The sequence below is a fragment of the Bradyrhizobium sp. 1 genome, from assembly GCF_023073315.1.
Lineage (GTDB): Bacteria > Pseudomonadota > Alphaproteobacteria > Rhizobiales > Xanthobacteraceae > Bradyrhizobium.
Genome location: NZ_JADPJH010000022.1, coordinates 670,048 through 726,599, shown reverse-complemented (window position 1 = coordinate 726,599; position 56,552 = coordinate 670,048). Strand labels below are relative to the sequence as shown.

The following is a 56,552-nucleotide window of genomic DNA, read 5'->3' as shown; positions in this document are numbered from 1 at the left end:
AGCGGCAGCTTGCCCTGTTCCATCAGCGTCAGGCCCGCGACCGCGGCCATCGGCTTGGTCATCGAGGCCAGCGCGAAGATCGCGTCGACCGAGATCGGCGTGCCCTTGTCCGGATCGAGCATGCCATAGGCCTTGTAGTGGACGAGCTTGCCGTCCCGTGCCACCGCAACGACCGCGCCGGGGACACGCTTGGCGGCGATCTCGCGCGCGAAGAAGCTGTCAAGCCGCGCAAGACCCTGTTTCGAGAAGCCGGTATCGTCAGGGTTGGCTTCGGGCAGCGGTGCGGCGCTGGCTGCACCGAATGTGACAGCGGCAGCCACCGCCGCGATCATGGCGATCGTCTTGTTCATTATATCCTCCCAGGGCGAGCTCATTGTAAGAGTGGCTCGCTCGTGCCTAGATCACGACCGCGCCCGATCGAAGTCAAGCGCGGGCAGGGCATGTCAGGGAGGCGCCGGAATCCTATCGTCCTTCGCCCGCGCGCCACAGTGCATCAAGGGCATGGCGGTAGGTCGGCCACGCCAGCGTGACGCCGAGCTCGCGCTTCAGTTTCGCATTGGAGACACGGACGCTGCTGGCATAGAAGCTGCGCGCCATCGCCGACATCTCGGCCGTCGCGAAGGCTTCTTCCGACGGCGGTGCCACGCCCATCAGTTCCGCGGCATAGGCGATCACGTCCTGCGGCGGCGCGGGCTCGTCGTCGCAGACGTTGAAGATGCCGCTTCCCTGATGACGAAGCGCGGCCATGATCGCACTTGCGATGTCATCGACGTGGATGCGGTTGAAGACCTGTCCGGGCTTGATGATGCGCCGTGCCGTGCCCGCCCGCAGCGTCACCAGCGCGTTGCGACCGGGGCCGTAGATGCCTGCAAGCCGCAGGATCGCGACATCGCCGCTTCCCGTCTCTGTCCAGGCCTGTTCCGCCGCGAGCCGCATGCGAGTGCGCTCGAACATGGCCTGCGGCGGCGTGCTCTCGTCCACCCAGCTGCCGGCGTGATCGCCATATACCCCGATGGTGGAGAGATAGATGATCCTGCGATGGCCCGCTGCCAGCACGTCGGCGAAGGCCGTGAGCGCGGGATCGCCAGCGTTGCCGGGCGGGATCGACACCAGAAGGACATCGGCCTCGCTGATACGCTTGATCGTCTCGTCAGCTGGACTGCCGCCGGCAAAGGCATGCATCTCGATATCTGCGAGGTCGTTGCGCTGCCCGGGATCGCGCACGGTGCCGGCGATTTGCGAGAAGCTGCCGCCGAACTGACGGACGAAATGCTGGGCACTGTAGCCGAGGCCAAGGACGAAGAGCCGCATGAATTTCCCGTGCAGGTCGGAGTTCCCGTTCGCGCCGTGCGCACCCCGCTCATAAGAGATTTTTGGGTCCGGCAAAAGATATTGCGATTTTACTCGCCTGCCAGTGCGGGCGATGGTCGCGTATCGGGAGGAGGTGCCGATCATGCAGGCAGAAGCGATCGCGCCATCCGGCGCCGCCGGACTGATCCGCCATGCGGCCGCGCTGATCTTCGACGTCGACGGCACCCTGGCCGAGACCGAGGAGCTGCACCGGCAGGCCTTCAACCACGCCTTTGCCCGGGCCGGCCTCGGCTGGCAATGGGACCGCGCCGTCTACAAGGACCTGCTGCGGGTGACCGGCGGCAAGGAGCGCATGCGCGCCTACCACGCAAGGCTGGGGGGCGCTCCGCCTTTGCCGGATGCTGATATCGCCGAGCTTCACCGCATCAAGACCGCGCATTATGGGGAGCTGATCGAAACCGGCTGCTGTCCCTTAAGGCCCGGCGTATCGGACCTGCTCACTGCGGCCAGGACGCGCGGCCAGCGGCGCGCAATCGCGACCACGACCTCGCACGGGAATATCGATGCGCTGCTGTCACCGGCGCTCGGCAAGCGCTGGGCCGCGGACTTCGATGCGGTGGTCGCTGGTGATGAAGTCAGGCACAAGAAGCCGGCGCCGGATGTTTATCTCGAAGTCCTGGCCCGACTGCGGCTGCACGGCTCCGAGTGTGTCGCGATCGAGGATTCCGGCAATGGACTGATCGCGGCCTCGCGTGCTGGCATCCCCGTCCTCATTACCAAAAGCATGTTTTTCCGGGACGATGACTTCAGCGAAGCGCGAGCGGTGCTGGATGATCTGTCGGAACTCGGGGGCTCAAAACAAAAAAGTGAAAAACAACCCCATGCACAGTAGATCACGCCCGCGTGAGGGCTGTGGTTAGTGCACCCGGTGGCTCGCTCTATCGTCCTCGGCCTGCTCGACAATCTGCGCGATTGGGCTCGACTGGTGATGCACCAGGCGCCAGCCGTCGCCGACGCGGCGAAAATGGTTGGCGGCGGCCAAAGCGGTGCCGTCGACGATCTCGATGCAGAGCACGCGGGCACTGTCGCCATCGACGATCGCTTGCGGTTCGGCGCAGGTGATCTGCGGCCTTTCAGGGTTTTGCAGGATGTCGCGCCAGCTTCCGATCACGGTGGCACGTCCGATGATCGCAGGCCAGCCCGGATGGATGCAGGAAATGGCGTCGTCATCCGCCCACATCCGCTCCATTCCGTCGAAGTCGCCGGTCGAGAAGGCGTCGTAGAAAGCCGCGTTTGCGGCGATGATCTTGCTGTCCTTTGCCATGCCTCTCGGGTGCGGCAATGGCAGGCAAAAATCAAGCGCGACTTCCGATCGATTTTGCGTTCGATTTTGACCGCAGTGCAGCATTGCTGCCCGCTTTGTAGTCACGCCGAGACTGACGTCTCCACCGCCCGCCGCGCGCCATCCTTATAAAGACGGCCGAGCGCCGAGGTCACGGCCTCGCGCAGGCGCGGTTCAGTGCCCAGCGGTCCGAACACTTTTCCGACGCCGAGCAATGCGGGCGCGAGCTTTTCCGCGACGGGGCCCGCCTCACGCGCCAGCGCGGCGAACTCGGCGGCTAGCGGATCGCGCACGTCGATGGCGCGGCCTTGCTCGTCAAGCGCGGTGACGTAGCGCATCCAGCCGGCGACCGCGAGCGCATGCGTTGCGATCGGCAGGCCTTTTGCGAGGCGGTCCTGCATCGCGCCGAGCAGGCGTTGCGGCAGCTTTTGCGAGCCGTCCATCGCGATCTGCCAGGTGCGGTGATGCAGCGCCGGATTGGCAAAGCGCTTGAGCAGCGAGGCGCGATAGGCTGCGAGATCCGTGCCGGATGGCATCGTCAGCGTCACCGCGGCTTCTTCCATCACCTGCGCGGCAAGGCGCGCGAAATGCGGATCCTGCATGGTGTCGGCGATGGTCTCATAGCCGGCGAGATAGCCGAGATAGGCCAGCGCGGAATGGCTGGCGTTGAGGAGGCGCAGCTTCATCAGCTCGAACGGCTTGACGTCGGTGACGAGCTCGACGCCGGCTGCGGCAAGATCGGGCCGGCCTGCGGCAAAGCGATCCTCGACCACCCATTGCGTGAACGGTTCGGTCATGACCGGCCATGCGTCGCGCATGCCGAGCGCCGAGGCGACCGCATCGCGGTCGGCATCAGTCGTTTCCGGCACGATGCGATCGACCATGGTGCAAGGGAAGGCGGCCGCATCCGCGATCCACTTGCCGAGATCCTTCGACCGCAGCGCCGCGAACTGCGTCACGATCCGTTGCACGGTGTGGCCGTTGGCGGCGAGGTTGTCGCAGCAGAGCACGGTGAAGGGCGCAAGCCCCTGCGCCCGCCGGCGCGCCAGCGCAGCCACGATGAAGCCCGGGGCCGAGCGCGGCGCATCAAAATTGTTGAGGTCGTGCACGACATCAGGATGCCGCTCGTCGAGATCGCCGGTCTGCGGCGTGTGGCAATAGCCCTTTTCGGTGACCGTCAGGGAAACGATGCGAATGGCGGGATCGGCCATCCGTTCGACCAGCGCCGCCGGCTTCTCGCGCGCGACGACGCTGTCGAGCAGCGCGCCGATCACGCGGTGCTCGGTGCCTTCGGCGGCGCGCACGGCGACCGTATAGAGATGATCCTGCGGGGCGAGGGCGTCGCGCGTATCCGGGCTGCGCAGGCTTGCGCCGATGATGCCCCACGATGTGGCCCCAGTGGCGAGGCAATCGTCGACGACGACGGCCTGATGGGCGCGATGAAAGGCGCCGAGACCAAGATGCACGATGCCGGGCGTGACGCGTGAACGGTCATAGGCCGGGCGGCGGATGCGAGGTGCCAGCCGGTCGAGATTGGCGCGGCCAAGGCGCTCTGGATTAAGCCGCATGGTCGTCTCTCCCTGTGTTTGGCCGCTGCTTGACATGGCACCCGTATCAGGTCAATGCTCCGGTCAATTGGTAAGGCCAATTATCCAAAAATTGGCGGGCCGCGGGCGTGAAGTCCCCGTACGACCCTTTCGGGAGGACCAGCGTGCCGCTGGAAGCTGTGGAGGCGAGACGGCTTTATCGCCAGGTCGCCGATCAATTGCGAAGCCTGATCGACAGCGGCGAGTACGCGGTCGGCAGCCGCTTGCCGACCGAGCGCGAGCTTGCCGAGCAGCTGAAGATCTCCAGGCCGACAGTCCGTGAAGCGCTGATCGCGCTCGAGGTTGAAGGTCGCGTCCGCATTCGCGTCGGTTCAGGCATCTATGTGACCGAGCCCGCGGATGCCGCGCCCGCGCTGCCAGCCGCCGGCATCGAAGGCCCGTTCGAGCTGTTGCGCGCCCGCGAATTCCTGGAAGGCGCCATCGCCGAGCAAGCCGCGCGCGTGGCGACTAACGACGATATCGCCCGCATCGACGCGTCGCTTGTCGCGATGGAGAATGTCGAGCATCCCGGCGAAGCCTCGATGGTGCACGACCGTGCGTTCCACGTCGCGATCGCCGGAAGCCTCGGCAATGCCGTTCTGGTGCGCGTGGTCGGCGAGCTGTTCGACCAGCGGCTCAATCCCTATTTCGCGCAGCTTGCACATTATTTCGAGAGCCCGGGCACCTGGCGCACTGCGCTCGATGAGCACCGCGCCGTGCGCGACGCGATTGCTGCGCATGATCCCGATGCCGCCCGCGATGCCATGCGAAAACATCTGGCGCGCTCGCAGGAACGCTTTGCGCAGAATTTTGGCGCCGAGGGCGCCCCGGGTTCGACCAACGGGCGAGCTCGGCCGGCGCGAGCCGCGGCCAAGCCGGCAAAACCAAAGAGAGCGCCGAAGAAGCAGGCCAAAAGCGGCAGTACGCGGCGGCGATGAGATTGGGCGGCCCGCATCCGCGTAGGGGCGGGCGAACAAGAAGCAGACTTAGAAGATGGAGGAAAAGTCAGTGTTGAAGAAAATGACGATGGTGCTGGCGGTCTCGGCCGCGGCAATGTTCGCGGTGACCAATCCCGGCATGGCGCAGACCAAGCTCAAATGGGCGCATGTCTACGAGACCTCGGAGCCGTTCCATACCGCTTCGGTCTGGGCCGCGCAGGAGATCGGCAAGCGCACCAACGGGCGCTATGCAATCGACGTCTATCCGGCGTCGCAGCTCGGCAAGGAAGCCGACATCAACCAGGGCCTCTCGCTCGGTTCGGTCGACATCATCATCTCCGGCTCGAGCTTCGCGGCCAAGAGCTTTCCGCCGATCGGCGTGACCTACTATCCCTACACCTTCCGCGACGCCGACCATCTGCTCGCCTACACCAAGAGCGACATCTTCAAGGAGCTCGCCAAGGGCTATGAGGACAAGAGCGGCCACCACATCGTCGCGGTGACCTATTACGGCGTGCGCCAGACCTCGTCGAACAAGCCGATCAAGACCTGCGCTGACCTCAAGGGCCTGAAGATGCGCGTGCCCGATGTGCCGGCGTATCTCGCAATGCCGCGCGCCTGCGGCGCCAACACCGCGCCGATCGCGTTCGCCGAAGTCTATCTCGCGCTCCAGAACGGCACCGTCGAGGCCCAGGAGAACCCGCTGACCACGATTGAGGCCAAGAAGTTCTACGAGGTGCAGAAGCACATCGTGCTGACCGGCCACATCGTCGACCATCTCAACACGGTGGTGGCGGGCGCGCTCTGGAAGAAGCTCAGCGACGAGGACAAGAGGATCTTCACCGACGTGGCGCAGGAAGCTTCCGCCAAGGCGACCGCGGAGATCAAGCAGAACGAAGCCAAGCTGGTCGCCTTCTTCAAGGAGAAGGGCCTGACTGTGACGGAGGTCGACAAGAACGAGTTCCGCGACACCGTGCTGAAGAACGTTCCGTTCGAGACGTTTGGCTACCGCAAGGCTGACTGGGAACGGATTCAGGACGTGAAGTAACGACGCCAGTCTCGCTGCAAGACCCTCATGGTGAGGAGCGCAGAACGCGCGTCTCCGGACGATGCTTCGCATCGCCGGGCGAACCATGAAGGCCCCGGCGCCACTCAAGTGTCGCCCGGGGCCGTCCTTCGAGGCGCTTGCTTCGCAAGCTCCTCAGCATGAGGAGCGGAAGCGAGTTTGACGCAGAAGAACTAAGTCGTTTGAAGGAGTAGCCACATGTCGAGCGTCGAAGTGCACCGGCAAATCACCGGGGACGAGATCGCCCATACCTTCGAGGAGGAGGCGGTGCCGAAGGTCGATCTCGGCGTCTACGCTTTCGAGGACTGGGTCGCGCTGGCGATCTTCTGGGTGATGGCGCTCGCCGTCTTCCTCCAGTTCTTCACCCGCTACGTGCTCAATGACAGCTATGCCTGGACCGAGGAGATCGCGACCTACTGCCTGATCGGCGTGGTCTTCATCGGCTCCTCGATGTGCGTGCGGCTGTCGCGGCATATCCAGGTCGACCTGATCTATCGCTATCTGCCCCACCTGGTGGCGCGCGGGCTGTCCACGGCGATCGACCTGATCCGGATCGCCTTCTTCGGCTACGCCATCAAGCTGGTCTGGGTCTACATCCAGATCATCGGCGACGAGTCGATGACCACGATCAATCTGCCCAAGGACTACGTCTACTACGCCGTGCTGGCGGGCTTCGTGCTGATGTTCGTGCGCTCGGTGCAGGTGGCCATACAACATTTGCGACAGGGCTACTCGATCCTCGAACGTCCCGGCGCTTACGACGGTTTTGAAGGGTAAAGTTATGCTGCTGTTGCTTGGAGGCTTTCTCATCCTGATGCTGCTCGGCGTTCCCGTGGCGATTGCCATGGCTGCGTCGTCGCTGCTCTACATCCTGGTCAGCGGCGTGACGCCCGATGTTACGCTGGCGCAACGCATGATCGCCGGCGTCGAGAGCTTTCCGCTGCTCGCCGTGCCGTTCTTCATCCTGGCCGGCAACCTCATGAACATCGCCGGCGTCACCGGCCGCATCTACAAATTCGCCGTCGCGCTGGTCGGCTGGATGCGCGGCGGCCTCGGCCACGTCAACATCATCGGCTCGGTGATCTTCTCCGGCATGTCCGGCACAGCCATTGCGGATGCCGCCGGTCTCGGCACCATCGAGATCAAGGCGATGAAGGATCACGGCTACACCACGGAGTTCTCCGTCGGCGTCACCGCGGCCTCCGCGACGCTCGGGCCGATCATTCCGCCGTCGCTGCCTTTCGTGATCTACGGCATGATGGCGAACGTCTCGATCGGCGCGCTGTTTTTGGCCGGCATCATTCCCGGCGTCGTCCTGACGCTGCTGATGATGGCCACCGTCACCTATTTCGCGCACAAGAACAAATGGGGCAGCGACACGCCGTTCTCCTGGCCGCAGCTCGGCTCGGCCGGCCTCGAGATCGCCATTGTGCTCGCGTTTCCGCTCGCGATCTGGCTGATGGTCGTCGCCGGCATGTCGACCAACATGGCGGTGGTCATCGGTCTCGGCGTGCTGCTCGCGATCGACTGGTACTTCGACTTCTCCGCGGTGATGGCGCTGATGGCGCCGGTGATCCTGATCGGCGGCATGACGCTGGGCTGGTTCACGCCGACGGAAGCCGCGGTCGCCGCCGTGATCTGGTCGCTGTTCCTCGGCCTCGTCCGCTACCGCACCATGACCTTGAAGACGGTGGCGAAGGCGACCTTCGACACCATCGAGACCACGGCCTCGGTGCTGTTCATCGTCACGGCCGCCTCGATCTTCGCCTGGCTGTTGACGGTGTCGCAGGCCGCCCAGTTGCTGTCGGACTGGATGCTCAGCATCACCCACAACAAATGGGTGTTCCTGGCGCTCGCCAACGTGCTGATCCTGTTCGTCGGCTGCTTCATCGACACCACGGCGGCGATCACCATCCTGGTGCCGATCCTGCTGCCGATCGTGCTCAAGCTCGGCATAGATCCCATTCATTTCGGCCTGATCATGACGCTGAACCTGATGATCGGCCTGCTGCATCCGCCGCTCGGCATGGTGCTGTTCGTGCTCGCTCGCGTGGCAAAGCTCTCGGTCGAGCGCACGACGGTCGCGATCCTGCCCTGGCTGGTGCCACTGATGCTCGCGCTGATCGCGATCACCTACATTCCCGAACTCACCCTCTGGCTGCCAAAATACATGGGACTCTCCAAATGACCTCGACTGCTCTCGCCGCAACCCTGTTCGGCCCCGAAGATCTGCGCATGATCGAGCATCCGCTCGACAAGCTCGCGTCAGGCATGGTGCGCATCCGCTTCGGCGCCGGCGGCATCTGCGGCTCGGACATGCATTACTTCCGCCACGCCCGCACCGGCGATTTCGTGGTGAAATCGCCGCTGGTGCTCGGCCACGAGATCTCGGGCGAGGTCGTGGAGATCTCGGGCTCGGCGGCGAACCTGAAGGTCGGTGACCGCGTTGCCGTCAACCCGTCGCGCTGGTGCGGCCATTGCGTTGCCTGCCGCGAGGGTCGGCCGAACCTCTGCGAAAACATCTACTTCATGGGCTCGGCGTCGAAGACGCCGCACATGCAGGGCGGTTTCGCCAATTATTTCGACGCCATCCCCGCGCAGTGCGTAAAGATTCCGGACCATGTCTCCTATCAGGCCGCGGCGCTGGCCGAGCCGCTCGCGGTGTGCCTGCACGCGGTCGCGCGCGCCGGCAACATCGAGGGCAAGCGCGGCATTATCTTCGGCGCCGGCCCGATCGGGCTCCTGACCATGCTCGCGGCGCATCGTGCCGGCATGGCCGATGTCACGGTGGCCGACATCGCGCCGGCGCCGCTGGCTTTCGCGACCAAACTCGGCGCATCGCATGTCGAGAACGTCTCGGCCGGCGAGGAAGGACTGAAGGCGCAGGCTGCTTCGCGTCCTTACGATGTCGCTTTTGAAGTCTCGGGCACGGCTGCGGGCCTTGCCAGTGCGATTGGCATCGTCCGGCGCGGTGGCGTGGTGGTGCAGATTGGCAATCTGCCGGGCGGCCAGATTCCGACGCCGTCGAACGCCGTGATGGCGAAGGAGATCGACCTGCGCGGCTCGTTCCGCTTCGGCTTCGAGTTCATGACCGCAGTGGAGTTGATTGGCGCCGGCAGCATCGACGTGCTGTCGCTTGTCACCGCCGAGCGGCCGCTGTCGACCGCGCCGGACGCGCTGCGGCTCGCGCTCGACCGCTCGCAGAGCGTCAAGGTCGTGCTGACCGCGAACTGATCGGAGAGTACGACCATGATGTTAGAAGGATGGCGCTGGTACGGGCCCGATGATCCCGTGTCCTTGGATGACGTCAGGCAGGCCGGGGCGACCGATATCGTCTCGGCGCTGCATCAGGTGCCGATCGGGGAAGCCTGGACGCGCAAGGCGGTCGAGGAGCGCAAGAATTTTATCGAGAACGGCCAGCCCGGCCGCTCGCAGCTGACCTGGTCGGTGGTGGAATCGATCCCGATCCCCGACGACGTCAAGCGTCTCGGCGGAAAGGCGACCAAGTCGATCGAGGCATGGATCGCGAGCCTGGAAACGGTCGCCGCCTCAGGCATCAAGATCATCTGCTACAATTTCATGCCTGTCGTGGACTGGTGCCGCACCGATCTGGAATGGGAGTTGCCGAACGGCGCTCGCGCCATGCGCTTCGACCAGGATCGGTTCGCGGCGTTCGAGCTGCATATTCTGAAGCGGCCCGCCGCCGTGCAGGAATATTCGCCCGAGCAGCAGGCCCGCGCGAAAAAGCTGTTCGACCAGATGAGCCAGTCCGATATCGACTATCTCATCATGGTCATCGCCAGCGCGCTGCCGGGCTCGACCACCGAACCGATGACGATCCCGCAATTCCGCGACCGGCTGGAATCCTACCGCGACATCACGCCAAAAATCCTGCGGCAGCATCTCGCCGAATTCCTTGGTCGCGTCGCACCGGTGGCCGAACAGCTCGGCGTATCCTTGACGCTGCATCCCGACGATCCGCCGCGTCCGCTGTTCGGCCTGCCGCGCATTGCGTCGTCCGCCGACGATTACCAGGCGCTGTTCGACGCCGTGCCGTCGAAGGCGAACGGCATCTGCCTGTGCACGGGCTCGCTCGGCGCGCGCGCGGAGAACAATCTGCCCGCCATGGCCGAGCGCTTCGGCCCGCGCATCGCCTTCGCCCATCTGCGCGCGACCAAGCGCGAGGCTGACGGCCTGTCATTCTACGAATCCGATCATCTCGACGGCGACGTCGACATGGTCGCGGTGCTCAAGGCGCTGCTGAAGGAGAATGCGCGGCGCGCGCCGGACAAGAGAATCGTGTTCCGTCCCGATCACGGCCACCGCATGCTCGACGATCTCGCCGCCACCAAGCGCATCAATCCCGGCTACACCGCAATCGGCCGTCTCCGCGGCTTAGCCGAACTCCGCGGCGCGATCCGCGCGATCGAGCATCGATAGGACAGCAGGGCCTCCCTAAGGCGCGCTCGGCCCGTTACTCGCGGAGATTGTCTTCGGTTCCCATGTGTGCCAGAGTGGCTGCATTGCATTTTGACTGACATTTGCAGCCACAGGCCATTTATAGGAGCTGAACATGAGCTTCCTAGTCGAGCGCCCGCCGGAGCAATATGATCGGGCCGCCTTCTCCGGTTTCAACACATCCAGTACCTTCAACCTCGGCACTGCGCGCGCGATGATGTGGATGTCGCAGCTCGCCTACGAGACGCATGTACCCGCAACGATCAAAGACGTTTCCGGGTTTTTCCAGCTCTCCGGTGTCACGGTGTTGAGCAAGCCCGCCAAATCGTCGCTGCCGATGACGGACACGCGGGGTGTCATCGCCAAACGAGACGATGCGACCATCGTGGCCTTCGCGGGCACTGATCCGCTTCATCTTCTGAACTGGGTCAGTGACTTCACGCTCGGCCGGCCGCAGTCGGCCGTACACGAGGGTTTCCGCGACGCGGCAGCAGCCGTCTGGAATGACGTGAAGGACGCGCTGAAGGCCGCACTCGATGCCGGCTCGCCGATCTTCATCACCGGACACAGTCTCGGAGCCGCCATCGCGGTGGTCATCGCGGATGTCGCACGCCGCGAACTTCAACTTGGCAACGCGCAGATTTATCTGTTCGGTTGTCCGCGCGTTGGCCGGGCCGACTTCGTCGCGCCCTATAACATCTCGCTCGGAGCGACGACCTATCGTCTGGTGCACGGCGCCGACATCGTCCCGACGGTGCCGCCGCCACTCCTTGGTTTCCACCACGTCGGCGGTTATCTGGGCTGTGCTTCCGGTGCGAAATTCGCTGCCACACCGCCGGCTCCCGGTTCAGACGAGCCGATGGCGGAGGCCGGATTGGGAGAGCAGCTCCGCGGTCTCTTCGTGGGCTTCTCGCAGAATGCGCGGAGGGATACGCTCGGCCAGCTTACCGTGGCCCTGCCGCCGGGGATCGGCGACCACCTGCCGGATCGTTACTGTGCCGCGCTGACGCCGGTTTAGTAGCACGCCGCCATCGCGCCGAGTTTTGGATAGAGCTTATCGATCGCCGCGATCTCGCTGTGCATCTGCGCGCTGATCCAGTCGCGGATCTCGGTGGCGATCGGGCGCATCGGCCGGTTGCGCGGCGGAAGAAATTCGCAGATGCGCCGCGTGGTGGTCAGCCGGTCGGAGGCCGGCACCAGCGCGCCGGTCAGCAGCCAATGCGAGGCGACCGTCAGCCAGCCGAGCGCGATGCCCTGGCCGAGCAAAGCGGCCTGCACCACGACGGCATAGTCGGTGAAGCTCAGCGCCTTGGCCGCGCCGCGGCGTCCGGTGAGCAGCGATGCGTAATCCGCGGCCCAGTCGCCGGGCGTCTCGGCGAGGCGGATGATGGTGTTGCTCTCAGTGGGATCGGTGGCGCCGAGATAGCCGGGGCTGCACATCGGCAGCATCACTTCCTTCATCACCAGCGTGCCGCCGGACGACGGCTCGTCGCGATCGCGAAAACGCATGCCGAGATCGACATTCTCCACCGGCCCGCGCAGCGCGCCGGAGATCAGCTGGAAGCGCAAATCGACTTGCGGAAATTGTTTCTGCAGCTTGTCGATGCGCGGCATCAACCAATGCGTGGTGAAGGCGGAAGAAACCGACAGCGTCACCGTCTCGGTGCCCTTGCGGCGCCGCTCGATCTCGACCAGTCCGCTCTCGATGCTGCGAAAGCCTTCGAGCACGCGGCGATAAAGCAATTCGCCTTCCTCGGTGAGCACCGCGCGGCCAGCTTTGCGATCGAACAGGCGGACGCCAAGATGCTCCTCGAACTGGCCGAGCATCCGGCTCACCGCGGGCTGCGTGACGTTCAGTTCGGCGGCGGCCGCGGTGAAGCTGCCATTGCGCGCCGCTGCGTCAAAGACGAACAGGGCGTTACTGGAGGGCAGCATCCGGCGCAGCTCAGGCATAACGCCATGTTATGGGCGCGGTGAGAATTTGGCAATTGCCGGACTTTGCCAAGTCTGGTGTCATTGGCATGACAGCCTAAACACAGGGGTTGCGAGCGAAGATTTGGTGCGGCGCACGCTGCGCCTCTGATTGCTTCAACGCCCTGTCTATAAAGCAGGCTTATGGCGCGCAGTGAGGCACGCCATTGCAGGGACACGGGCGAGGTCGATCGTTGGACAAACGAGCGGAAAGCGTCGAGATCAGGTCGGCCAGCAAGGCCTACGGCGCCGTACGCGCCCTCGACGACGTGTCCCTCAATGTCGGCGCCGGCGAATTCGTCTCGCTGCTCGGCCCCTCCGGCTCCGGCAAGACCACGCTGCTCGGAATTTTGGGCGGCTTCATCCTGCCGACCTCAGGCACAATTCTCTTCGGCGGCCGCGACGTCACTTACATGCCGCCGCACAAGCGCGACATCGGCGTCGTGTTCCAGAACTACGCGCTGTTCCCGCATATGAGCGTTGGCGAGAACGTCGCCTTTCCCTTGCGCGCACGCCGTCTGCCGAAAGCGATCTGGCCCGACAAGGTGCGCGCGGCGCTCGCGATGGTCGGGCTTGCCGGCTACGAAGAGCGCGGCATCGCGCAGCTCTCCGGCGGCCAGCGCCAGCGCGTCGCGCTGGCGCGCGCCATGATCTTCGAGCCGCGCCTGATCCTGATGGATGAGCCGCTCTCCGCGCTCGACAAGCAGCTGCGCGAATCCATGCAGATCGAGCTGCGCGCGCTGCACAAGCGCATCGGCGCCACCATCATCTACGTCACTCATGACCAGCGCGAGGCGCTGACCATGAGCGACCGCGTCGCCGTGATGAAGGACGGCCGCCTGATCCAGATCGACGCGCCCGAGCGGCTGCATGATCATCCCGCAGATTCCTTTGTCGCGAGTTTTATTGGCGAAGCCACGATGTTGCCGGTCCGCCGCCTCGATGCGTCCAGCGTCGCGCTCGGCAATGCGCTGTTGCGCAGCGCCCGCGCCATTCCTGACGGCGATGCGCTGATGCTCGCCGTGCACAGCGAAAAACTCCTGATCGACGACGGCGCGCAGGATGCCGCCTGCAACCGCCTGACCGGGACGGTCACCGACATCGTCTATCAGGGCGAGAGCCTTCGCATTTTCCTGGCGCTTGCCGACGGCATCGCGCTCAGCCTGCGCCAGCCAGCCTATCACCAGGCGTACCAGCGTATCCCGCCGCTCGGCGGCAGCTTGACCGTCACCCTTCACCCCGAGGACACCATCGTCGTGCCCAGGGGCAGCGACTAGCCTCCAGCCTTGTCCAAACCGAGAGAAGAAAAAATGTCGTCAGCAGCCTCGTTCAGCAATTTCAAGGTTCTCACCTTCGACGTCGTCGGCACCTTGATCGATTTCGAGACCGGCGTGCTCTCCGCGGTGCGCAGGATCTCGGGCAAGACACCGGCCGAGCTCAGCGACGACGAGATATTCGAATCCTACAAGCGCGGCCGCGACGCGCACTATGAGCGCTCGAGCGAGGTGATGTTCCACGTCTATCGCTATCTCGCCAAGGAGCTCGGGCTGGCGTCTGACGATGCATCCTGCGACATATTCCAGCTCGCGGTGCTGCGCTGGGGGCCGTTCTCCGATTCCGCCGAGGCGCTGAAGCGGCTACGCACGAAATTCCGGCTGGTGGCGATGACCAATGCCGACCGTGTCGCGCTGTCCTGTTACGCGCATGCGCTCGGCAATCCCTTCGACGATACTGTCTGCGCCGACGACACCGGCGTCGCAAAACCCAATCCGGAGTTCTTCGCCTACAACAAGGGCCGCCAGTCTGCCTTCGGCTACAAGCAGTCGGACATCCTGCACGTCGCGCAGAGCCAGTACCACGACATCGGGATCGCACGAAAACTCGGCTACAAGGTGTGCTGGATCGAGCGCCGTCAGGGCGTCGCGGGTTTTGGCGGCACGCCGGCCGTGGAGACGCTGACAAAACCGGACTTCCATTTCCCGACGCTGAAGGCACTTGCGGACGCCGCGATTGGACCTGTGGCGTAAATCCGGGAGCGCGGGCATGACACGGGACTGGAGCGCGCTGCCATCGGCCAATTCGCTGTGGGAAGCCACGGCGGAGCCGGCGCGCGACTATCCCGTGCTGTCGGGCGAGAGCCAGGCGGATGTGGTGATCATCGGCGCGGGCTATACCGGCCTGTCCGCGGCGCACCACGTCGCCGAGAGCGGGCTCGCTCCGATCGTGCTGGAAGCGAACCGCCCCGGCTGGGGCGCGAGTGGCCGCAATGGCGGCGTGATCACCGCAAAGTTCCGCCTGTCGTTCCGCGAGGTCGACGCCGTGCACGGCCGCGCCATGGCGCGGCGCATGTACGAGATCGCGCATGAATCGACTGATATCGTCGAGGAGCTCGTCTCCGAATTCGGCATCACCAGCGCCGCGTTGACGCGCGTCGGCCAGGTCAAGGCCGCGCATAACGAGACGACGCTGAAGGCCGCGATCGACGAAGTGGCGTGGATGAAGCAGGAAATGGGCGATGCGGAGGTCCGTATCCTCGACAAGGGACAAGTGCGCGAGGAGACCGGCTCGGACGTTTTCGTCGGCGGCGTGCTCAATCCGGGCTCCGGCGGCATTCATCCGCTGAATTATCTGCGCGGCCTCGCCGATGGCGTGGCGCGCCGCGGCGTTCCCATCTTCCAGGAATCGCCGGTGCTGAGGCTGCGGCGCGAGAAGGATGGCATCGTCGCGGAGACGCCGCAAGGCGCGGTGCGCGCCAAGCAGGCGATCATCGCGACCAACAGCTATTCGGACCTCACCGATGCAACCGCGCAGATGCAGCGCACGCTGATCCCGTTCCGCAGCGCCATCATCGCCACCGACCAGCTGCCGCGCAATCTCGCGGGAAGGCTGATGCCGACCGGGCGCACCTACACCGAGACCAAGCGCATGATGCGCTGGTTCCGCATGGTCGACAATCGCGTGATCTTCGGGGGCCGCGGTGCGTTCGGCAAGCAGGACTCGCAAGCCGCGTTCGATGCATTGCGCAAGGCGATGGTCGGCATCTTCCCTGATCTCGCCGATGTCCCGCTCGCCTACAAATGGTCGGGCTTGGTCGCGATGACGCTGGACTCGGTGCCGCATATCGGCCGGCTCGACGACCGCACGCTGGTCTCGATGGGCTACAACGGCGCAGGGGTTGCGATGTCGAGCCTGATGGGCCGCTATCTCGCCGCCTTCGTGCGCGGCGAGACGCCCGATGTCGGGCTGCTCGATGCACGGCGCCTCAAAGCGATTCCTTTCTATCCGTTGCGCGAACCGGCCGTGCGCATGGTCGCCGGCTGGTACCAGTTTCTCGATGCGATCGGTCAGTGATTTATTTGGAGGAGGCGAGGATGACGATGAGACAGCACTTTGGATTGGGCTGCACGCTGCTGGGCGCAATCGGATTTGCCACGACGGCCAGCGCCGCCGAGCAGATCACCTTCGTCTCGCAAGGCGGCGCCTATCAGGCGGCGCAGACGGTGGCGATCCTCGATCCCTCCGCCAAGAAGCTCGGCATCACCATCAACCAGGACTCCATTCCCGACGCCTGGCCCGCGATCAAGACGCAAGTGGGCAGCGGCAAGCCGATCTGGGATGTCGTGGACACCCCGACCGGCTATTGCCTGCGCGGCGGCGAGCAGGGGCTGATGGAGAAGCTCGACTTCTCGAAAATCCCGAACGCGGCGGCAATGCCGGAGGCGTATCGCAGTCCCTATTCGGTGTCGTACGAGTTCTATTCCAGCGTGCTCGCCTACAGCCAGAAGACCTTCCCGAAGGACGTGCCGAACAGCTGGGTCGATTTCTGGGACGTCAAGAAATTCCCCGGCCGCCGCGCGCTACGCAATCACCCGATCGCCACGCTGGAAGCGGCGCTGATGGCCGACGGCGTCGCACCCGACAAGCTCTATCCGCTCGATGTCGACCGCGCCTTCAAGAAGCTGGAAGAGATCAAGCCGCATATCACGGTGTGGTGGACCTCGGGCGCGCAGTCGGCGCAGTTGCTCAATGACGGCGAGGTCGACATGGAGATGGCGTGGAACGGCCGCGTCAGCGCCGTCGCCAAGGAAGGCGCAAAAGTCGCCTTCACCTACAACCAGGGCGTCCTTCAGAGTACCTCGCTCTGCATCCTCAAGGGCGCGCCGAATCTCGATACGGCGGTGAAATTCCTCAACGAGGCCGTCGATCCCGTGCACCAGGCTAATCTGCCGCTCAACATCGATTACGGCCCGGGCAACCCGAAAGCGTTCGAGACCAATGTGATCAAGCCCGAGCGCGCCGCGCAATTGCCGAGCGAGCCCGCGAACGCATCGAAGCAGGCGCTGATGTCCTACGCCTGGTGGTCCTCGCCCGCGGGCGAAGCCGCCGAGAAGCGTTGGGCATCGTTCATGCAGAAGTAAGCGAGCGAGGCAGCGTTGACGACATCAATGTCCGATCCATCGCAAAAGCATCAGCGCCGCGAGCACGGGCTGATGCTGGCATTGGTGTCGCCGGCGCTGCTTGTGATTTTGCTGTTGATCGTGCTGCCGGTCGGCTGGCTCGCCTGGCAGTCGATCTACCATGACGGTTTCACGCTGGAAAACTATCGCCGGGTCTTTACCGAAGACATCTACTGGCGCAGCTTTGCGCTGACCTTCGAGATCAGCCTCGCGGTGACAGCCATTGCGCTGCTGCTCGGCTATCCCGTGGCCTACCTTGCCAACTCGTTGCCGAAAGGGTGGAGCATCCTCATCCTGTCGCTGGTGGTGCTGCCGTTCTGGACCAGCGTGCTGGTCCGTGCCTATGCCTGGCTGGCGCTGCTCCAGCGCACCGGCGTGATCAACCAGTTTTTGCGTTATCTGGATGTGATCAGCGAGCCGCTCGCGCTAGTCCACAACACCTTCGGCACGGTGGTGGCAACCGTGCATATCCTGCTGCCCTTCATGGTGCTGCCGCTCTATGCCACCATGCAAAAGATCCCCGGCGATCTGATGCAGGCCGGCGCCAGCCTGGGCGCGAGCCCGTCGCTGACTTTTGTTCGTGTGTTCCTGCCGCTGTCGCTGCCGGGCGTGCTCGCCGGCTGCACCATGGTGTTCGTGCTCTGCCTCGGCTTCTACATCACGCCGGAACTGCTCGGCGGTGGCCGCACCGTGATGGTATCGATGCTGGTAAGCCGCAATGTCGAGCTCTACAACCAGTTCGGTGCGGCGAGCGCGGTCGCCGTCGTGCTGCTCCTGAGCGTGCTCGTGATCTTCTTCGCCGTCAGCCGCTTCATCTCGCTCGAACGCGTGTTGGGGCAGAAATGACGCGCATCTCGCCCGCACGGATCGCCCTCTACGTGATCAGCACCCTGGTGCTGGTCTATCTGATCCTCCCCGTGCTGATCATCGCGCCGATCTCGTTCTCCAGCGCGCGCTTCCTGACCTTCCCGCCGCCGTCGTTCTCCACGCGCTGGTATCAGCAGTATTTTTCCAACTCCGCCTGGATGCAGGCGACGCGTGTGACGTTGACGGTTGCATTCCTCACCGTCGTGATCGCAACGCCGCTCGGCGTCGCCGCCGCTTATGCCATCAGCCAGTCGAAGCTGCGCATCATGCGGGTTATCCACATGGCGCTGCTGCTGCCGCTGGTGGTGCCGATCATCATCACCGCGGTCGGCATCTTCTTCGTCTATGCAAAGGTCGGCCTGGTTGCGACCATGCCGGGCCTGGTGCTGGCGAACGTGATGCTTGGATTGCCCTATGTCGTGATCTCGGTGCTGGCGGGCATGCAGAGCTTCGACCCCGCGCAGGAAATGGTCGCGCGCAGCCTCGGCATGAACCGGTTGCGCAGCTTCTTCGCGGTGACGCTGCCGCAGATCAAGTCCAGCGTGATCGCCGGCGGCATCTTCGCGTTCATCTCGGCAATGGACGAGACCATCGTCGCGCTGTTCATCTCGGGCGGGCAGTACCAGCCGCTGACCAAGCGCATGTTCACCGCGCTCCGGGACGAGATCGACCCGACCATTGCCGCGATCTCGACACTGATGACGGCGGCGTCCTTCATGCTGGTGCTGTTGGCGAGCACTCGGAGGAAGAAGACCGGGTGAGGGGAGGTAGCTCCACTCCGTTCGTGGTGTCGTGTGCCCCGGACGCAGCGCAGCGCTTCTTCAGCGGTGCGCTGCAGAGCCGGGGCCCATTGGTCCGAGCGTTCCTGTGCCGCTATCTGGGTCCCGGCTCTGCGCAGCAACGCCAAGAGCGTTGCAGCGCGTCCGGGACACGAGAGAGCGTGGCGCGGCCACCATCTCCGCTCTTTCGCTCATCACACCTTCCCCAGCCACGCCAAAATCATCTCCACGATCTGCGTCCTGCTCTTCGCCAGCACCTTCGGCTCGCTGAGGTCGCGGTCGAACAGCGCCCCAAATGTGTGGCGGTTGGCGACGCGGAAGAAGCAATAGGAGGAGATGGCGAGATGCAAATCGATGGCGTCGATGTCGTCACGGAAGACGCCTTCGCCGCGGCCGCGCTTGAGGATGCCGTCGAGCGTCGCGATCACGCTGGCGTTGAGCTGGCGCAGTTGCAGATTCTGTTTCAGGTGCTTGCCGTGGTGGATGTTCTCGATTGAGACAAGGCGGATGAAGTTCGGATTACGCTCGTCATGGTCGAAGGTCGCCTCGATCAGCCGGCGCAGTCCTTCGCGGGCGTCGCAGCTTGCGATGTCGAGCTGGTCCTCCAGCGCGCGGATGCTGCGATAGGCCTCTTCGAGCACCGCGAGGTAGAGCTGCTCCTTGCCGCCGAAGTAATAGTAGATCATGCGCTTCGACGTGCGTGTCCGCGCCGCGATCGCGTCGACGCGCGCACCGGAATAGCCTTCCGAAGCGAATTCGGCCATCGCCACTTCGAGGATGTCGCGCTTGGTGCGCTCGGGGTCGTTGGTGCGCTTCGATGGGGGCGGCATGCGCTCGAGCATTGCTGTTTGTCCCGCCAGTTTCCACGGATGGCCTTGAAGGTGAAGGCAAATTTCGCACGTTCAGGCGCTGATCCAACAAGTATTGCATAAACGTACTAGTTCGTACATTATGGATCCAAACCAAGGTTGCGGCAACAAAAACCAGAAAACGCTCGCAAGGCGCGATCGCCCGATGCGAGCCGCAACGGACACCGGGGGAGGAGAATTCAATGACGTTGACGTCAACCGCACCACTGCGCGCGCCATCAGCCGCGGAAGCTACGCAAAACAAGCTGCCCAAGCGCGCCGCGCTCGTCAGCTTCGTCGGCAGCATGCTCGAATACTACGACTTCTTCATCTACGGCACCGCGGCGGCGCTGATCTTTCCAAAAGTGTTCTTCGCCAATGTCGACCCGGCGACCGGAACGCTGCTCGCGCTGCTCTCCTTCGGCATCGGCTATATCGCGCGGCCCGTGGGCGCCGTGATTCTCGGTCATTTCGGCGACCGCATCGGACGCAAGACGGTGCTGCTGTTCACGCTGGTGCTGATGGGCTGCTCGACGCTTGCGATCGGCCTGTTGCCGGATGCCAAGACGATCGGCAACGCCGCACCGGTTATACTCACGCTGCTCCGATTGTTGCAGGGTCTGTCGGCAGCCGGCGAGCAGAGCGGGGCCAACTCGCTGACGCTGGAGCATTCCGCCAATTCCAACCGCGCCTTCTTCACGAGCTGGACCTTGAGCGGCACCCAGGCCGGCGCGATCCTGGCGACGCTGGTGTTCATTCCGGTGTCGAGCCTGCCGGAGGACCAGCTGCTGAGCTGGGGCTGGCGCATTCCGTTCCTGCTCTCGGCGCTGGTGCTGCTGGTTGCCTATCTGGTGCGGCGGACCATGCCGGAAACGCCTGTGTTCGAAGACATCAAAGGCAAGGATCAGGTGGCGCGCTTCCCCGTGGTTGCGCTGTTGCGCGACTACTGGCGGGACGTGCTGCGCGTCATCGCCTGTGCGCTGATCGCGACGGTGAGCACGCTGACCGCGGTGTTTGCGCTCGGCTATGCCACGAGCAAATTCGGCGTCGCGCGCCCGACCATGTTGTGGGCCGGCGTACTCGGCAACGTCACCGCGCTGATCGCGCAGCCGCTCTGGGCCTTGCTCGCCGACAAGATCGGCCGCAAGCCGGTGTTCATCGGCGGCGTGCTCGCCTGCGCCGTGCTGCTGTTCCCCTATTTCATGCTGGTGACGTCGGGCAGCACGACCGCGATCTTCGCCGCAGCGATGGTCCTGTACATCGTCTATTCCGCGCCAAATGCGATCTGGCCGTCGTTCTATGCCGAGATGTTCGAAGCGCGCGTGCGCTATTCCGGCACTGCGATCGGCACCCAGCTCGGCTTCCTGGCCGCCGGTTTCACGCCGCTGATCAGCGCGAGCCTCGTCGGTGAGGGACCGAACGGCTGGATCCCGGTTGCGATCTTTGTCGCCGGTTGCTGTGTCGCTTCGGCTGCGGCCGCATCGACCGCGCGCGAAACCCACAAGGTCGACATTGCCGATCTCGGCAAGCGGAGCGCGTGAACGAAAGACGGGGACATTATCGCATGCTGACCAACGCTGTTCCCACCACGCACGGCCCTATCATTGGGGCCGAGCAAGGGCACGTCCGCGCCTTCAAGGGTGTGCCCTTTGCGATCGCGCGGCGCTTTGCCAAAGCGACGCCGCCGCCTGCGTGGGCCGAACCCCGCCGCTGCACGGACTACGGCGCTTATGCGCCGCAGCCCGGACATCCCGATCAGGCGGAGCAATCCTGTCTTAGCCTGAACATCTGGACGCCGACCCGCGTCGATCGTCCATTGCCCGTGCTGTTCTTCATTCATGGCGGCGCCTTCGTCACCGGTGGCGGCGCCGACTATGATGGCGCATTCCTCGCCGCGCACGGCCCGGCCGTCATCGTCACCATCAACTACCGGCTCGGCCCGCTCGGCTTCCTGCAATTGCACCGTCACGGATTGGGCGAGGCCAATAACCTCGCGCTCCAGGACGCGCTCGCGGCGCTCGACTGGGTGCATGCCAACATCGAAAACTTCAGTGGCGATCCGGATCAGGTGACGCTGTCCGGCCAGTCGGCCGGTGCGTCGATGGTGATCGCGCTCGCAACCTTGTTGCAAGCCAAGGGCAAGTTCGCCCGCGCGCTCGCGCTCAGTGCACCCGGGCGCGCCATCATGAGCGCCGATCATGCCGACGACGTCGCGCGCCGCACACTGGCCGAGCTCGAACTCGAGCACGAGCCAGGCGCGATCGCGACGGTGCCGCTGCCGAAACTCTTTGCGGCGGTGGAGCGGGTCGGCCGCAAGCTCGGCGACGAGACGGAGTCAAGCACCATATTCGGCCCGGTGCTCGATGGCACAATGATCCCGCGCGAGCCGTGCGATGTCTTCGCCGATGGGACCTTGCGCGACATTCCGCTCTGGCTCGGCTCCTGCCGCGACGAGATGGTGATGTTTTTGAAGAGCGCGCCGCCAGCCGCGATGATCCGCACCACCGAGCGGCAACTGCGTGCCGCGTTCGGAGACGCGGGCTGGGAGCGCCTGCTGGCGTCCTACCGCACCACGGCGCGCATCGACGAAGACGCTTACGAAGCGCTGCTGTCGGATGCGTTCTGGCACCGCCCGATGGCCGAGCTTGCGCGGCTTCATGCTGCGGCCGGCGGCGCGGTGTGGCTGAGCCGGTTCGACCATCGGCCGGCGCTGGAGCCGTTCCTGTCGCAAGGGCCGACCCACGGCGCCGACAATGCCTGCCTCTGGGCGCATCTGCCAAATTTCGTCGATCGTCCGATCCTGAAGCGCAAGGGCGGGCCGATGACGCCTGCCGACATCGACGTCGCCGCGCGGTTTCAAGACAATTTGCTGCGGTTCGTCACGACAGGTGCTCCGGGTGTTGCGGAAGCCTGGCCGCGATTCGAGCTGGCCACGGAGCCGCTCGCAATCTTCGGTCAGCCGTTCCATATTGTGCCTCTCAATGAAGGCGCGCGCGTCCGCATGTGGGCGGAGCTGACCGAACAGTCCCGTTCCGAAGTCGTCGCCTGACAAGAAAAGAAAGGGAGATCGGATGAGCGTTTCAGATAGTGGGCGCGTGCTTTCGCGCGCGGTTCTTGCGATAGCCTCAATCTTCTCTTTGCTGGCGGCCTCGCCCGCGCCGGCGCAGATCGTCGCGACACCCGTTCCCGGAGATCCCGTCAGCATCGATACCGGCGCCGTCTCGGGCAAGGTATTGACGTCGGGCGTAAAGGGCTATTTCGGCATCCCCTACGCCGCGCCGCCGCTTGGCGATCTCCGCTGGCGCGCGCCCGAGAGGGTCGAGGCGTGGAAGGGAACCTATCATGCTGACCGGCTGGCACCGGAGTGCATCCAGGTGCTGCGCCGGCACAATCTCAATCACTATTTTGGTGAGGAGGCGACTAGCGAGAACTGCCTCTATCTGAACATCTGGGCGAGCGCCGATGCGAAGGCGGGCGCGAAGCTGCCGGTCGTGGTCTGGATCTATGGCGGCGGCTTTACGCTCGGCTCCAGCGGCATGGCGGTGTATGACGGCGAGAACGTTGCGAAGAAAGGTACGATCTTCGTTAGCTTCAACTACCGCGTCGGCATTTTGGGCAATCTCGCCCATCCCGAGCTGACCGCGGAATCGCCGCACCGTGCCTCCGGCAATTACGGCCTGATGGACCAGGTCGCGGCGCTGCAATGGGTCAAGCGCAACATCGCGGCCTTCGGCGGCGACCCCGACAACGTCACCATCACCGGGCAGTCGGCCGGCGCCATGTCGGTGTCGGCGCTGGAGGCGAGCCCGCTGGCGAAGGGCCTGTTTCATCGCGGCTTCGCGATGAGTCTCAGCATGTTCGACAATCGCTTCAAATTCCCGGCGCTGCCCGCCGCCGAGAAGATCGGCCTCGAGGTGCAATCGGCGCTCGGTGCAGCGTCGCTTGCCGAGATGCGGCAGATCCAGGCCGACAAGATTTTGGCGATCCAGAAGGATTGCCAGCTCGGCTGTGCCGGCACGATCGCGGTCACGCCCGATATCGACGGTTACGTCCTGCCCGACACCGTTCCGAACATTTTTGCCGCCGGCAAGCAGAACGATGTCGCGACCGTCGCGGGTTTTACCAGCGACGAAAGCTCGAATGATCTGCGCACGGCGGTCAATCTGGAAGGTTACGTCGCGGCTGCGCGAAAGCTTTATGGCGGCCAGGCCGACCGTTTCCTCGCGCTTTATCCAGCGAAGACCGACGGCGAGGCGAAGGCCATGGGCCTAACAGCGGCGCGCGAGGGCCTGGTGGAGATCGGCACGCGCAACTGGGCCGAAGCCCAGGCGAAAACCGGCAAGGCGCCGTTCTACATGTACATGTTCTCGCGTGTGCATCCGTTCGCAGCCAACGTCGAATTCTTCGATAGCCCCAGAAGATCGGCGCCTATCACACCTCCGACGTGCCCTATTGGTTCGGCACCCAGGACGCCTTCAACAAGTTCCGGACCACGCGGGTCTGGACCGAGTTCGACCGCGCGCTGTCCGAGCGCATGATGGACACGCTCGTCGCCTTCGCACGCACGGGAAACCCGAGTACGCCGGCGACGCCGTGGCCGCAATGGGCCGAGGGGACGCAAAAGTTTGTCGAGTTTGGCGACGATAGCGGCGTGCGCGAGGAGAATCGCGCGCGTCTCGACTTCCACACGCCGGCGAACGTCACGCCCTCGACGCCGCGGGTGTCGCGGGACTAACGCGCGGCTGACTTAAGATGAAGCGTTTTTGCAGGATTACCTGTAACCTGCTTCACACGCGAATACGCCAGACAACGCTAGATGAAGTCAGGTCGCGCCTCCGCGCGGCCTGCTTCGGAGCTGGCGATGATGGTTGCATTGGCAAAGGCAATATCCCGCGCGACGAGAATCGACGTTGACGTCGAAACTCTGAAAGTACTGTTGATCTTCTCGGGAGCGGGCCTGCTGGTCTCACTTGTGGCCGCAATGATCTACGGACAGGCCTTCAACACCGCCTTGTTCTGAAATCGGGCGGTTTCACCGCACTTCGAAGTCCATGATGCACTGCCCGAGCTTGAGCTATTTTCGAAACAGCGAGATGTTGTCACCTAGCCAATCGGTTACCGGGCGCGGAGCGTGGCCGGTCAACGCGCGGACGGTTGATGTGGTCTCGGCGAGCACTGATTCGTAGAAAGCTCGATCCAGACCGAGCAGCAGGTCGGCGACAAACTCGCTGAGTCCCGAAGCGAGCAGCTTCTCACGCTGCTCTGCAGGGCTTCGGCGCTGATATGTGACGGTGCGGCCAAGCAATCCGGACAGTTCATCTGCTATCTCAGGCATGCTCACCGCGGTTGGCCCGGTCAGGTGATAGGCGCGCTGAGAAGTCACGTGCGCATCGTCGAGAAGGACGGCGAACGCGGAATCTGCGACATCGCGTGTGTCGATCAGATTGACCAATCCATCGCCCGCTGCCCCGCCCCATGTGTCGTTGGCAACTGGAGCGCCAGCCCGCGCCAGGATGTCAACGAAACTCGAAGGTCGCAAAACCGTAAAGCCTACGTCGCGGGTCGCAAGATGCGCCTCGATTTGCATATGCCAGTCAAACGGATGTAGCCGAGACGGCGGTCCCAACACGGACAATTTGACGATATGGCTGACGCCGGCGGCCACGGCTGCGTCGATCAGCGCGATTTCATTGGCGACCTGCCGGGGAGACGTGCCGTGGGCGAGGAACAAACGGTCAGCGCCGCGCAACGCGTCGTCCAGAGTTGACCGTGCATCGAAGTCCACCGTCGCAACGGAGACCCCGGACGGCAGGCGTTCAGCGCCCGGCGCGCGGGTCAACGCCACAAGCTCAACCGGTTCGGTGACCAGCTTCGAAATCAAGGCGGAGCCCACGCGACCTGTGGCTCCGGCGACCGCAACGCGTGGACGGGCGGCTCCCGGCTCGGAGGGATTGAACATCTGGACAACCTTTCGTATCTTGGAACGATCAGTTCAGGATAATTGGAACGATCGTTCCATGATGTCAAGCGGGAATGTCATGAGCGGAAAACCTCAATTCGATGACGATGCCGTGATCAATGCCGCGATGGATGTGTTTTGGCGTCACGGCTATTCGGCCTCGTCCATCGATCAATTGACGACCGCGATGGGGTTGTCGCGGTCCAGCATGTACAAGCGATTTCAAGACAAGGACGGGCTATTTCAGGAAGTCCTTTCGACTTACGTCGAGCGCGTCGTGAGGCGGATGAGCGCCGTTCGCGGCGACACGAAGCGCCAACAGCTCGAAGCGCTGATGCACGAATTCCTGCCCAGGGGAGGCAAGACGGTACGACCCGCTGGGTGCATGCTGGCCCGATCTTGTGCCGAGATGGTCGATCTTCCTCTGGCGGGACAGTCGGTCGCGCGGCAGGGACTTACGCGGCAGCGCGCGATCATCGGCGAGATTTTGCGCGAGGCGGTCGAAAGCGGAGAATTGGCGGCAACCGACATCGAGGGATTGGCGTGGCACTATCTCGGCGTGTTGCAAGCCATCATGAATTTACCGCAAGCCGGCGCGACTGTCGGCGAGCTTCGCCGCGTTGTAGAACTTGCAATGACGGCGTGGCCATTGCTTCCGGTCGCCGCTCCCCGACGTGCCGTCTGATATGGACGTTGGCCTATGTCCGCTGTGGGATACGAAGCTGGCATCTGTAATGTGTTAGACGCCAATGCGCCAAACAACGCTAGACGAAGTCAGGCCGCGCAATCGCGCAGCCTTCCTCGGAGTTGGGGATGATGGCTGCACCGGCTGGCCGTCAGAACTGGATCTCCGGCGGAATGTCATCCGCGCTGAGGCCGATGGTTTCAAAAGCCTTGAGCATCCATTCGCGGGTCTGGCCCAGCGCGCGGTTGTAGTCGGCCCAGGCGCTGAGGAAATCCTTGTAGCGGCGATCGCCTTCGGCACGGATGCCGAGATTGGTCGGCAGCGTGAGCAGCGGCCGGGGCACCGCGAGCTCGCCGAGCGTCGGATTCTTCTTCAAGGTCGCGACTGAAAGCACGGCGAGCGATATATTGCAGTCCGCGCGCCCGGTGGAGACGGCAAGGATCGCCTCGTTTCGCTCTTTGAAGCCGAGGATCGTCGCCTTCGGGCAATAGCGCCGCGCGATGGTCTCATGCGTGGAGCCGATGTCGACGGCGATCTTGACCTCGGGCTTGTTGATCTCCGCCCAGGTCTGTGGCTTGGCAAAACCCTTCTTGGTGATGACGGTGAAGGAGTGCACCAGAATGGGCGAGGAGAAGTCGATGACCAGCGAACGCTCGGGCGTTGGATTTACCGCAAAGGCAAGATCGATCTTCTCGGCCTGAAGATCCAGGATCTGGTTGCCCCAGGTCGATTCCAGCGTCTCAACCTTGGCGCCGAGCTTGCCGGCAATGTCGTTCGCCATGTCGATGCAGGCGCCCGACCATTGATTTGTCGTGAGGTCCTTGTGGAAATAGGGATCCTGGCCGGCGATGACGGCGATCCGCAGCAGGCCGCTTTTCTTGATGCGGTCGAGCGTGGACGTCGGCGCGGTGTCGGCCTTCGCCGAACCGGCCGCGGCCATCGCGGCGCCGGCGAGAGCGACGGTGGTGAGTGCGTCCCTGCGATTCATGGGCAGTTGCTCCTGAAGAGAGTTCAGCCGGCTTCTGGACTATTCTTGTATTCAGGACTAAATGCAAGGTAGTATTTCTTCTTCCGAGTATGAAAGAGAAGCCCGTGCGCGCCCTGTTCGTCGACGCCAACGAAACCCTTGCTGCCGTGACTGAAAAGCTGCTCCGCGGCGACGAGCTTCCGGTCGGCATCAACCGCAATCCGTCCATCACGTCCGACGACCTGCCACGTCTCATGGAAGGCGTCGAGATCATGATCGTCGATCACACCGCGGTGCCGACGGCGGTCGCCGCGCAGTGCGCGGCGCTCAAACATGTGGTCTTTCTCGGTACCGGCGCGCGCAGCTACATGAATCCGGATGAGTTGGCTGAACGCGGCATCGCCGTTCACACCATCAAGGGCTATGGCGACACGGCGGTGGCCGAATGTGCGATCGCTCTGATGTGGGCCTCCGCCAAGAGTTTTGGCGAGATGGACCGAGGCATGCGCGACGGCAACTGGCTGCGTCGCGATGCGCTCCAGCTCACCGGTAAGACGCTGGGGCTGATTGGCTTTGGCGGCATCGCCGCCGAAGCCGCGCGCATGGCGGCGGGCTGCGGCATGAAGGTGATCGCCTGGAACCGGTCGCCGAAGACGCATCCGGGCGTCGAATTCGTTTCGCTGGAGAAGCTGCTCGCGGAAAGCCATGTCGTCTCGCTGCACCTGCTGCTCAACGACGAGACCAAAGGTTTTCTATCGCGCGAGCGCATCGCGCTGATGCGTCCCGGCAGCATCCTGATCAACACGGCACGCGGCGCCGTCGTCGACGAGGACGCGATGTGTGATGCGCTGCGCTCCGGTCACATCGCGCATGCTGGCCTCGACGTCTTCACCGTCGAGCCGCTGCCGGCGGGCCATCCGCTCACAAAACTGCCGAACGTGACGCTGTCGGCGCATTCGGCGTTCCGCACCCCGGAGGCGAGCGACAACCTCATCGGCGCCGCGCTCAATCATTGCCGCCGCATCATCGCGAATGGACGGTAGTGCAAACAACAGGGGCGGGCATGATGCCTGCGCAGGGTCCGAGAAGCCTTTCGATCTTGCGCGCCCTGTCCGCCTGTCCTACGCCACCTCGGAACAAAATCTGCGCGGAGCCGTGATGTGCATCGCCAAAGCCTGCAGGGAGCCGTCATGACCATTCGCAACACCCGCACCGGGGGCCAGATCCTGATCGACCAGCTGGTTGCCCAGGGCGTCGACCGCGTCACCTGCGTGCCGGGCGAGAGCTATCTGGCGGCCCTCGACGCGCTGCATGACAGCCCGATCGACGTCGTGATCTGCCGCGCCGAAGGCGGCGCCGCGATGATGGCGGAAGCCTATGGCAAGCTGACCGGGCGCCCCGGAATCTGTTTCGTGACCCGCGGCCCCGGCGCCACCAATGCCAGCCACGGCGTCCACATCGCGATGCAGGACTCGACCCCGATGATCCTGTTCGTCGGCCAGGTCGACACCGGCATGCTCGAGCGCGAGGCGTTCCAGGAGCTCGACTACAAGGCGGTATTCGGCACCATGGCGAAGTGGGCCGTCGAGATCGATCGCCCCGACCGCATTCCGGAGTTGGTCGCGCGCGCCTTCCGCGTCGCCATGCAGGGCCGCCCGGGCCCGGTTGTGATTTCGCTGCCCGAGAACATGCTGACCGAGACCGCCGCTGTTGCCGACGCCATGCGCATCGAGCCGGCGGTGAGCTGGCCGGCGCCTGCTGACATTGAGCGTGTCGGTGCGATGCTCGCGAGCGCCAAGGCGCCGCTGGTCATTCTCGGTGGCTCGCGCTGGAGCGATGAGGCCACCAAGAGCATCGCGCGGTTTGCCGAACGCTTCGACCTGCCGGTTGCGACCTCGTTCCGCCGCGCGTCGCTGATCGACGCCGATCATTCGCATTATGCCGGTGATCTCGGCATCGGACCGGCCCCCGGCCTGAAGGCGCGCATCGACAATGCCGATGTCATTCTCCTCATCGGCGGCCGCATGTCGGAGATGCCGTCCTCGTCCTACACGCTGTTCGACATTCCGACGCCGAAGCAGAAGCTGATTCATGTGCATCCCGGCTCGGAAGAGCTCGGCCGCGTCTATCAGCCCGAGCTTGCGATTCAGGCAACACCCGCCGCGTTCGCTGCCGCCGTCGAGACGCTGAAGCCTTCAGGCACGGTTGCCTGGAAGGGCGAGGCCCCCAAGGCGCATGCCGATTACCTCGCCTGGACCGACAAGGCGCGCGAGCTGCCGGGCAATTTCCAGTATGGCCAGGTCATGACCTGGCTGCGCGACCGTCTGCCCAAGGACGCGATCGTCTGTAACGGCGCCGGCAATTATGCCGGCTGGATCCATCGCCACCACCGCTTTCACAGCTTTGCAACCCAGCTCGCACCGACCTCGGGCTCGATGGGCTATGGCGTGCCGGCGGCGGTGCTCGCCAAGCGGCAATATCCGGATCGCACCGTCGTTGCCTTCGCCGGCGATGGCTGCTTCCTGATGAACGGCCAGGAGTTCGCGACCGCCGTGCAGTACGACGTTCCGCTGGTCGTGATCGTCGTCGACAATTCGCAATACGGTACCATCCGCATGCACCAGGAACGCGACTATCCCGGTCGCGTCGTCGGCACCCAGCTCAAGAACCCTGACTTCGCGATGTACGCAAAAGCGTTCGGCGGTCATGGCGAGCGCGTCGAGCGCACCGAAGAGTTCGCGCCGGCGTTCGAGCGCGCGCTCGCCTCGGGCAAGCCGTCGATTCTCCACTGCATCATTGATCCCCGTGCGATGTCGGTCGGCAAGGATTTTGCGCCTGCGGTGAAAGCGTAAGCGATGCCCGAAGGCCGCCATGTTGCCATCATCGGAGCCGGTGCGGTCGGCGTGATCAGCGCCATCGAGGCGCTGCGCGAGGGTCATCGCGTCACGCTGATCGATGCGGGCGAGCCCGGTGGCGAACAGGCGGCGAGCTACGGCAATGCCGGCTGGCTCTCCTCGCATTCGGTGATCCCGCCGGCCGAGCCGGGTATCTGGAAGAAGGTGCCGGGCTATCTGATGGACCCGCTCGGCCCGCTCGCGATCCGCTGGTCGTATCTGCCAAAGGCGCTGCCTTGGCTGATCAAATATCTGCTCTCGGGCTGGACCGAGGCGCGGGTCGAGCAGACGGCGTTTGCGCTGCGTGACCTTCTGAAGGACGCGCCGCTGCTGCACCGGAAGCTTGCGGAAGAAGCCGGCGTCCCCGAATTGGTGGAGCGCAACGGCGTGATGCATGTCTTCCCGTCGCGCGGCAATTTTGACAACGATCTCGGCTGGCGCCTGCGCAAGAAGGTCGGCGTGGAATGGCTGGAGCTGAATGCCGACGAGATGCGTCAGCGCGAGCCGGAGCTACATCCGCGCTACACCTTTGGCGTGGTGGTGGAGGAGGCCGGCCGCTGCCGCGATCCCGGTGCTTACATTGCCGCCCTTGCCCAGCATGCGCTCGCCAGCGGCGTGACGCTGGTGCGCGCCAAGGCGACCGGCCTCAAGCTTTCCGGCAACAAGCTCGTTGCCGTCGTTACCGAGACCGGCGAGATTCCCTGCGATGCCGCGGTCGTCGCCGCCGGCGCGCATTCGAAGCGGCTGACCGCATCGGTCGGCGATTCCTTGCCGCTCGAAACCGAGCGCGGCTACCACGTCATGATCGAGAACCCGGAATCAGGTCCGCGCAGCTCGATGATGGCGTCCGATGCCAAGATGGTGGTGAACTGGACCGACAAGGGCCTGCGCGCCGCCGGCACGGTCGAGATCGCCGGCCTCGAAGCCGCGCCGAACTGGAAACGCGCCGAGATTTTGCGCAACAACCTCCTCAGCATGTTTCCAAAGCTGCCGAAGGACATTCCGGCCTCGCGCATCAAGACATGGTTCGGCCATCGGCCGAGCATGCCCGATGGGCTTCCCTGCATCGGCCATTCGCGGGCCTCGCGTGATATCGTCTACGCCTTCGGCCACGGCCATGTCGGCCTGGTCGGCTCGGCCCGCACCGGCCGTCTCGTCGCGCAGCTTCTGAGCGGCAAGCAGCCGGAAATTCCGCTTGCGCCGTTCGCGCCCACTCGCTTTCTCTGAGATCGCATCATGACCACTCCAGCCAGCTCGCCTTCTCGTATCGCCCGCGGCGGCAAGGCCATCTATGGCGCGCCGCTCGGCATCCTGATGCTGGAAGCGCGCTTCCCCCGCATTCCCGGCGACATGGGCAATGGCACGACCTGGCCTTTCCCCGTGCTCTATCGCGTGGTGAGCGGTGCTTCGCCGGAGAAGGTGGTGCTGAAGGGCGCGGCCGGCTTGCTGCCTGATTTCATTGATGCGGCCAAGGATCTGGTGCGGCTCGGGGCCGAAGCCATCACCACCAATTGCGGATTCCTCTCGCTGTTCCAGAAGGAGATCGCCGCGGCTGTTGGCGTTCCCGTTGCGACCTCGTCGCTGATGCAGGTGCCGTGGGTGCAGGCGACCTTGCCGCCAGGCAAGCGTGTCGGCCTCGTCACGGTGTCGGGCTCGACCTTGACGCCAGCCCATCTCGAAGGCGCCGGCGTGCCGCTCGATACGCCGCTGGTCGGCACCGAGAACGGCAAGGAGTTTTTTCGCGTCCTGATCAAGGCCGAGAAGGACGATATGGACGTTGCGCAGGCGGAGCGTGACGTGGTCGAGGCTGGCAAGCAGCTTGTCGCCAAAAACCCTGATATCGGCGCCATCGTGCTCGAATGCACCAACATGCCTCCTTATGCAGCAGCTTTGCAGGCCGAAGTGGGATTGCCGGTCTATGACATCTATTCCATGATCACCTGGTTTCATGCTGGACTGCGCCCGCGCGCCTTCGCCTGAAGTCCGGCTGTCGTAAAGCTCTGCACAAGCTGCGCTAAACTGTCGTTTGCATTGCAATCACTCCCACAGCCCCGGTATATTGGGCTGTGTTCGGGCATGAATGCAGCTGATGATGAGCAACGTAGAACTGGTTTCCGATAGTATCGTCGATCGCGTCTATGAACAGCTCAAGGCGATGGCCGTGAGCTACGAGTTCAAGCCGGGCGAGCGACTCAACGAAGGTGAGCTGGCCAAGCGCCTCGGCGTCAGTCGCACGCCGCTGCGCGAAGCGCTCAACCGTCTCAACACCGAAGGCTTTCTGCGCTTCACGCCGGGCAAGGGTTTTTTCTGCCGCGAGCTCGACGCCCACGAGATCTTCGATCTCTACGAGCTGCGCAAGTCGATCGAGGTCGCCTCGGTCCGTCTCGCTATCAAGCGCGCCAAGGACGAGGACATCGATGCGCTCTTGAAATTCCTCGAAGCCACCGGCCCCGATCCCGGCGAGCGTTCCTCAGTCGAGCTGGTCGAGCTCGATGAGACTTTTCACGAGCGGCTGATGGGGATGTCGAACAATGCCGAGATGCTGCGCGTCCTGCGCAACGTCAACGCCCGCATCCGCTTCGTGCGCTGGATCGATATGGACAGCATCAACCGCTCCAACACCCAGGCCGAGCATCGTGCCGTGGTCGAGGGCTTGAAGGCACGCGACGAAGAGGCTTGCGTCTCTGTGCTGGAAAAGCACATCGACCGTCGCCTCGATCGCATCACGTCGGCGATCAAGGAAGGCTACGCGCAGATCTATATGCCGGCTGCGGCGAGGTCGGCGGCGAACTAGCTTCGAGCCGCAGTGACGCTGTCCTTCCCTTCTCCCCTTGCGGGAGAAGGTGGCGCGAAGCGCCGGATGAGGGGTATCTCTCGGCGTGTATCGATGCATCCGAGTACGCGGAGAGATACCCCTCACCCCAGTGAGTATGTGTCCACCTGCGGTGATGCCCTCTCCCGCAAGGGGCGAGGGCGCCGCAATGCGCAGCGCGCCCTTCCCGCAGCTATACAATCCCTCGATATCTGCTCATGCCAGACGGTCAGAGCTTTCACACGCGAGCATCGCTAGTGTGCCCTCGAAATTCACGGAGACAAGCGGTGCACAGCCCTCAACCGAATCCTGATACACGTACCAGCGACGACTGGCCGTCCGAGCTCCATCGCATCCTGAAAGCCGCCGACGTGCGGCAGATGTCGTACGTGCCGGATGCCGGCCACAGCCAGCTCATCCGCATGTTCTCCGCAGACCCCGACGTCACCACCAACGTGCTGACGACGGAAGAGGAGGGCATTGCCATCGCCGCAGGCGCCTGGCTCGGCGGCCAGCGCAGCGTGCTGCTGATGCAGTCGAGCGGGGTCGGCAATTGCATCAACATGCTGTCGCTGTCGGCGATTGGAAGATTTCCGCTGCTGATGCTGGTGACGATGCGCGGCGAATGGGCCGAGTTCAATCCCTGGCAGGTGCCGATGAGCCGGGCGACGCAGCCGTCGCTGGAGGCGATCGGCCTGAAGGTGATGCGCGCGGAGACGCCGGACGATCTGGTCGAGACCGTCGAATCCGCGGCGTCGCTCGCCTACGAGTCTGACCAGCAGATCGCGGTCCTGATCGGGCAACGCCTGATCGGCAAGAAGAAGTGGTGATGTCCATGCAAGCTCAACTCGACCGCCGCGCCGCTGTCGCCGTTCTCCTGAAGAATCGCAAGGACACGCTGGTTGTCTCCGGCCTCGGCTCGCCCACCTACGATTTGCATTCGGTCGGCGACCACGACGGAAATTTCTATCTCTGGGGCGCCATGGGCGGCGCCGCGCTGATCGGCCTTGGGCTGGCTCAGGCACAGCCGGGCAAGCGCGTCCTCGCCTTGACCGGCGACGGCGAACAACTGATGGGCCTTGGCGGTCTCGCCACCATCGGCGTCGCGCGGCCGCGCAATCTCGACATTGTCGTGATCGACAATCAGCATTTTGGCGAGACCGGCATGCAGGCGAGCCACACGGGGCGCGGCGTCGATCTCACCGCGATCGCCGCCGCCTGCGGTTTCGCCGCGACTGGAACCGTGCGGACGACGGGCGAGGTGGAGCGTCTTGCTGCGCAAATCGCCGAACCGGCGGAAGGCCCGCGGCTCTTCGTCATCAAGGTTTTGGCGGAAAATCCGCCGCGTTCGCTGCCCTCGCGCGATGCCGTCTTTATCAAGAACCGGTTCCGTGCTCATCTCGGCTTCGCGGCGGCTTGAACCGGGGTCCTCTCCGGGATAGTTCGCTGCCCAAGCAGCTATCCCTGGAGTGAGACTATGAAATTATCCGGCAAGGTCGCCGCCATCACCGGCGCGGCGCGCGGCATCGGCAAGGCCTGCGCAAAGAGATTTTTGGACGACGGCGTCAAGGTCGTCATCTCGGATGTCGATGCCGGGGGCCTCGCCGCCACTGCCGCCGAGCTGGGACGGCCGGATGCCTTGCGCACCGTCGTTGGCAATGTTGCCAAGCGCACCGATGTCGATGGGCTCGTCGCAACTGCCGTGAAGGAGTTCGGCCGGCTCGACATCATGGTCAACAATGCCGGCGTTGCCCGCAACCGGGACATCCTGGAGATTTCCGAAGAGGAATTCGACGAAATCATCGGTATCAATTTGAAGGGTGCATTCTTCGGCGTGCAGGCAGCGGCGAAGCAGATGATCGCGCAAGGCGGCGGCGGGGTCATCATCAACATGTCCTCGGTGAACGCATTGCTGGCGATCCCGGCGCTTGCGACCTACGCGATGTCCAAGGGGGGCATGAAGCAGCTGACTTCGGTCGCCGCCGTCGCGCTCGCCCCGCACAACATTCGCGTCGTCGCGGTCGGGCCGGGCACGATTTTGACCGACATGGTGGCGTCGTCGATCTACACCTCGGAGGATGCCCGCAAGACGGTCATGTCGCGCACGCCGGCCGGTCGTGGCGGCGAACCAAGCGAAGTTGCTTCGGTTGTTGCATTCCTCGCGAGTGATGATGCGTCCTACATCACCGGGCAGACGATCTATCCGGATGGTGGCCGGCTGATCCTGAATTACACGGTACCGGTGAAGGATAAGTAGGGGGACGCGGAAGGTCGCCCCACACTCGCTGTCATCGCCCGGCTTGACCGGGCGATCCAGTACGCCGTGACAGCAGTGATAGAGCCGATGGGCCGCGGCGTACTGGATGCCCCGCTTTCGCGGAGCATGACAGCGGTAGTGGTGCGGGCGGTTTGCCCTTCACTCCGCTGCCACCGTCATTCCGTAGCCCAGCCGCTTCGAAATGCCGCCGGCGCAGTCGCGCAGCGCATGCGCGATCGGGCTGTCCCAGCGCGCATCAAAAGTGCCCTCCGGTCCCATCGCGGTGATGACCAGCGCGACATGGCCGGAATGGTCGAACACGGGTGCTGAGAACGCATTGACGCCGGGCAGAGGATCGCCGAGTGCACGGGCGAGGCCGTGCTTGCGCACCTCGGTGAGCATCTCGGTGACCTTCGCACCTTTCACGGCACGCTTCGGATTGTAGCCGACGCCATGGCGGTCGAGGCCGCTTTCGAGCGCCGCGTTGATCGTCTTCTCCGGCAAGAAGGCCGCAAAGGCGCGGCCGGTAGCGGTCTCCAGCAGCGCCATCACCGAGCCCGCGCGCATCACGATGTGCATGGGCTGGCCGGGCTCTTCCAGCTGCACCACGGTCGGGCCATGCGTGCCCCAGACCGCCAGCGAGACCGCGTGTCCGATCTGGCTCGCGAGCGCGGCGATCTTCGGCTGCGCGATGCGGACGCCGGAGAGACGGCGCAGGCTGATCAGCCCGAGCTCCAGCGCGAGTGCGCCGATCTCGTAGCGGCCGGTGGTCTCGTCCTGCTCGATCAGTCCGATGCGGGAGAAGCTGGCGAGATAAGGATGCGCCTTGGCCGGCGTCATGCCGGCTTCCCGCGCGAGATCGCGCAGCATCATCGGCTCGCCGCTGCGGGCAAGCGCCCGGAGCAGTTCTCCGCCGACCTCGATCGACTGGATGCCGCGACTCTCTCTCTTCATGCGCCTCCTGGCGTGGCTCGCTTACGCCGCGTCGCGCTTGGCGGCGCTGTCGGCGAGATGTCGGCCGGCAATGTAGCCGAAGGTCAGCGCTGGCCCAAGCGTGATGCCGGCGCCGGGATAATTGCCGCCCATGATGCTCGCCATGTCGTTGCCGGCGGCGTAGAGCCCGGGAATCACCCGTCCCTCGGCGTCGAGCGCGCGCGCGTTCTCGTCGGTGACGATGCCGGCATAGGTGCCGAGATCGCCGATCACCATTTTGATGGCGTAGAACGGACCGTTCTCGATCGGCGCGACGCAGGGGTTCGGGCCGTGCATCGCGTCGCCCTGGTAGCGGTTATAGGCTCTTGAACCTTTGCCGAAAGCGGCGTCATGGCCTTGCGGTGCGGTCGCATTGAACTGCTTGACGGTCTCGGTGAAGGCCTTGGCATCAATGCCTGCCTTCGCCGCCAGCGCCTCCAGCGTGTCGCCGCGCATGAGGTAGCCGGTCTTGAGGTGATGACCCAGCGGCATCGGGAACGGAGGCACGCAGCCGAGGCCGTACTTTCGCAGCGCCTGGTGGTCGCAGACGAGAAACGCGGCGATCTCCTCGCCGGGCTTGGCCGCCTTGACCATGGCCTGGACGAAGTGGTGATAGGAGTTGCCCTCATTGGCAAAGCGCTTGCCGTCGCGCATCACCGCGATCACGCCGGGTTTGGCGCGATCGATGAAATGCGGCATCACGCCCTTCGAGCCGTCCTTGCGCGTGGTGAGCGACACCGGCACCCATGCCGCCGCATTCGGCAGGCGATCCTCGACATGTCCGCCGGCGCTTTCGGCGAGGCGCAGGCCATCGCCGGTGTTGCCGGTCGGTCCCGGCGAATAATGCTCGTTGCCGGTCGGCGCGTGCGGAAACATTTTTTTCCGGCGTTCCACATCATGCGGGAAGCCCCCGCAGGCGAGCACGACGCCTTGCCTTGCACGGATACGAACGTCGCGTCCTTCGCGCGAAACGATGGCGCCGGTGACAGTGCCGTTCTCGACAGTCAGCTCGCGCACCGGCGCGGACAGCCACATCGGAATCTTGAGGTCCTGCGCGGATTTGGCGAGACGCCCGGCGAGTGCATTGCCGTTGGTGAGCGTCATGCCGCGGCCATAGCGCAGCACGTCCATGAAGTGGCGCGACAGCCGTTTGGCAACGTAAACCGCCGAATTCAGCGACTTCGTCACGCGCATGAAATGAATGATCTCCTTGCCGGAGCCCAGCATCATACCGAATACGGTGAGCTCGGGCAGCGGCATGCCGAGCGTCTTGATCTGGTCGCCGAGCTCGCGGCCGTCGAACGGCCGCGTCACCATGGAGCGGCCGCCCTGTGCGCCGCCCGGCGCTTCGGCGTCATAGTCCGGAAACACCAGCGGCATGTCGAACTGCAGCGCCGTCCTGGTCGTGAAGAAATCGACTGCCTCCGGGCCGGCGCTTAAGAAAGCATCGACGCGCGCAGCGTCAAAATTGTTGCCGGCCTCGTGCCGCAGATAGGTGCGCGCCTGTTCGGGTGTCTCCTCGATGCCATAAGCTTTTGCGAGCGAGGTGCCGGGGATCCACAGCCAGCCGCCGGAGCGGGCGGTGGTGCCGCCGAAGCGCGGCTCCTTCTCGACGATCAGCACGTCGAGGCCGCGATAACGCGCGGTGATCGCGGCCGACATGCCGGAGCAGCCCGATCCGGCCACGAGCACATCGCACTCGTATGTGTCGCTTGCGTTGCGCTCGTTGCTGGTCATGCGGGCCTCACTTCTTCAAGAGCGGACATTTGGATTCGGAGACCGGGCGGAAGGCGTCCTCGCCCTTCACAGTCTTGACGATCTCCAGATAATCCCAGGGTTCTTTGGACTGCTCGGGCGACTTCACCTTGGCCAGATACATGTCGCGGATGACGCGGCCGTCCTCGCGCAGCTTGCCGCCATGGACGAAGGTATCCTCGATCGGCAGCTCGCGCATCTTGGCCATCACCTTGGCGGGATCATCGGTGCCGGCAGCCTTGATGCCCTTGAGATAATGCAGCACCGAGCCGTAAACGCCAGTGTGGATCATGGTCGGCATCACCTTGGTCCGCTCGTAGAACTTCTTGGACCATGCGCGGGTTGCCTCGTCCATGTTCCAGTAGGAAGCCGTGGTCATGTAGGTGCCCTGCGCAGCCTTGAGGCCGACCGCATGCACGTCGGTGTCGAACATCAGGAGGCCAACGAGCTTCTGGCCGCCCTGAACCAGGCCGAACTCGCCGGACTGCTTGATGGCGTTGTCGGTGTCCTGGCCGGCATTGGCGAAGGCGACCACGTCGGCCTTCGAGCTCTGCGCCTGCAGCGCGAACGAGGAGAAGTCAGCGGTGTTGGTCGGATGCTTGACGCCGCCGAGCACCTTGCCGCCCATCTCGTTGATGAAGCGGGTCGCGTCCTTTTCGAGCTGCTGGCCGAAGGCGTAGTCGGCGGTGATGAAGTACCAGGACTTTCCGCCTTCCTTGATCACGGCAGAGGCCGTCACCTTGGACAGCGCGTAGGTGTCGTAGGTGAAGTGCACTGTGTTCGGGCTGCACAGCTCGTCGGTGAGCGAGCTTGCGCCGGGCCCGGAGAGCAGCGCGATCTTGTTGCGCTCGCGCACCATGTTGTGCACGGCGATCGCGATGCCGGAATTGGGGATGTCGACAACGGCGTCGACCTTGCCGTTGTCGAACCAGCCGCGCACGATCTGCACGCCGACGTCGGTCTTCATCTGGTGGTCGGCGCTGATGATCTCGATCGGCTTGCCGAGCACGGTCGGCCCGAATTCCTCCACCGCCATTTTTGCGGCTTCGACCGAGCCCGGCCCGCTGTTGTCGCGGCCCCAGCTCGACAGGTCCGTCAGCACGCCGATCCGCACCGCGTCGTCGGAGACTTGCGCGTTCGCGACTGTGGTCATGGCAGCCGAAGTCATGGCCGCGAGCATGGCGCAGGCCAAAAACCCTCTCATCGTCGTTCCCTCTCTTTTATGGGCCGCTTGGCGCGGCCGGTTATTCTGACTGTGATTAGATATTAGCGAATTAGTTTGTCAATGGCGAATTGTGGATTCGGCTGGGTTCCACGGTCGCCGGGACAACGTCGCGGAAAAATGCGCGCGACTGCTTCAAGAGCGCAGCGGAGCAATCCAGACTTTTTCCGCGGAGAGTCTGGATTGCTTCGTCGCAAGGGCTCCTCGCAATGACGGGTGTGGGAGCAGTGGGGTGCAAAAGCATCGCGCTGTGATCCTGGTCAGAGCAAACACCTCCGCAGGTTGCAACCAGCATCCCGATTGGCCATGATGCCCGCTGGAATCTGTGGGGCGTGGCATGACGGCAGCAACGGGGGTCTCTGCTTCGGCGGAGAAATCGACGACGGCGCATGTGGTGTGGGCGAGCGCGCTCGGTACTGCGATCGAGTGGTACGATTTCCTGATCTACGGCACGGCCGCCGCGCTGGTGCTGAACAAGCTGTTCTTCCCGACTTTCGATCCCTTCGTCGGGACGCTGGCGGCGTTCTCGACCTATGCGGTCGGCTTCGTGGCGCGGCCGATCGGCGGTGCGATCATTGGGCATTACGGCGACCGGCTCGGTCGCAAGAAGATGCTGGTTGCGACCATGATCGCGATGGGGCTCGGCACCTTCCTGATCGGCTGCCTCCCGACCTACGGCCAGATCGGCGTCTGGGCGCCGATTTTCCTCATCATGCTGCGGTTCATCCAGGGCATCGGGCTCGGCGGCGAATGGAGCGGCGCCGTCGTGATGGTGATCGAGCATGCGGGAAACCGCCGCGGCTTCTACGGCAGCCTGGTGCAGATCGGCTTTCCCGTCGGCGTTGCCGCCTCCACCGGCATCTTTGCCCTGATGACGCAATTGCCCGAGGCCGACTTCATGAGCTGGGGCTGGCGCGTGCCGTTCTGGATCAGCATTCTGCTGGTCGGCGTCGGCTTCATCGTGCGGCTGAGGCTCGCCGAGACGCCGCACTTCAAGGACGTGGTCGAGCGCAAGGAAGTGCTGGCGCAGCCGGTGATGGAAGTGCTGCGCCGCGACTGGCGCAGTTTTCTGCTCGCGGTCGGCATCACGGTGTCGGAGGTCGGGCTCGCTTATCTCCTCACCGTCTTCACCGTGGTCTACGCCACCACAAAACTCGGCCTGCCACGGCAGGTGATCCTGAATGCCGTGGTCTATGCCGCGATCGTCGAGTTCGCGACACTGCCGCTCGCCGGCTGGCTCTCCGACATTTTTGGCCGCAAGGCGCTGTATCTCGCCGGCGGCGTGTTCTCGGTGGCGCTGGCGTTTCCGCTATTCTGGTTCCTCGACACCAAAGAGCCGGCGCTGATCACTTTCGCTCTCGTCGTCACGATGACGCTGACGCACGCGCTGCTGTTCGGGCCGAAGGCCGCGTTCATGCCGGAGCTGTTCCGCACCCAGGTGCGCTACAGCGGCGCATCGCTCGGTGCCAACGTCGCGGCTGCGCTGAGCGGCGGCTTCTCGCCGTTGATCGCAACCGCATTGCTGGCATGGGCCGGCTCGTACTGGCCGGTGTCGGTCTACATCATCGCACTGTCGATTATCACGATCATCGCGACATTGATGGCGCCGGAAACGGCGAAGGATGCGCTGAAGTCCTGACATCGGTCGGCGGCGCGCGGCTTCGTCGCAGGCGCCCGCCGCGCACAACGTTGCGGCAATCCGTGTCGCAAATCCGACCACTCTTGCCGCGTGAACGGGCCCGCACGGTCGTTCGCACAGCCTTGTATGCACGTCCTGACGTCTTCTTATGCGGGTTGCCAAAAGCCGATGCAGCGGCCTGATCCATTAGCCGCGTTTATGCGGCGGATTTTTACTTCCAATTTTACTTCGCAAAATCCTGCCCCTAGCTTCGCGCGCAACTGATCACATAAGCAGCCGGTCAATGGCGACCGGTGCGAGCGTTCATCGTAGCCAACGAGGGTTGCCATGTCTGATGGGGCTAAGAGGACATTCATTTCCGATCCGGCGGGAACGTCAGCGAAGTCGACGAAAAAACTGAGCCGGCGCACACTGTTGAAGGGGGCGGCCGCCGTTGCGGGCGCCGCCGCTGGGTCGGACGCGATCCGCGGATTCCCGACCATCTGGGCGCAGGAAATCAAGGACATCGAGCTGCGCCATGTCGGCGTGTCCTATTCGGTGGTGAAGGCCATCGGCGATCAGGCGGCCAAGGACCTTGGCTTCAAGGTGACGATGCAGAATCTCGACACCTCCGCCGCCATCAATCGCTTCATAAGCCAGCCAAATACGGTCGACATCGCCGATCTCGAGGGTTGGCAGGCCAAGCTCGCCGCCAAGCGTTCTGTGATCCAGGGTATCGAGGTCAAGAAGATCAAGGAGTTCGACAACATCCTGCCGATCTTCACCAAGGGCGAGATCGACGGCCACAAGATCCCGCGCCAGGGCATCTCGCCCTATGAGGCGATGTATATCGCGAAGCCGGATTCAACCGATTTGAATGACGGCGTCACGGAATGGGCGACCTTCCTGCCGCAGGTCTACAACGCCGACTCCATCGGCTATCGCCCCGATCTCGTCGGTCATGAAGTGACCGAGTGGAAGGATTTGATCGATCCAAAATTCAAGGGCAAGGCCGCGATCCTCGACGTGCCCGCGATCGGCATCATGGATGCCGCGCTCTGCTTCGAAAGCGCCGGGCTGATCAAGTACGGCAACAAGGGCAACATGACCAAGGAGGAAATCGACTTCACCTGCAACAAGCTGATCGAGCTGAAGAAGCAGGGCCAGTTCCGCGCGACCTGGACCACCTTCGACCAGTCGGTGCAGCTGATGGCCGCAGGCGAAGTGGTGATCCAGTCGATGTGGTCGCCGGCGGTCGCCGCCGTCCGCGTCAAGGAAATCCCCTGCGTCTACGCGCCTGTCAACGTCAAGAACGGCAAGGAAGGCTATCGCGGTTGGTGCAACGGCATGGGCCTGATGAAACATCTCTCCGGCAAGAAGCTCGATGCCGCCTACGAATATCTCAACTGGTATCTGTCGGGCTGGCAGGGCGGCTTTGTCGGACGCTACGGCTATTACAGCCCGGTGCCGTCGACCGCGAAGAAATTCCTGACCGCGGCCGAATGGGACTTCTGGTACGACGGCAAGCCCGCGCCTGAAGTCATCAACGATCCCTATGGCGTGCCGATGGAGAAGGCCGGCACCAAGCGTGACGGCGGCTCGTTCCTCGACCGCGTCAAGAACATCTCGTGCTGGAACACGCTGATGGACGAGGCCGCCTACATGAACAAGCGCTGGAACGACTTCAAGGTGGCGTGAAACCTGCTTTGCCTGATTTGAACGATGCACCGGCGCCGTGACGCGCCGGTGCGACAAGATAGACTTCGAGGCGTTCGCTGACATGCAGCCAAGTCCAAGTTCAGCTCAAACTCCACCACGCGCAAATCTCGCCGGTTGGCTTTACGTGTCGCCGCTGGTTCTGGTGCTGGTGCCGTTCTTCGTGGCGCCGATCCTGGTGGTGCTTGCCGCGAGCTTCTTCGCCACCGACGGTTTTGGCGGGCTCACGCCCGATTTCACGCTGGCGAGCTACATCGATGTGCTGCATTCGGCGCTGACGCTAAAACTGTATCTGGCGACCATCAAGTTCACGGCGCTAACCTGGGTCTTCACGCTGATCATCGGCTTCTTCGTCGCCTATTTCCTCGTCTTCCACGTCCGCAACCAGCTGCTTGCGATCGGCCTGTTCCTGCTTTGCACGGTGCCGTTCTGGACCTCGAACATCATCCGGATGATTTCCTGGATTCCACTGCTCGGCAAGGAAGGCCTGATCAATCAGGCGCTGCTGGCACTCGGCGTGATCCGCCAGCCGCTGGAGGTGCTGCTGTTCTCCGATCTCGCGGTGGTCATCGCCTATGTCCACCAGCTCACGATCTTCATGATCGTGCCGATCTTCAACTCCATGGCGCGGATCGACAAGAAGCTGATCGAAGCCGCGATCGATGCCGGTGCCAGCCGATTCGACATCATGCGCCTGATCGTGGTGCCGATGTCCAAGAGCGGCATCGCGCTCGGCACCATTTTCGTGGTCTCGATCGTGATGGGCGACTTCTTCGTGGTCAAGGTGATGTCCGGCGGCGGCTCGGCCTCGGTGGTCAGCGCGTTCTACGAGGACGTCGGCGTGTTGCAATATCCGACCGCAGCCGCGAGCGCCGTGCTGCTGACCCTGGTGCTGGTGGCCATCGTCTCGTTGATCCTGCGCACCGTCGACATCCGGCAGGAGATCACGCGATGAGCGCGGTTCTCGCCGACATGCCCGACAGTGTCGCGCCCGAGACGACCAAGGCGATCGCGCCGAGCAAAGGCGGACGTCCCTGGACGTTCTACGTGCTGGCGACGCTGTTTTCGCTTTACGTGATCGCGCTCTACGGTCCGATGTTCTGCATCTACATCCTGTCGTTCCAGGACATCCGCGGCGGCCTCGTTTTCCCGATGAAGGGCCACTCGCTGCACTGGTTCGTCGACCTCTTCACCCAGGTGCGGACCGGCGACGTCAAGGGCTCATTCGACCGCTCGATCAAGCTGGCCGTCATCGTCACCATCATCACGGTGGCGGTCTCGTTCCTCGCCGGGCTCGGCTTTCGGAAGCGCTTTTGCGGCGACACGTTTGTTTTCTACATGATGATCGGCAGTCTGGTCGCGCCCGGTCTCGTGCTCGGCCTCGGCACCGGGCTCCTGTTCCAGGCGCTGGGCCTCAACGCGAGCTGGTACACCTCGGCGCTGGGCGCGCAGCTGTCCTGGACACTGCCGTTTGGCGTGCTCGTGATGTTCGCGGTGATGTCGCGCTTCGACCACGTCTGGGAGGAAGCGGCCTACGATCTCGGCGCCAGCCGCTGGCAGTCGATCCGGCTGGTGATGATTACGGTGCTCGCGCCCGGCCTCGTCGCCGTCGCGCTGTTCGGCTTCACGCTGTCGTATGACGAGTTCGCGCGCAGTCTCCAGACCGCAGGCTCCCTCAATACGCTGCCGCTGGAAATCTGGAGCATGACGCTGAACGTCACCTCGCCCTCGCTCTACGCGCTGGGTACGGTGACCACCATCGTTTCCTTCATCGTCATCGGCGCCAGCCTCGGCAGCATCGTGCTGATCCAGAAGAAGCGCGGCAGCCGGGTAAGAGGTTGAGTCAGGAAATGAAGAGCGATCGCGGCGATATCGAACTGGCAGGCGTCTGCAAGAGCTTTGACGGCATCACCAATGTGGTCGACGGCGTTAACCTCAAGATCGCCGACGGCGCCTATTGCTGCTTCATCGGCCCCTCCGGCTGCGGCAAGACCACGATTTTGCGCATGATCGCGGGACATGAAGATCCGACGGCCGGCGAGATCGTCATCGGCGGCCAGAATGTCGTCGGGCTCGCACCGGTGCAGCGGCGCACGGCCATGATGTTCCAGTCCTACGCACTATTTCCGCATCTCACCGTGCGCGAGAACATCGCCTTTGCGTTGCGCGTACGGGGCCAGTCCAAGACCGATCGCCTGCGTGCCGCGGACGCCATGATCGAGAAGGTGCGGCTGACACAATTCGCCGACCGCCTGCCGGCGCAGCTCTCCGGCGGTCAGCAGCAGCGCGTGGCGCTGGCACGCGCCGCGATCACCGAGCCGCGGGTGCTGCTGCTCGACGAGCCGCTGTCGGCGCTCGACGAGCAGCTCCGCGTCCAGATGCGGCAGGAACTGCGCCGCATGCAGCGAGAGCTCGGCATCACCTTTATTCACGTCACCCACACCCAGCTCGAGGCAATCGCGCTCGCTGATCTCGTCGTGGTGATGGAGCAGGGCAAGATCAAGCAGGCAGGCGCTGCGCGCGATGTCTACGCCCATCCGCATGATCGATATGTCGCCGAATTCATGGGCGGCCAGAATGTACTGTCGGGACGGGTCGAAAAGGTCAACGGTGCGAGCTTCACGCTCGCACAGGCCGCGCCTGATGGCATCGAGGTGCCGCTCCAGGCGCGCTCGACCGTCAAGGTCGGCGACAAGGTCGATATCGCCGTGCGCCGCGACGACGTGGAGCTGGTCAGGCCGGGCAGGGAGCTGCCAACGGGCTGTACCACCTCGCTGCCGAGCCGCGTTCTCGCGATCGAATACCAGGGGTACTTCGTCAAGGTTATGCTCGACACCGTACCGGACGACGAGTTCGTCGCCTACGTGCCGGAAAAGACGTTTTTCGCAGATCCTTTCACCGTCGGCGATGTCGTGATGGCCACATGGGCCACCGGCAGCGCGCTTCCACTCGCCTAAAGACCCGTCGCGCACAGGAGCATGACCGTGCAGATATCCTTTACACTCAACGGCCGGCCAACCACCGTCGACGTCGAACCGGCGACGCTGGTCGCCGAGCTGCTGCGCGAGCAGCTCCACCTCACCGGCACCCATATCGGCTGCGACACCAGCCAGTGCGGCGCCTGCGTGGTGCATCTCGACGGCCTTCCCGTGAAGAGCTGCACGCTGCTGGCGCCCGCGCTCGACGGCGCGACGCTGCTCACCATCGAAGGTTTGCAAGGCACGTCCGGTTCGAACCAGCTGCATCCGATGCAGGAGGCGTTTCGCGAGCATCACGGCCTGCAGTGCGGCTTCTGCACGCCGGGCATGTTGATGACGGCGGTTGCACTGGCCACCGAGAAGCCGGACCTCACTGAGGCAGATGTTCGCCACGGCCTCGAGGGCAATATCTGCCGCTGCACCGGCTACCAGAACATCGTGGTTTCCGTGATGGCCGGCGCTGCCGCCATGAACGCCGCCAAGGGAGAGTGACCATGGGCAATGTGATCGGCATCGGCGCCTCACCGAAACGCAAGGAAGATCAGCGCTTCCTCACCGGCCGCGGCAATTACGTTTCGGACATCAAGCGTCCCGGAATGACGGCGGGCGTGTTCGTGCGCTCGCCGCACGGACATGCGGTGCTGCGCGGCATCGATAAGAGCGCGGTGCTGGCTGCACCCGGTGTCATCGCGGTGCTGACCGGCGAGGATGTTGCGGCCGACAAGCTTGGCTCGCTGCCTTGCGGCTGGGGCATCTCGGACGCTCAGGGTGTGCCGATGAAGGAGCCGCCGTTCCCGATGCTGGCGCAGGGCAAGGTGCGCTTCGTCGGCGACATGGTCGCTTTCGTCATCGCGGAGACGCCGGAGCAGGCGAATGCTGCGGCCGAGCTGCTGAGTGTCGACTATGAGGTGCTGCCCTCGGTCGTTGGCGTGCTCGAAGCTGTGCGGCCTGGTGCGCCGCAATTGTTCGACGACGTGCCCAACAACATCTGCTGCGACTGGGAGCTTGGCGACAAGGCCGCGGTCGAGACCGCATTCCGCAAGGCGGCGCATGTCGCAAAGCTCAGTCTCGTCAACAACCGCCTGATCGGCAATCCGATGGAGCCGCGCGCGGCGGTCGCGGAGTATGAGCCCGGCACCGACCGCTTCACGCTGTGGACCACCAGCCAGTTCCCCCACGTGGTGCGCTTCCTGATGGGCGCGCTGGTGCTCAACATCCCGCAGCACAAGCTGCGCGTGGTGGCGCCCGACGTCGGCGGCGGCTTTGGCGTCAAGCAGTTCCACTACGGCGAGGAGGCCGTGATCACCTGGGCCGCCAAGCGGGTACATCGGCCGATCAAATGGGTGGCGAGCCGTTCAGAAGGTTATGTGTCTGACCGCCACGGCCGCGATCACGTCACCGAGGCCGAGCTTGCGCTGGACGAGACCGGAAAGTTTCTCGCATTCCGCGTCAACACGCTCGCCAATATGGGCGGCTATCTCTCGACCTTCGGACCGAATATCCCGACCAACCTCTATGGCCCCTTGCTCGGCGGCGTCTACACCACGCCCGCGATCTACTGCAACGTGAAGGTGGTGTTCACCAATACCGTGCCTGTTGACGCCTATCGCGGCGCAGGCCGGCCCGAAGCCACGTTCGTGCTGGAGCGCATGGTCGATGTCGCGGCCAGCGAGATGGGCATCGACCGCGTCGAGATCCGCCGCCGCAACATGATCCCGAAGGAGGCCTATCCGTATCAGACGCCGGTGCTGGTGCAGTACGATTCCGGCGATCCGATGGGCTGCCTCGACGGCGCGCTGGTCGCGGCCGACGTCAAGAGTTTTGGCGTGCGCAAGGCGGCGTCGGCCAGCAAGGGCAAATTCCGTGGGCTTGGTTACTCCACCTATGTCGAGGCCTGCGGCCTTGCGCCCTCGCGCTTCGCGGGGCGGCTCGGCGCGCGCGGCGGCCTCTATGAAAGCGCCACCGTGCGCGTGCATCCGACCGGCCAGGTGACGGTGATGATCGGTACCCACAATCACGGCCAGGGCCACGAGACGACGTTCGCACAGATCGTTTCCGAAAAGCTCGGCGTGTCCTTTGAGGATGTCGACATCGTGTTCGGCGATACCGACCGCGTGCAGTTCGGCATGGGCACTTATGGCTCGCGCTCCCTGGTGGTCGGTGGCGCCGCGCTGTCGAAGGCGACCGACAAGGTGATCGTCAAGGGCAAGAAGATCGCGGCGCATCTGTTAGAGGCGGCCGAAGTCGATATCCAGTTCGAGGCCGGCAAGTTTTCGGTCGCGGGCACCGACCGCATCAAGACGTTCGAGGAGATCGCGGGCGCGGCCTATGTGCCGCATAATTATCCGCTCGAGGTGCTGGAGCCGGGGCTGGAAGAGCAAGCCTATTACGATCCCGTCAACTTCACCTATCCCGGCGGCTGCCACATCGCCGAGGTCGAGGTCGATCCGGAAACGGGCACGGTGACGCTCGTCAACTACACGGCCGTGGACGACGTCGGCACGGTGATCAATCCGATGATCGTGGAGGGCCAGTTGCACGGCGGCATCGTGCAGGGCGTGGGCCAGGCGCTGTTCGAGAACGCAGTCTATGACGAAAGCTCCGGCCAGCTGCTGTCGGGCTCGCTGATGGACTATTGCATGCCGCGCGCCGATCACATGCCGATGATGAAGGTGGCGACCCATTCGACGTTGTGCACGCACACGCCGATGGGCGTGAAGGGCTGCGGCGAGGTCGGCACCATCGGCTCGCCGGCTGCCGTCATCAACGCGGTGGTCGATGCGCTGTCGCATCTCGGCGTCACCCATGTCGACATGCCGGCGACGCCGAACCGGATCTGGCGGCTGCTTCAAAACGCATCGCTGCCGGTTGCCGCGGAATAAGGGAGGATGATCATGAAACTGTTTGCCTATCACCAGCCCGACCAAATTCCCGACGCGGCCAAGCTTTTGACCTCAATCGAGGACAGCAAGCTCGTTGCCGGTGGCATGACGCTGATTCCGACGCTGAAGCAGCGGCTGGCCAGCCCGGTGGCGCTGGTCGATCTCTCCAAACTCGGAAACCTCAAAGGCATCACCGACGACGGCGCCACGATCACTATTGGTGCGATGACGCCGCATGCGGTGGTGGCAGCTTCGAAGCTGGTGCAGTCGAAAATCCCGGGGCTTGCGGCACTCGCGTCCATGATCGGGGATCCCGCCGTGCGCCGCCGCGGCACCATCGGCGGCTCGGTCGCGAACAATGACCCGGCGGCCGATTATCCCGCCGGCGTACTCGGCCTCGGCGCCGGCATCGTCACCAGTACGCGCGAGATCGCGGCCGACAAGTTCTTCCTCGGCCTGTTCGAGACGGCGCTTGAACCCAGCGAGATCATCACCGCGATCCGCTTTCCCGTGCCGCTCAAGGCGGGCTACGCCAAGTTCAAGGCGCCGGCCTCGCGCTATGCGCTGGTCGGCGTGTTCGTCGCGAAATTCGCCGATGGCGTCCGCCTCGCCGTCACGGGCGCGGGCTCCGGCGTATTCCGTGTGCCGCCGATGGAAGCGGCGCTGTCGCAAAACTTCGATCCATCCGCGATCGCGGCGATCAAGATCGATACCGACGGCCTCACCTCCGATATCCATGCGGAAGCCGACTACCGTGCACATCTCGTCACGATTATGGCCAAGCGCGCCGTCGACGCGGCGCTCAGCTAACTCTCAGGGTTGATGATGACTGATGGTAACGGCCGAACGGCCTTCCCGCCGGCGCCGACTGGCCTTGGCGCGCTTTCTGCAGCCGAGATCATGGCCGGCTATCGGCGAAAGGCGTTTACTCCGCGCGATGTCGTTGACGACACAATTGCTGCGCTGGAGGCGACGAGCAAGACCTGCAACGCGGTGGTGACGCCGATGTACGAGCAGGCGAGGTCGGATGCCGATCGTCTTACGAAGGAGATGCGTGCGGGCGAGGCCAAGGGGCCGCTCGCCGGCGTACCCGTCACGATCAAGGATCTGGTCTTCGTTGCGGGTGTGCCGGCTTATGGCGGCTCGCCGATGAACAAGAGTTTTGTGCCCGAGGCCGATGCGGCCGTGGTGTCGGCGCTGAAGGCGTCAGGTGCGATCATCACCTGCAAGACGACGACCTGCGAGTCCGGCTACAAGCTGACGGCCGACAGCCCCGTCACTGGCACCACGCGAAACCCCTGGAATCCCGGCCGCACCAGCGGCGGATCGAGCGGCGGCGCTGCAGCGGGTGTTGCTGCGGGCTGTGGACCGATTGCGATCGGCACCGACGGTGTCGGCTCGATCCGCGTGCCTTCATCGTTTTGCGGTGTTTTCGGATTGAAGCCGACATTCGGTCTCGTGCCGCGCTCGCCCGGCTTCTCGCCGCCGTCCTGGGCCTCGCTCGCCCATACCGGGCCGATCACGCGCACGGTTGCGGATGCCGCGCTGACGCTGGAGATTATCGCTGGCTATGATATGCGCGATGCCGCGAGTCTGCCCGTGCCGTCCCGTCGCTTCGATACCAGCGCCGCCCCGTTGAACGGCATCCGCATCGGCGCCAGCGCCGATCTCGGCTATGCTACGATCAGCGCCGAGGTGCGTGCGGCGTTCGAGAAGGCGCTCGCCATTCTCGATTCCTGCGGCGCGCAGGTCACCATGGATGGTCCGGGTCTCGATCCCGGCATTCTGGAGCATACGCTGAAGCCGATCGCCTTCACCGAGCAGGCGGCGGCGGTTGCGACCAAGACCACGGCCGATCTCTCAAGCTCCGAAGCCGATTATCGCGATGTCGTCAGCGCCGGTCGCAGCTACAGCGGTACGGACTATATCGAGGCTGGTTACCGCCGCGGCCAGGCGCGCAGCGCTTTCGTGAAATTGTTCGAGCGCGTCGATGCGTTGGTGACGCCGACAGTTGCGGTAACAGCGTTCGAGGCCGGCCAGATCGGCGTCGGCATGATCGACGGCAGCAAGGTCGATCCACATCTCGGCTGGTCGCCTTTCACCTGGCCGATCAATCTCGCCGGCCTCCCGGCCGCGACGCTGCCCTGCGGCTTTGATCGCGACGGCATGCCGATCGGCCTTCAGATCGTCGCGCCCTGGCTGGATGAGCCCACGATCTTCCGCATCGCCGCGGCGTTCGAACAGGCGCAGCCCTGGGCGAAGTTCTGGCCGAAGCTGGCGTTGCGGGAGGAAGCCCGCGCGCGGGCGAAGGGGTGAGGGAAATCCGCGGTTGGGACCGGCAGGCTGGCGGCGGGCTGCCCCTCGAAAATTTTTTGACCGGCCTCTTGAAACCAACTTGCCTTTTTCTAATTCATTTTTTGCCGCGAGAGCGGTGTGCCGGATGCTCAATCGGGTCCGGCACGGGCGCCGGGCCGGTCTTCGGATCAAGTCTGAGATCTGTCTTGCGCTCCTTCGTATCCATCTTGCTCTTAGGAGGACTTGGTTATGAGGACCAGTTTCGACTTCGCGCCCCTGTGGCGCTCCAGCATCGGCTTCGATCACCTGGCCGACCTCGTCGACAGCACGTTGCGCCAGGCGACCGAGGACCATTATCCCCCCTACAACATTGAGCGTTCCGGCGAAGACCATTACCGGATCAGCCTTGCCGTGGCGGGTTTCGGCGCCAGCGACATTACGGTCACAGCCGAGCAAAATGCGCTTAGCATCGAGGGCCGCAAGCCCGAGACCGCTGCGCGCGAATACCTCTACCAGGGCATCGCCGCGCGTCCGTTCCGGCGCGTGTTCAATCTCGCCGATTACGTCCAGGTGAAGCAGGCCTCGTTCCGGGACGGGCTCCTGATCATCGACCTCATCCGCGAGCTTCCGGAAGCCATGAAGCCCCGCCGGATTCCGATCTCGGGCGGCGCCCCTGCAGCATCGCAGATCGAGCAGAAGAAAGCGGCATAAGCGCTCGATCCATCCAATGGCGGAACGCGGCGCGCGGATGCGCGGGCCGCGCTCCCTGATGCATCAAGGAGAGAACCATGGCTTTTCGTGATCTCATTCCCTGGTCGAGGAACCAGGAGCTCGCGCCCGCGCGCGACAGCTTCGATCCCTTCCTGACGCTTCATCGCGAGATGAACCGTCTGTTCGACGACGTCTTCCGCGGCTTCGGCGGGGCCAGCCTGTCGCCGCTGATGGAGGGTCGTTTCGGCTGGCCGAAGGTCGAGCTCAGCGAGACCGACACGACGCTGACCGTTTCGGCCGAGCTTCCCGGCCTGACCGAGAAGGACGTTCAGGTCGAGATCGCCAATGGCGTCCTGACCGTCCGCGGCGAGAAGAAGGCGGAGCGCAATGGCGAAGGCAGGTACTTCACCGAGCGCTACTACGGCGCCTTTGAGCGGCAGATCCCGCTGGAGGGCGTCGAGGAAGACAAGGCCGAGGCGTCGTTCAAGAACGGCGTCCTGACCGTGTCGCTGCCGAAATCAGAGAAGGCGCGCGAAGACGTCAAGCGCATCGCGATCAACACGCACTAGCGTGAAACGGGACGGCGGCGACGCGCGCCGCCGTTCCATCGTCAATCAATCCGTCTCTTGGAAAGGAGTATGAGGGAGGCGTAAGAGATGACCAATGTGAATCCAAATGCCAGTACGCTCAATCCGCTGTTTCATCCCGCTGCCCACTACGACGCTCCCGCTGACGTCCTGAACGCGGAGGATCTCTCCACTCCGGAGAAGCGGATCATCCTGTCGTCCTGGGCGTCCGACATGTACGCGGTCGAGTCCTGTCCGGCGTTGCGCGAGATTCCCGGCATGGGCCACACCATCCGGCTCACCGACGTCCTGGCGGCGTTGCGCCAGCTCGACGCCGACAATGACAATGATGATCCGCCGCGGGGCGGTGGCGTACCGATGCGATTGCGGCGGCCGTGGGCCGCCGCAAAGGGGCGGCGCCTATGATGCTCACGCAGACCGTCCTGGCACTCGCGCTGCTCGGCTCGGCCTCGGCGGCCTGGGCCGTTCCGTTCCTGGCCTTGCAAGGCTGGGTCACCCCGCTGCCTGACGCGGCGTGAGGTTCGCGAACCTCTTCCGATTTATTTCCGACAATAGCAGGTGACGACGATGAAGGCTGTCCGTTTGCTGTTGCTGGCGATGCTGGTGCTCATGCCGTTGCAGCCTGCCGCCGGCCAAATCCCCGATCTCAGAGCGGGCAGCCCGGTGCCGACCCTCGCGCCGCTGGTCCGCCAGGTGACGCCGGCCGTCGTCAACATCTCCGTGCACGGCCGGGTGCGGGAGGACAATCCGCTTTACCGCGACCCGCTGTTCCGGGAGTTCTTCGACGTTCCCAAACAGATCGAGAAAGAGGTCAATGCGACCGGATCCGGGGTCATCGTCGACGCACAACGCGGCTATGTGCTGACCAACAATCACGTGGTCGAGGGCACCTCCGCCGTTCAGATCACGACCAAGGACGGCCGGCAGTTTTCCGCCAAGGTGATCGGCCGGGATCCGCCCACGGATGTGGCGGTCCTCCAGATCCAGAACCCGGCCGGGCTCAAGGCGCTTGCGTTCGGCGACAGCGATGCGATCGACGTCGGCGACTTCGTGCTTGCGATCGGCAATCCCTTCGGTCTCGGCCAGACGGTGACATCAGGCCTCGTCAGCGCGCTGGGCCGCACCGGCCTCGGCAAGCAGGGCTATGAGGATTTCATCCAGACCGACGCAGCGATCAATCCCGGCAATTCCGGCGGCGCGCTGGTCAGCCTGCGCGGTGAGCTGGTCGGCATCAACTCGGCGATCATTTCGCCTGCGGGCGGCAATGTCGGCATCGGCTTCGCGATTCCCGTCAACATGGCGCGCAAGGTGATGGAGCAGATCATCGCCAACGGCCGCGTCGAGCGCGGCCGCATCGGCATCTCGCTGAAGGACTTGCATCCGGCGCTCAACAAGGGGCTCGTTCAAGGTGCCGTCATCGCCGACGTTGCGGCGGATTCGCCCGCCGAGCGGGCAGGGCTGCGCAAGGGCGATATCGTCACCGGGGCCGACGACCGCCCGATCCGCACCGCCGCGCAGCTCCGCAACACCATCGGTCTTGCCCGCGTCGGCGAGGAGGTGAAGCTCGCCGTGCAGCGCAACGGCGCGCCGCTCAGCATTGTCGTGAGGGTTGCGCCGGCGTCAGATACGAGCCGTGCGGCCGCTGGCGGCAATCGTCTCGTTCGCTGAATCCGATGAGCTTCGCGCCGCCGCCGGCGTGCTGCAAGCCGGCGGGAAAACCCCTTTGCAAACAAGGGCCGTTCTACTGTGCATGGGGTTGTTTTCGAGTTTTTCCGGTCTAGCCCAGCTCGATCGGCGCGCCGCGGCCGCTGAGTTCTTCGTCGAGCCGCAGGTAATGCGCGAGATAATCGTGCAAGGCCGTCGCCGCCTTCGAGGTCGCGCCGCTGGATTTGTAGAGCAGCAGCTCGATCTTCGGCAGCGGCGGCAGGCCTTCGTTCGGTCCGATCTCGCGCATCGCCGGCACCAGCGCGCTGCGGCCGAGCACGGTCACGGCCATGCCGGCAAACGCCGCAGCCTGAAGGCCGCCGACGCTTTCACTGACGCAGGCGATGCGCCAGCGCAAATTCGCGCGCTCCAGCGTATCGATGGCGTAGTCGCGATAGATGTTGCCGGGCGGCAGGAGCGCCAGCGGGATCGGGCGTTCCTGGTGCGCCGCGGATTGCTCGCCCGTCATCCAGACCAGCTGTTCGCGCCGCACCACCTGGCCGCCGGTGAAATCATTCATGCGGGTGACGAGCGCGATGTCGACATCGCCGCGCTTGACGAGGCCGACCAGCGGCGTCGACAGCGCGCAATTGAGCTCGACCTGGACACGGGGAAAGGATTTTCGGAACACGCTGAGGATCTGCGGCAGCATGAACGCGGCATAGAGATCGGGCGTGCCGAGCACGACCTGGCCCTCGATCTCCTGTGATGCCAGTTGCGAGATCAGCTCGTCATGCAACCTCAGGATGGATTTGGCGTAAGTGAGGACCGTGGTGCCGTCGTCGGTCAGCGTCAGCCTTCGACCGGCATGATCGAACAATTGCTTGCCGGTCAGTTCTTCCAGCCGCTGCAATTGCAGCGTGATCGCCGGCTGGGTGCGGCCCAGCCGGCGCGCGGTCTCGGTGATGCTGCCGGTCTCGACCACCGAGATCAGCGACCGGAGCATGCGGATATCGAGACTGATGAGGTTCATGCGGCGTCCATGTCGCCCAGAATTTATGCAAGTTCCATGCTAGGGCTGTCGGGCAAGGGCGTCACCTTGCCCGTGGTGCAGGCGAGGCGGATTTTCCGCCCGCGCGGCCCTTTCGAACAATATTCCAGAAATTTTCGGCGGCGCGGGTCATGCGGGCGCGCGGGCGGAACAGGGAGACGGTGATGGCGATGGCCCAATCCGTCCCGCCGGCGTGCATCAGGCGGCCGCTGTCGAGATCGGCTTGGACCAGGCTCTGCGCAGCCCAGGTAATGCCGCGGCCCTCGCGCGCCATGTCGACCAGGAGCATGACCGGCGCGGCGAAGCTCGGAACGAGAAAGGCCGACGGCTCCTTCACAGCCAGAAACGACGTGACGATGCGTCCGACGCCCGAGCCCGGGTGATAGGCGAGATAGGGCAGCGGCGCATCGGCCGTCCCGGGCAGGGTGTAGCGCGGCTTGGCTTTGCCGCGGCGCGCGCCGCGCGACGGCTTCGTCATCGGCGCGGTGATCGGGATCAGGAGATCGTTCGAAAGCTCAAAACGCTGGAAGCGCTCCATGTCGAGCCGGGTCACAAGCGATGGATGATGATGGGCCAGCAGGAAGTGGGCGTGCGCATCCAGCAGCAGCTTCTCGCAACCGGCAAAGTTGGAAGCGACGAGCTGCACGGCGGAGTCGGCCCGTGCGCTATCGGAATTGCGGATCCATTCCGGAAAGAAGGTCTGCGACAGCGCGTGCGTGGCCGCAAAAGTGATGGTCTCTGCTTTCAGCCGAGCGACCTCGAGCGCTTCCTCGCGTCCGACTGAAACCCTGCGCAGCACGTCTTCCGCAACGGGGCGAAAACTTTCGCCGGCCGGCGTCAGCGTGATCGTGTGTGTGGAGCGTTCGAACAGCGGCGTTCCGAGCCACTCCTCGAGTGACCTGATGCGACGGCTCAGCGCGGGCTGCGTCACATGCCGGCGCTTGGCGGCACGTGAGAACCCGCCCTCCTCGGCGATGGCAAGGAAATCCTCGAGCCAGACCAGGTCCATGATGCAGTTTTGTCCTCAAATCATACCGATACGGCATTAGCGCCTCGGTCGCTGCTGGTCCAATGTAAACGTCGCAAAACCATAACAAGGCGCCACTCCGCATGGCGCGACAATGCGTTGGAGGAAATCAATTGCAGATCGCCGCAACTCCGCTGTCTGAGCCAATATCGGCCCCCGTTTCCGGACGGCGCCGCAAGCCGCTCTGGCGCGAGCAGTATGTTCTTGTGGTCGCCGGTGCCGCGCTCGGCGCGCTGCTTGGCGCTCTGTTTCCGGCCTTTGCAGTCGAGCTGAAGCCGCTCGGCGATGCCTTCATCTCGCTGATCAAGATGACGATCGCGCCGCTGATTTTCCTGGTCGTCGTCACCGGGATCGCGCAGGTCGGCGACATGAAAGCGGTGGGCCGCATCGGGCTCAAGGCTTTTGCCTATTTCGAGGCCGTGACCACCGTCTGCCTGTTGATCAGTTTTGTCGTGGTGCGCTGGGTTCAGCCCGGTGCGGGCGTGGCGCATGCCACCGCGCAGCAGGCCGAGACTGTTGCCCGTTATCAGCAGGCTCATGTCGGATCGCTGTCAGCCTATATCCAGCACATGATCCCCGAAAGCTTCGTCGGTGCGTTCGCGGCCGGTGACGTGCTCCAGGTACTCGTGCTCGCGCTTCTCTGCGGCATCGCCCTGTTGCTGCTCGGCGAGAAGGCCGCACCACTACGCACCGGCCTCGAGCGGATCACCGAGCTGGTGTTCAGCGTCGTCCATATCGTCGTGGCGTTGGCGCCGATCGGCGCCTTCGGCGCCATGGCGTTCACTGTGGCGAAGTTCGGCGCGGCCACGCTCTATGCACTGGCGCTGCTGGTCGGCACCGCCTGGGCGATGATGGCGTTCTTCATCTTTGTCATTCTCGGCACGATCTGCCGCCTCG

At 64.1% G+C, this 56,552-nt stretch carries 54 protein-coding genes and 1 pseudogene (2 of these 55 only partly in view); 42 read left to right on the top strand and 13 right to left on the bottom strand.

All coding sequences use genetic code 11. From position 1 onward, the window contains the following. A pseudogene (locus IVB29_RS20115) lies at positions 1–350 on the bottom strand (serine hydrolase domain-containing protein) (it extends 918 nt beyond the left edge of the window). Between the two features lie 112 nt (positions 351–462). Beyond that, positions 463–1,311 carry an SDR family oxidoreductase gene (locus IVB29_RS20110; RefSeq protein WP_247505096.1) on the bottom strand — a complete coding sequence of 283 codons (849 nt, stop codon included), beginning with the start codon at positions 1,309–1,311 and terminating at the stop codon, positions 463–465. 142 nt (positions 1,312–1,453) lie between these two features. Between IVB29_RS20110 and IVB29_RS20105 the strand changes: the two genes are divergently transcribed. Further along, entirely contained in the window at positions 1,454–2,203 is a 750-nt protein-coding gene (locus IVB29_RS20105; protein ID WP_247505095.1) for an HAD family hydrolase, read from the top strand. A 24-nt stretch (positions 2,204–2,227) separates the two neighbouring features. Here the strand turns inward: IVB29_RS20105 and IVB29_RS20100 are convergent, their stop codons facing one another. Further along, a complete protein-coding gene (locus IVB29_RS20100) occupies positions 2,228–2,635 on the bottom strand; it encodes a nuclear transport factor 2 family protein (RefSeq protein ID WP_220011890.1) in 408 nt (135 codons plus the stop codon). A gap of 101 nt (positions 2,636–2,736) precedes the next feature. Further along, positions 2,737–4,221, bottom strand: coding sequence for a mannitol dehydrogenase family protein (locus tag IVB29_RS20095; protein ID WP_247505094.1), 1,485 nt, complete (start codon positions 4,219–4,221; stop codon positions 2,737–2,739). Positions 4,222–4,364: 143 nt separating this feature from the next. Between IVB29_RS20095 and IVB29_RS20090 the strand changes: the two genes are divergently transcribed. From IVB29_RS20090 to IVB29_RS20060, 7 genes are all read left to right on the top strand, one after another. Beyond that, entirely contained in the window at positions 4,365–5,177 is an 813-nt protein-coding gene (locus IVB29_RS20090; protein WP_247505093.1) for a FadR/GntR family transcriptional regulator, read from the top strand. An 88-nt stretch (positions 5,178–5,265) separates the two neighbouring features. Then, complete coding sequence (locus tag IVB29_RS20085) at positions 5,266–6,225, top strand: sialic acid TRAP transporter substrate-binding protein SiaP (protein ID WP_247505149.1); 960 nt, start codon at positions 5,266–5,268, stop codon at positions 6,223–6,225. 216 nt (positions 6,226–6,441) lie between these two features. After that, a complete protein-coding gene (locus tag IVB29_RS20080) occupies positions 6,442–7,020 on the top strand; it encodes a TRAP transporter small permease (RefSeq protein ID WP_247505092.1) in 579 nt (192 codons plus the stop codon). A gap of 4 nt (positions 7,021–7,024) precedes the next feature. Then, positions 7,025–8,431, top strand: coding sequence for a TRAP transporter large permease (locus IVB29_RS20075; RefSeq protein WP_247505091.1), 1,407 nt, complete (start codon positions 7,025–7,027; stop codon positions 8,429–8,431). Next, positions 8,428–9,477, top strand: coding sequence for an L-idonate 5-dehydrogenase (locus IVB29_RS20070; RefSeq protein WP_247505090.1), 1,050 nt, complete (start codon positions 8,428–8,430; stop codon positions 9,475–9,477). Before IVB29_RS20075 ends, IVB29_RS20070 begins: the two co-directional genes overlap by 4 nt. A gap of 15 nt (positions 9,478–9,492) precedes the next feature. Beyond that, positions 9,493–10,683, top strand: coding sequence for a mannonate dehydratase (gene uxuA / locus IVB29_RS20065; RefSeq protein ID WP_247505089.1), 1,191 nt, complete (start codon positions 9,493–9,495; stop codon positions 10,681–10,683). A 133-nt stretch (positions 10,684–10,816) separates the two neighbouring features. Further along, a complete protein-coding gene (locus tag IVB29_RS20060; RefSeq protein WP_247505088.1) occupies positions 10,817–11,719 on the top strand; it encodes a lipase family protein in 903 nt (300 codons plus the stop codon). On the opposite strand, the gene IVB29_RS20055 is transcribed toward IVB29_RS20060, so the two are convergent. After that, on the bottom strand, positions 11,716–12,654 hold the full coding sequence (locus IVB29_RS20055; protein ID WP_247505087.1) for a LysR family transcriptional regulator: 939 nt from the start codon (positions 12,652–12,654) through the stop codon (positions 11,716–11,718). The two genes, IVB29_RS20060 and IVB29_RS20055, sit on opposite strands and share 4 nt — an antisense overlap. Positions 12,655–12,866: 212 nt before the next feature. On the opposite strand from IVB29_RS20055, the gene IVB29_RS20050 reads away from it, so the two are divergent. The 6 genes from IVB29_RS20050 to IVB29_RS20025 are packed head-to-tail and all read left to right on the top strand — an operon-like array spanning position 12,867 to position 18,757. Continuing rightward, positions 12,867–13,949, top strand: a complete 1,083-nt coding sequence (locus tag IVB29_RS20050; RefSeq protein WP_247505086.1) for an ABC transporter ATP-binding protein — start codon at positions 12,867–12,869, stop codon at positions 13,947–13,949. Between the two features lie 33 nt (positions 13,950–13,982). After that, on the top strand, positions 13,983–14,699 hold the full coding sequence (locus IVB29_RS20045; RefSeq protein WP_247505085.1) for an HAD family hydrolase: 717 nt from the start codon (positions 13,983–13,985) through the stop codon (positions 14,697–14,699). A 16-nt stretch (positions 14,700–14,715) separates the two neighbouring features. After that, positions 14,716–16,023: an FAD-binding oxidoreductase gene (locus IVB29_RS20040; RefSeq protein ID WP_247505084.1), complete on the top strand. Its 1,308-nt coding sequence runs from the start codon at positions 14,716–14,718 to the stop codon at positions 16,021–16,023. Positions 16,024–16,043: 20 nt separating this feature from the next. Further along, on the top strand, positions 16,044–17,090 hold the full coding sequence (locus IVB29_RS20035) for an ABC transporter substrate-binding protein (RefSeq protein ID WP_247505083.1): 1,047 nt from the start codon (positions 16,044–16,046) through the stop codon (positions 17,088–17,090). 27 nt (positions 17,091–17,117) lie between these two features. Further along, positions 17,118–17,975: an ABC transporter permease gene (locus IVB29_RS20030; protein WP_247505082.1), complete on the top strand. Its 858-nt coding sequence runs from the start codon at positions 17,118–17,120 to the stop codon at positions 17,973–17,975. Next, positions 17,972–18,757 carry an ABC transporter permease gene (locus tag IVB29_RS20025; RefSeq protein ID WP_247505081.1) on the top strand — a complete coding sequence of 262 codons (786 nt, stop codon included), beginning with the start codon at positions 17,972–17,974 and terminating at the stop codon, positions 18,755–18,757. Before IVB29_RS20030 ends, IVB29_RS20025 begins: the two co-directional genes overlap by 4 nt. A gap of 212 nt (positions 18,758–18,969) precedes the next feature. On the opposite strand, the gene IVB29_RS20020 is transcribed toward IVB29_RS20025, so the two are convergent. Further along, positions 18,970–19,617 (bottom strand): TetR/AcrR family transcriptional regulator, encoded by a 648-nt coding sequence (locus IVB29_RS20020; RefSeq protein ID WP_247505080.1) that lies wholly within the window; start codon positions 19,615–19,617, stop codon positions 18,970–18,972. 209 nt (positions 19,618–19,826) lie between these two features. Between IVB29_RS20020 and IVB29_RS20015 the strand changes: the two genes are divergently transcribed. The 5 genes from IVB29_RS20015 to IVB29_RS19995 all read left to right on the top strand — a co-directional run bounded on the left by IVB29_RS20015 (position 19,827) and on the right by IVB29_RS19995 (position 24,643). Continuing rightward, complete coding sequence (locus tag IVB29_RS20015; protein ID WP_247505079.1) at positions 19,827–21,164, top strand: MFS transporter; 1,338 nt, start codon at positions 19,827–19,829, stop codon at positions 21,162–21,164. A gap of 23 nt (positions 21,165–21,187) precedes the next feature. Beyond that, positions 21,188–22,672, top strand: coding sequence for a carboxylesterase family protein (locus IVB29_RS20010; protein ID WP_247505078.1), 1,485 nt, complete (start codon positions 21,188–21,190; stop codon positions 22,670–22,672). Between the two features lie 22 nt (positions 22,673–22,694). Then, positions 22,695–24,161 carry a carboxylesterase family protein gene (locus tag IVB29_RS20005; RefSeq protein WP_247505077.1) on the top strand — a complete coding sequence of 489 codons (1,467 nt, stop codon included), beginning with the start codon at positions 22,695–22,697 and terminating at the stop codon, positions 24,159–24,161. Then, positions 24,068–24,358, top strand: coding sequence for a carboxylesterase family protein (locus IVB29_RS20000; protein WP_247505076.1), 291 nt, complete (start codon positions 24,068–24,070; stop codon positions 24,356–24,358). The genes IVB29_RS20005 and IVB29_RS20000 overlap by 94 nt, the downstream gene beginning before the upstream one ends. An 81-nt stretch (positions 24,359–24,439) precedes the next feature. After that, positions 24,440–24,643: a hypothetical protein gene (locus tag IVB29_RS19995; protein WP_247505075.1), complete on the top strand. Its 204-nt coding sequence runs from the start codon at positions 24,440–24,442 to the stop codon at positions 24,641–24,643. Positions 24,644–24,697: 54 nt separating this feature from the next. On the opposite strand, the gene IVB29_RS19990 is transcribed toward IVB29_RS19995, so the two are convergent. Further along, the gene (locus IVB29_RS19990; RefSeq protein WP_249806441.1) at positions 24,698–25,582 is read right to left on the bottom strand and encodes an SDR family oxidoreductase; all 885 of its coding nucleotides are present in this window, start codon (positions 25,580–25,582) and stop codon (positions 24,698–24,700) included. Here IVB29_RS19990 and IVB29_RS19985 point away from each other — a divergent pair. Further along, the gene (locus IVB29_RS19985) at positions 25,575–26,267 is read left to right on the top strand and encodes a TetR/AcrR family transcriptional regulator (RefSeq protein WP_247505073.1); all 693 of its coding nucleotides are present in this window, start codon (positions 25,575–25,577) and stop codon (positions 26,265–26,267) included. The two genes, IVB29_RS19990 and IVB29_RS19985, sit on opposite strands and share 8 nt — an antisense overlap. Before the next feature lie 151 nt (positions 26,268–26,418). Here the strand turns inward: IVB29_RS19985 and IVB29_RS19980 are convergent, their stop codons facing one another. After that, entirely contained in the window at positions 26,419–27,255 is an 837-nt protein-coding gene (locus IVB29_RS19980; RefSeq protein ID WP_247505072.1) for a transporter substrate-binding domain-containing protein, read from the bottom strand. Between the two features lie 104 nt (positions 27,256–27,359). On the opposite strand from IVB29_RS19980, the gene IVB29_RS19975 reads away from it, so the two are divergent. From IVB29_RS19975 to IVB29_RS19940, 8 genes are all read left to right on the top strand, one after another. Continuing rightward, positions 27,360–28,277 (top strand): NAD(P)-dependent oxidoreductase, encoded by a 918-nt coding sequence (locus tag IVB29_RS19975; RefSeq protein ID WP_247505071.1) that lies wholly within the window; start codon positions 27,360–27,362, stop codon positions 28,275–28,277. Between the two features lie 147 nt (positions 28,278–28,424). After that, positions 28,425–30,086 carry a thiamine pyrophosphate-binding protein gene (locus tag IVB29_RS19970; protein WP_247505070.1) on the top strand — a complete coding sequence of 554 codons (1,662 nt, stop codon included), beginning with the start codon at positions 28,425–28,427 and terminating at the stop codon, positions 30,084–30,086. Between the two features lie 3 nt (positions 30,087–30,089). Beyond that, complete coding sequence (locus IVB29_RS19965; RefSeq protein WP_247505069.1) at positions 30,090–31,355, top strand: FAD-dependent oxidoreductase; 1,266 nt, start codon at positions 30,090–30,092, stop codon at positions 31,353–31,355. Between the two features lie 9 nt (positions 31,356–31,364). Beyond that, positions 31,365–32,108, top strand: coding sequence for an aspartate/glutamate racemase family protein (locus IVB29_RS19960; protein ID WP_247505068.1), 744 nt, complete (start codon positions 31,365–31,367; stop codon positions 32,106–32,108). A 109-nt stretch (positions 32,109–32,217) separates the two neighbouring features. Continuing rightward, the gene (locus IVB29_RS19955) at positions 32,218–32,922 is read left to right on the top strand and encodes a GntR family transcriptional regulator (RefSeq protein WP_247505067.1); all 705 of its coding nucleotides are present in this window, start codon (positions 32,218–32,220) and stop codon (positions 32,920–32,922) included. 305 nt (positions 32,923–33,227) lie between these two features. After that, complete coding sequence (locus tag IVB29_RS19950) at positions 33,228–33,770, top strand: thiamine pyrophosphate-binding protein (protein WP_247505066.1); 543 nt, start codon at positions 33,228–33,230, stop codon at positions 33,768–33,770. Further along, entirely contained in the window at positions 33,770–34,360 is a 591-nt protein-coding gene (locus IVB29_RS19945) for a thiamine pyrophosphate-dependent enzyme (RefSeq protein WP_247505065.1), read from the top strand. The genes IVB29_RS19950 and IVB29_RS19945 overlap by 1 nt, the downstream gene beginning before the upstream one ends. 57 nt (positions 34,361–34,417) lie before the next feature. Continuing rightward, positions 34,418–35,197, top strand: coding sequence for an SDR family oxidoreductase (locus IVB29_RS19940; RefSeq protein WP_247505064.1), 780 nt, complete (start codon positions 34,418–34,420; stop codon positions 35,195–35,197). Between the two features lie 159 nt (positions 35,198–35,356). On the opposite strand, the gene IVB29_RS19935 is transcribed toward IVB29_RS19940, so the two are convergent. Genes IVB29_RS19935 through IVB29_RS19925 form a run of 3 tightly spaced genes read right to left on the bottom strand, consistent with a single transcriptional unit; the run spans position 35,357 to position 39,128 of the window. After that, positions 35,357–36,151, bottom strand: a complete 795-nt coding sequence (locus IVB29_RS19935) for an IclR family transcriptional regulator (RefSeq protein WP_247505063.1) — start codon at positions 36,149–36,151, stop codon at positions 35,357–35,359. 21 nt (positions 36,152–36,172) lie between these two features. Further along, a complete protein-coding gene (locus IVB29_RS19930) occupies positions 36,173–37,906 on the bottom strand; it encodes an FAD-dependent oxidoreductase (RefSeq protein WP_247505062.1) in 1,734 nt (577 codons plus the stop codon). Positions 37,907–37,913: 7 nt separating this feature from the next. Beyond that, positions 37,914–39,128: an ABC transporter substrate-binding protein gene (locus tag IVB29_RS19925; protein WP_247505061.1), complete on the bottom strand. Its 1,215-nt coding sequence runs from the start codon at positions 39,126–39,128 to the stop codon at positions 37,914–37,916. A 355-nt stretch (positions 39,129–39,483) separates the two neighbouring features. Between IVB29_RS19925 and IVB29_RS19920 the strand changes: the two genes are divergently transcribed. The 13 genes from IVB29_RS19920 to IVB29_RS19860 all read left to right on the top strand — a co-directional run bounded on the left by IVB29_RS19920 (position 39,484) and on the right by IVB29_RS19860 (position 53,601). Then, positions 39,484–40,785 carry an MFS transporter gene (locus IVB29_RS19920; RefSeq protein ID WP_247505060.1) on the top strand — a complete coding sequence of 434 codons (1,302 nt, stop codon included), beginning with the start codon at positions 39,484–39,486 and terminating at the stop codon, positions 40,783–40,785. 327 nt (positions 40,786–41,112) lie between these two features. After that, a complete protein-coding gene (locus tag IVB29_RS19915) occupies positions 41,113–42,462 on the top strand; it encodes an extracellular solute-binding protein (RefSeq protein ID WP_247505059.1) in 1,350 nt (449 codons plus the stop codon). Between the two features lie 82 nt (positions 42,463–42,544). Further along, positions 42,545–43,435, top strand: a complete 891-nt coding sequence (locus IVB29_RS19910; protein ID WP_247505058.1) for an ABC transporter permease — start codon at positions 42,545–42,547, stop codon at positions 43,433–43,435. Further along, positions 43,432–44,322: an ABC transporter permease gene (locus IVB29_RS19905; protein WP_247505057.1), complete on the top strand. Its 891-nt coding sequence runs from the start codon at positions 43,432–43,434 to the stop codon at positions 44,320–44,322. The genes IVB29_RS19910 and IVB29_RS19905 overlap by 4 nt, the downstream gene beginning before the upstream one ends. Before the next feature lie 8 nt (positions 44,323–44,330). Further along, a complete protein-coding gene (locus tag IVB29_RS19900) occupies positions 44,331–45,437 on the top strand; it encodes an ABC transporter ATP-binding protein (RefSeq protein ID WP_247505056.1) in 1,107 nt (368 codons plus the stop codon). 21 nt (positions 45,438–45,458) lie between these two features. Continuing rightward, positions 45,459–45,950, top strand: coding sequence for a (2Fe-2S)-binding protein (locus IVB29_RS19895; RefSeq protein ID WP_247505055.1), 492 nt, complete (start codon positions 45,459–45,461; stop codon positions 45,948–45,950). A gap of 2 nt (positions 45,951–45,952) precedes the next feature. Then, positions 45,953–48,340 (top strand): xanthine dehydrogenase family protein molybdopterin-binding subunit, encoded by a 2,388-nt coding sequence (locus IVB29_RS19890; protein WP_247505054.1) that lies wholly within the window; start codon positions 45,953–45,955, stop codon positions 48,338–48,340. A gap of 12 nt (positions 48,341–48,352) precedes the next feature. Continuing rightward, on the top strand, positions 48,353–49,150 hold the full coding sequence (locus IVB29_RS19885) for a xanthine dehydrogenase family protein subunit M (protein ID WP_247505053.1): 798 nt from the start codon (positions 48,353–48,355) through the stop codon (positions 49,148–49,150). 15 nt (positions 49,151–49,165) lie between these two features. After that, entirely contained in the window at positions 49,166–50,656 is a 1,491-nt protein-coding gene (locus IVB29_RS19880; RefSeq protein WP_247505148.1) for an amidase, read from the top strand. 228 nt (positions 50,657–50,884) lie between these two features. Next, positions 50,885–51,346, top strand: coding sequence for an Hsp20 family protein (locus IVB29_RS19875; protein WP_247505052.1), 462 nt, complete (start codon positions 50,885–50,887; stop codon positions 51,344–51,346). A gap of 77 nt (positions 51,347–51,423) precedes the next feature. Further along, positions 51,424–51,915 (top strand): Hsp20/alpha crystallin family protein, encoded by a 492-nt coding sequence (locus tag IVB29_RS19870; RefSeq protein ID WP_247505051.1) that lies wholly within the window; start codon positions 51,424–51,426, stop codon positions 51,913–51,915. 87 nt (positions 51,916–52,002) lie between these two features. Then, entirely contained in the window at positions 52,003–52,338 is a 336-nt protein-coding gene (locus IVB29_RS19865) for a hypothetical protein (protein WP_247505050.1), read from the top strand. A gap of 162 nt (positions 52,339–52,500) precedes the next feature. Next, complete coding sequence (locus IVB29_RS19860) at positions 52,501–53,601, top strand: trypsin-like peptidase domain-containing protein (RefSeq protein WP_247505049.1); 1,101 nt, start codon at positions 52,501–52,503, stop codon at positions 53,599–53,601. Positions 53,602–53,710: 109 nt separating this feature from the next. On the opposite strand, the gene IVB29_RS19855 is transcribed toward IVB29_RS19860, so the two are convergent. Together IVB29_RS19855 and IVB29_RS19850 are read right to left on the bottom strand one after the other, a co-directional pair. Next, a complete protein-coding gene (locus IVB29_RS19855; RefSeq protein ID WP_247505048.1) occupies positions 53,711–54,610 on the bottom strand; it encodes a LysR substrate-binding domain-containing protein in 900 nt (299 codons plus the stop codon). 61 nt (positions 54,611–54,671) lie between these two features. After that, positions 54,672–55,637: a LysR family transcriptional regulator gene (locus tag IVB29_RS19850; protein WP_247505047.1), complete on the bottom strand. Its 966-nt coding sequence runs from the start codon at positions 55,635–55,637 to the stop codon at positions 54,672–54,674. 131 nt (positions 55,638–55,768) lie between these two features. Between IVB29_RS19850 and IVB29_RS19845 the strand changes: the two genes are divergently transcribed. Beyond that, positions 55,769–56,552, top strand: the 5' portion of a protein-coding gene (locus IVB29_RS19845; RefSeq protein WP_247505046.1) for a cation:dicarboxylase symporter family transporter. It continues 530 nt past the right edge of the window; the window shows 784 of its 1,314 coding nt (coding positions 1–784); its start codon is at positions 55,769–55,771; its stop codon lies beyond the right edge, outside the window.

Coding starts and splice junctions, on each gene's coding strand:
- IVB29_RS20110 (WP_247505096.1), bottom strand. CDS start 1,311: ATGCGGCTCTTCGTCCTTGGCCTCGGCTACAGTGCCCAGCATTTCGTC.
- IVB29_RS20105 (WP_247505095.1), top strand. CDS start 1,454: ATGCAGGCAGAAGCGATCGCGCCATCCGGCGCCGCCGGACTGATCCGC.
- IVB29_RS20100 (WP_220011890.1), bottom strand. CDS start 2,635: ATGGCAAAGGACAGCAAGATCATCGCCGCAAACGCGGCTTTCTACGAC.
- IVB29_RS20095 (WP_247505094.1), bottom strand. CDS start 4,221: ATGCGGCTTAATCCAGAGCGCCTTGGCCGCGCCAATCTCGACCGGCTG.
- IVB29_RS20085 (WP_247505149.1), top strand. CDS start 5,266: ATGGTGCTGGCGGTCTCGGCCGCGGCAATGTTCGCGGTGACCAATCCC.
- IVB29_RS20080 (WP_247505092.1), top strand. CDS start 6,442: ATGTCGAGCGTCGAAGTGCACCGGCAAATCACCGGGGACGAGATCGCC.
- IVB29_RS20075 (WP_247505091.1), top strand. CDS start 7,025: ATGCTGCTGTTGCTTGGAGGCTTTCTCATCCTGATGCTGCTCGGCGTT.
- IVB29_RS20070 (WP_247505090.1), top strand. CDS start 8,428: ATGACCTCGACTGCTCTCGCCGCAACCCTGTTCGGCCCCGAAGATCTG.
- uxuA (WP_247505089.1), top strand. CDS start 9,493: ATGATGTTAGAAGGATGGCGCTGGTACGGGCCCGATGATCCCGTGTCC.
- IVB29_RS20060 (WP_247505088.1), top strand. CDS start 10,817: ATGAGCTTCCTAGTCGAGCGCCCGCCGGAGCAATATGATCGGGCCGCC.
- IVB29_RS20055 (WP_247505087.1), bottom strand. CDS start 12,654: ATGCCTGAGCTGCGCCGGATGCTGCCCTCCAGTAACGCCCTGTTCGTC.
- IVB29_RS20045 (WP_247505085.1), top strand. CDS start 13,983: ATGTCGTCAGCAGCCTCGTTCAGCAATTTCAAGGTTCTCACCTTCGAC.
- IVB29_RS20040 (WP_247505084.1), top strand. CDS start 14,716: ATGACACGGGACTGGAGCGCGCTGCCATCGGCCAATTCGCTGTGGGAA.
- IVB29_RS20035 (WP_247505083.1), top strand. CDS start 16,044: ATGACGATGAGACAGCACTTTGGATTGGGCTGCACGCTGCTGGGCGCA.
- IVB29_RS20030 (WP_247505082.1), top strand. CDS start 17,118: ATGTCCGATCCATCGCAAAAGCATCAGCGCCGCGAGCACGGGCTGATG.
- IVB29_RS20025 (WP_247505081.1), top strand. CDS start 17,972: ATGACGCGCATCTCGCCCGCACGGATCGCCCTCTACGTGATCAGCACC.
- IVB29_RS20020 (WP_247505080.1), bottom strand. CDS start 19,617: ATGCTCGAGCGCATGCCGCCCCCATCGAAGCGCACCAACGACCCCGAG.
- IVB29_RS20015 (WP_247505079.1), top strand. CDS start 19,827: ATGACGTTGACGTCAACCGCACCACTGCGCGCGCCATCAGCCGCGGAA.
- IVB29_RS20010 (WP_247505078.1), top strand. CDS start 21,188: ATGCTGACCAACGCTGTTCCCACCACGCACGGCCCTATCATTGGGGCC.
- IVB29_RS20005 (WP_247505077.1), top strand. CDS start 22,695: ATGAGCGTTTCAGATAGTGGGCGCGTGCTTTCGCGCGCGGTTCTTGCG.
- IVB29_RS19995 (WP_247505075.1), top strand. CDS start 24,440: ATGAAGTCAGGTCGCGCCTCCGCGCGGCCTGCTTCGGAGCTGGCGATG.
- IVB29_RS19990 (WP_249806441.1), bottom strand. CDS start 25,582: ATGTTCAATCCCTCCGAGCCGGGAGCCGCCCGTCCACGCGTTGCGGTC.
- IVB29_RS19980 (WP_247505072.1), bottom strand. CDS start 27,255: ATGAATCGCAGGGACGCACTCACCACCGTCGCTCTCGCCGGCGCCGCG.
- IVB29_RS19970 (WP_247505070.1), top strand. CDS start 28,425: ATGACCATTCGCAACACCCGCACCGGGGGCCAGATCCTGATCGACCAG.
- IVB29_RS19965 (WP_247505069.1), top strand. CDS start 30,090: ATGCCCGAAGGCCGCCATGTTGCCATCATCGGAGCCGGTGCGGTCGGC.
- IVB29_RS19960 (WP_247505068.1), top strand. CDS start 31,365: ATGACCACTCCAGCCAGCTCGCCTTCTCGTATCGCCCGCGGCGGCAAG.
- IVB29_RS19955 (WP_247505067.1), top strand. CDS start 32,218: ATGATGAGCAACGTAGAACTGGTTTCCGATAGTATCGTCGATCGCGTC.
- IVB29_RS19945 (WP_247505065.1), top strand. CDS start 33,770: ATGTCCATGCAAGCTCAACTCGACCGCCGCGCCGCTGTCGCCGTTCTC.
- IVB29_RS19940 (WP_247505064.1), top strand. CDS start 34,418: ATGAAATTATCCGGCAAGGTCGCCGCCATCACCGGCGCGGCGCGCGGC.
- IVB29_RS19935 (WP_247505063.1), bottom strand. CDS start 36,151: ATGAAGAGAGAGAGTCGCGGCATCCAGTCGATCGAGGTCGGCGGAGAA.
- IVB29_RS19930 (WP_247505062.1), bottom strand. CDS start 37,906: ATGACCAGCAACGAGCGCAACGCAAGCGACACATACGAGTGCGATGTG.
- IVB29_RS19925 (WP_247505061.1), bottom strand. CDS start 39,128: ATGAGAGGGTTTTTGGCCTGCGCCATGCTCGCGGCCATGACTTCGGCT.
- IVB29_RS19920 (WP_247505060.1), top strand. CDS start 39,484: ATGACGGCAGCAACGGGGGTCTCTGCTTCGGCGGAGAAATCGACGACG.
- IVB29_RS19915 (WP_247505059.1), top strand. CDS start 41,113: ATGTCTGATGGGGCTAAGAGGACATTCATTTCCGATCCGGCGGGAACG.
- IVB29_RS19910 (WP_247505058.1), top strand. CDS start 42,545: ATGCAGCCAAGTCCAAGTTCAGCTCAAACTCCACCACGCGCAAATCTC.
- IVB29_RS19905 (WP_247505057.1), top strand. CDS start 43,432: ATGAGCGCGGTTCTCGCCGACATGCCCGACAGTGTCGCGCCCGAGACG.
- IVB29_RS19900 (WP_247505056.1), top strand. CDS start 44,331: ATGAAGAGCGATCGCGGCGATATCGAACTGGCAGGCGTCTGCAAGAGC.
- IVB29_RS19895 (WP_247505055.1), top strand. CDS start 45,459: ATGACCGTGCAGATATCCTTTACACTCAACGGCCGGCCAACCACCGTC.
- IVB29_RS19890 (WP_247505054.1), top strand. CDS start 45,953: ATGGGCAATGTGATCGGCATCGGCGCCTCACCGAAACGCAAGGAAGAT.
- IVB29_RS19885 (WP_247505053.1), top strand. CDS start 48,353: ATGAAACTGTTTGCCTATCACCAGCCCGACCAAATTCCCGACGCGGCC.
- IVB29_RS19880 (WP_247505148.1), top strand. CDS start 49,166: ATGACTGATGGTAACGGCCGAACGGCCTTCCCGCCGGCGCCGACTGGC.
- IVB29_RS19875 (WP_247505052.1), top strand. CDS start 50,885: ATGAGGACCAGTTTCGACTTCGCGCCCCTGTGGCGCTCCAGCATCGGC.
- IVB29_RS19870 (WP_247505051.1), top strand. CDS start 51,424: ATGGCTTTTCGTGATCTCATTCCCTGGTCGAGGAACCAGGAGCTCGCG.
- IVB29_RS19865 (WP_247505050.1), top strand. CDS start 52,003: ATGACCAATGTGAATCCAAATGCCAGTACGCTCAATCCGCTGTTTCAT.
- IVB29_RS19860 (WP_247505049.1), top strand. CDS start 52,501: ATGAAGGCTGTCCGTTTGCTGTTGCTGGCGATGCTGGTGCTCATGCCG.
- IVB29_RS19855 (WP_247505048.1), bottom strand. CDS start 54,610: ATGAACCTCATCAGTCTCGATATCCGCATGCTCCGGTCGCTGATCTCG.
- IVB29_RS19850 (WP_247505047.1), bottom strand. CDS start 55,637: ATGGACCTGGTCTGGCTCGAGGATTTCCTTGCCATCGCCGAGGAGGGC.